This window comes from Brevibacterium sanguinis (assembly GCF_039528855.1).
Lineage (GTDB): Bacteria > Actinomycetota > Actinomycetes > Actinomycetales > Brevibacteriaceae > Brevibacterium > Brevibacterium sanguinis.
This window is the reverse complement of record NZ_BAAAMB010000004.1, coordinates 91,055-139,424: the sequence shown is the minus strand read 5'-3', so window position 1 is coordinate 139,424 and position 48,370 is coordinate 91,055. Positions and strand designations below refer to the sequence as shown.

The following is a 48,370-nucleotide window of genomic DNA, read 5'->3' as shown; positions in this document are numbered from 1 at the left end:
CTCTCCCGGTCACCACGTCCGCTCAGCGACGGGCTCGGTGTCGCGACCCGACGCGGAGTCCGGGTCGCGGGGATCAGTTGTCACCGGAGCCCTCATCGCTCATGCCCGACATGTCGCCCATGCCGTCCATGCCGTCGCCGCCGTCGGAGGCGGCATCGGGCTCACCGGGCGCGTAGGTCTCCTGCGCACCCGTGTACTCCTTGGCCACCGCGGTCACGGAGATCGTCTCGTCATCGGCGGTGACGAGTTCGACGGTGATCTCCTCGCCCGGCTTGATCGGGCGCGTCATGTCCATGACCATGATGTGGTCGCCGCCCGGTTCGAGGTCGAGGGAGCCGCCGGCGGGAATGACGAAGCCGCCGTCCTTCTCCTGCATCATCATCGAACCGGAGCCGTCACCGACGGTCTCGTGGAGCTGGACCATGTTCGCGCCGTCGTAGTTGGCACCGACGAGGTTGATGTCGGCGTCGGTCGTGTTCGTCACCGTGCCGAAGATTCCCGTCATGCCCTCGTCAGCGGCCTTGACCCATGCGTCGTCGAACGTCAGCGAAGCCGACGCGTCGACCGAGGCGCTGCTGCTCGAGGCCGAGGGTTCCGAGGCGCTGCTCTGGCTGCCGCTCTGACCGCAGCCGCTGAGGCCGAGGACGAGAGCCGCCGACATGGCGAGCGCGGGCATGGTGGACTTGAGAATGGTGTTCTTGCGCATTTCGTCTGCACTTTCGTGTGGTGGCGTTCGTCGGCGGTCGGGTGCGGATCATGCCGTCGCCGAGGCGGGTCCGATGCGGCCATGAGGCGATCCCCGTCAGGAGGTCCCGCAGGGCGGGAGGCTCACCGGGATGTCCGCTCTCGACCGCGCCGGGTGTCGACGCGTGGCCGCGACCGATGTCGTAGGCGTGACGGCCCGGGCACGTGGCCGAAACCGGTCGGCGCTGGGCAACCGCGCGCATGATCGCATGACTCTGCGACGAATGCCGAGGGTGATGTGGGGTGCAGCGCATCGTCAGATCGCGCGCTGCCGGTGGTGAGGTGTCAGACGAGCGCGGGTGGACCGCGACGGTAGTTCGGGCCGATGACGGCCGCTGGCACCATGTGCGGGAGTTCGCGCACATGGCGGACGACGCGCAGGCGCGCCCCCGCAAGACTGAGCTGCGCGGACGCGAGTGCGCGCAGGGCGATGACAACCGGCCCCAGTGCCAGTTGGAGGATGCTGAAGAGGAGATCCTCACCGCGCTTGAGGATGATCGCGGTGACGATGACGGCGACGATGTGGGCGATGATCATGCCCGGGCCGGCGCCGTTGGCGTGGCCCATCGAATGGCCCATCGGCGCGGCCTGACCGAGGTCGAGAGACCCGGTGGCCGGGGTCATGAGCTCGTGTTCGGCTGCCGACATCGTCGGATCCGGCGACGCCGAGGCGGGTCCACCGGCAGTCCCTCGCATCATCGACGACATCGGGCCGAACCAGCCCATCGAGGCGTGCATGAGGAGCTGACCGAGGCCGAGGATCGCGGCGAGGGCGAGGTATCCGAGGCGACGTCCCGCGAGGATCATCGCCGCCCAGAGAACGAGGACGAAGACGAAGCCGGTGCCGAGGGCGGAGAAGTCGCCGCCGGCGCCGACGTGCATGAGGACCGCGAGCATCGTCGTCATCACAGCCGCGAAGAGAGCACGGATCGACTTGTGCCAGCCGGTCATGCCACCTCCTCACCTCAGGGTCCATGCAGGCTCCATTTACCCACTACACAGTGTAGAACCGCGCCCGGTGGCCGTGCCAGTCAGCGCCGACGGCTCAGAGCAATGTCACACTGCCGAGGCGGTCGCCAGTCACATGCGCAGCCAGGTGTCCTCGGTGCGCTTGACCATAGCGCCCGCCTCTTCGGCCGCATCGGTCCAGGTGACGGGGTCGCCGGCGGCGCTGACGACGGAATCGGAGAGGACGATGACGTCGAAGTTGCAGACGAGGGCCGCCATCGCCGAGGCCCACACCGCACCGGGGTTCTCGTCGACTCCGGCGATGACGATCCGATCGACGGCCATGTCGTGGAGACCGGCGGCGAGGTCGTCGACGCCTTCGAAGATGTCGGGATTGTCCGAGCGGAGGACGAGGTCCTCCTCATCGGGGCCGAAGACGCTGATCTCCTCGTCCTCGCGACCGGAGACCTCCTCGTTCGTCGTGGCGAAGATGAGCACTCCGCCCACCGCACGGGTGCGGCCGACGATCCCGCCGAGGGTCTCGACGGCCTTCTCGGAGGTCAGCGCTGTGTCGTCGGTGTCGATGAGGAGCAGGGCATCCATGCCGACCATCTTCCCACGACATCGGCTCTCCCGGGCAACCACACCCTCAGCGCCGGTCCCCGATCCACACGGTCGTCACCCGCATGTCGGCGTCGAGGAGGACGCAGTCGGCGGGTTGGCCCACCCGCAGGAGGCTGTGGACGTCGGGGGCGAGACGACCGAGCGCTCGCAGGGGAGTCAGCCCCGCGGCCTGGGCGGCGGCGATCGGACTCATCCCCACCTCGGCGACGGCCCGCTGCACGGCATCGTCCATGGTCAGCGTCGATCCGGCGATCGACCCGACCGATCCGTCGGCGGACCTGACCCGGGCGACCGAGTCCTCGACCCGCACCGGCAGACTGCCGAGCACATAGTCCCCGTCGCCCATCCCGGTGGCTGCCATGGCATCGGTGATGAGGGCGACGCGACCGGGTGCGAGCCCCGTGACCAGCCGCGCGGCCGGGGCCTGGACGTGGATGCCGTCGTTGATGAGTTCGAGCGTGACGTGCGGGGCGTCGAGGGCGGCGAGGATCGGGCCCGGGCTGCGGTGGTGGATGCCGGGCATCCCGTTGAACGCGTGCGTGAGGATGCTCGCGCCCGCCTCGAAGGCCCGCATCGTCTGGGCGTAGTCGGCGGCCGTGTGGCCGACGGCCACGCTCACCCCGGCTGCGACGAAGCGGGCGATCGCCTCGGGCGCGCCGGGCAGTTCGGGTGCGAGGGTGACCTGGGCGAGCCGCCCATCGGCGGCGTCGAGGATGGTCGCGACCGCCTCGGGGGTGGGGGCGGTGAGCGCCTCCGGGGAGTGCGCGCCCTTGAAATCCGGGGAGAGGAACGGGCCTTCGGCGTGGAGTCCGAGGACCGCGGGATTCTCCCGCGCGAGCCCTGCCCCGACCCGCAGCGAGGCCGCGAGCCCGGCGATCGTATCGGAGACGTAGGAGAGGACGAGGGCACGGGTGCCGTGGGCGCGGTGGACGTCGAGGATCGCGCCGAGGTGGTCGGGGCCGTCCTCGACGTTGTGCCCGCCGCCGCCGTGGGTGTGGATGTCGACGAACGCAGGGGCGAGGTAGGCGCCCTCGGCGTCGATGATCCGCGTCGCCGGACTCGCGCACTGGTGCCACATCACGCCCCGACCGCGGTCGACGACGATGCCGTCGGCGACGGCGATCCACGTGTCGGCGAAGTCGATTGAGAACGTCGCGGGATCGCTGTCGAGGATGACCGCGTTGTGGACGACGACGTCGGGGATGGGAGCCGTCACCGCGTGCCTCCCGTCGGGCCGTCGGTCGTCGCGAGGTCGACGTCGAAGCCGGCGGCAGTGAGCTCGGTGACCGCCTCGGCGCCGAGACCGTCGTCGGTGATGATCGATGAGAACACGTCCGCCCCGCCCACCGAGGCGAACGAGCGCCTGCCGTACTTCGAGGAGTCGGCGACGACGACCGCCCGCTGTGCGCGCTGGGCCATGAGCCGGTTGACGTGCGCTTCGGCCTCGTTGACGGTCATCACGCCGGCACCGGCGGAGAAGGCATGCACCCCGATGAACGCGAGGTCGAGCCAGATGCTCGCGAGCACCGCGTCGACGAAGGAGCCGACGAGCTCGAAGCTCGAGGGGTTGATGATGCCGCCGCAGACGACGACCTTGATGCCCGGGTGCACCGCGAGCTTGTGGGCGACGTTGACGGCGTTCGTCACGACCGTGAGGTCGCTGACGAGGTCGTCGCGTTCGCTGATGGCATCGGCGACCTGGAACGTCGTCGTCCCCCCGGAGAGCCCGACGGCGGTGCCGGGGCTGATCTGGGCGACCGCGGCGCGCGCGATCGCGGCCTTCGCCTCGGTGGCGGCGGCCTCCTTGTAGCGCAGGGACAGGTCGTAGTTGACGTTCTTGCGGGTCGCACCGCCGTGGGTGCGCTCGAGCAGGCGCCGCTCCTCGAGCAGGTCGAGGTCCCGGCGGATCGTCGCGAGCGAGACTCCGAGCTCCTCGCTGAGCGCGTCGACGCCGACGGTGCCCTCCCGGTCGAGGCGACCGAGGATGCGGTCGAGGCGGTCTTCGCGCGTGCTCATAGTGCCACTCTCAAGCCTCGTGTGCGGGTTTGGCAAGCGGATCCGGTGCCGGCGCCTCGGCGAACAGCTCGAGCAGGCGGGCGACCTCGGCGGCGAAGGCCTCGCGTCCGGGCGCGAGGTACCGGCGCGGGTCGACGAGGCGCGGGTCCGCCTCAAGGGTCTCGCGCACCGCCCCGGTGAAGACGGCGCCCAGATGAGTCGAGACATTGATCTTCGCCATGCCCGCCCCGATCGCCCGCTCGAGCTCGCCGTCGGGAACCCCCGAGGAGCCGTGGAGGACGAGGGGCACGGGCACCGCCGCGGCGAGCCGGATGATGAGGTCGAGGTCGAGGCGGCTCGTGCGCTCGAGCATGGCGTGGGAGCTGCCGACGGCGACGGCGAGCGCATCGACGCCGGTCGCGGCCGCGAAGTCGACCGCCTCGGCGGGATCGGTGCGTACGCCCGGGGCATGCGCGCCGTCCTTGCCGCCGATCTCCCCGAGCTCGGCCTCGACGCCGATGCCCTGGCGGTGGGCACGGCGGACCACCTCGGCGGTCGTCGCACAGTTCTCCGCATAGGGCAGGTGGGCGCCGTCGTACATCACGGAGTCGAAGCCGAGCTCGAGCGCCTCGTCGACGAGTGCGAGGTCCGTCGCGTGGTCGAGGTGGACGGCGATGGGCACGCTCGCGGCGGCGGCGATCGCAAGCGTCGCCCGGGCGATCGGCGCGAGGGTCCCGTGGTATCTCGCGCAGTTCTGTGAGATCTGCATGATGACCGGGCGCCCGGCGGCCTCGGCGCCGGCGGCGATCGCCTCGGCCGATTCGAGGGTGATGACGTTGAACGCTCCGATCGCCGAGGCGGGGGTGCCTGCCGTGGCCGCCGAGGCGGGGGTGGCGGGGGTGGCGGGGACGCCTGCCGTGCCGGCCGGGGCGGGGGCCGTCGCGTCCGAGGCACGGCGCCCGAGCGCGGCGAGGAGATCCGTCGTCGCTGCCTTCGTCATGGTCTCGCTCCGTCTGTGTGAGAGGTCGGGGTGGTGGCCGGGGCCGGAATGTCCTCGGTGATGACCTGATGACCGAAGTCGCGCCAGCGCGCGTGGATCTGCCCGGCCTGCGGCATGAGCACGGCGGCGGCCGAGACCGCGACCGCGCGCGTGAGCAGCACGCCGATCTCCGCAGCGCCGAGGTGGTCGCCCGCGGACTCCCGCGCGGACCCGTCCCCGGCGCCGGCTCCCGCACCGTCGTCCCCGCCGGTCTCGGCTCCTCCACCAGCGTCCCCGCCGGCCTCAGCGTCCGCTCCCCCACCGGCGTCCCCGCCGACCCCGGCCGCGCGGGAGGCGAGCGTCCAGGCCAGTGCGGCGACGGCCGCATCCCCGGCCCCGGTCGGATTGCCGTGCAGGGTCCGGGCGAGCCGTGCCCGGCGGCGCGGACCGGTCGCATCGACGAGGTCCATGCCGTCGGCGCCGCGGGAGACGAGGACGTGTCGAGCGCCCGCGTCGATGAGGCGTCCGGCGCCGCGGAGCACGGGATCGCCGCACGCGGAGACCGCGACGGCCGTGTCGCTGAGGCGCGCACCGGCCAGCGCCGTGCCAGGTGAGGACGCCTGCTCGATCGCCGCCGTGCACTTCGCGCGTTCGGTGTCGGCCTCGTCTGCGAAGAGCGCGCGCAGCTCTTCGTCGTTGGGTTTGACCCAGTCGGCGCCCGCCTCGGCGGCGGTGAGGAGACCGGCACCGGACGTGTCGACGATGACCGTGACCCCGGCCGCGTGGGCGGCGGCGATGAGTCCGGGCACGAGATCGGCGGGACAGTCGTCCGGGGTCGACCCGGAGATGACGAGGACCCGCAGACCCGGTGCGCGCAGCCGGGCGGCGAGACCGGCCCGCAGCTCTGCCCAGACGTGCGCCGGATGGGGGTGGGCGGTCTCGTTGATGAGCGTCGCGCGCCCCGAGTCCTCGATGACGGCGATGCTGCGACGCAGCGGTGCCGGGGTGTCGGTGAGCTCCCACCGCACCGTCTCCTCGTCGCCCGCGGCCGGCCAGTGCTTCCGGGCGACGGGACCGAAGGCGACCGACGGCACTCCGAGAGCGGCGAGCACGCGGGCGACGTTGACGCCCTTGCCGCCGAGCACCTCGGCGGCCGGTGCCGCACGATGGGTGCGCCCCCGGTCGAGCCGGGGGACGGTGAGCGTGCAGTCGAGCGCGGGACTGAGCGTGAGCACGGCGACCGTCGGACCGGCTCCGTCCGCCGACCGGCTGTCCGCGGTCATGCGTGCCCTCGGGTGAGCAGGCCCGCGCCGATGAGGCCGGCGACCGGGCCGAGACCGGCCCGCCGGATGCGCGGGGCACGGTGGAAGTCGAGGCGGGAGCGCAGGGCGGCGTCGACCCCGTCGAGGAGCTCATCGGCGCTCGAGAGTCCCCCGCCGAAGACGATGACCTCGGGCGCGACGACGGCGACGAGCTGGGTGCACATTGCACCGAGGGCATCGACCGCCTCGGCGAAGACCGCGGCGGCGATCGAGTCCCCGTCGTGCATCGCCTCGAGCACCCCGAGCGACCCGGAGACGTCCCGGCGGCTGCGCGCGGTGTAGCGTCTGGCGATCGAAGCCGCCGAGGCGATGTGCTCGATCGGCCCGCGGAACACGCCGTCGGCGACATCAACGGTGACCTCGGTGAACCCGACCTCCCCGGCGAACCCGCCCGCGGACACGAGCGTGCCCTCGACCATGATCGCCGCCGCGATCCCCGTGCCGATCGTCACCATCGCCGCGTTGTCCGGCATCGCCTCGGCGAAGGCGAACTCCGCACGCCCGGCCGAGCGCACATCGTGGGAGACCGTCACGGGCACGCCGAGGCGCTCGCTGAGGATCGCCGCGAACGGGACGTCGCGCCAGCCGAGGTTGGCCGAGAACACCCCGGTCCCCGTCGCCTCGTCGACGATCCCGGGGAGGACGACGGCCGCCTCGGCGATGGGATGGGCGGGGTGAGCGGTCGCGAAGCGGGCACGGAAGTCCGCGACGACGTCGACGACCTCACCGGCGGCGGTGTCGGTGCACTCGGGGGTCGGGGCGGTGATCGCGTCGACGAACCGGCCCGCGGAATCGAAGAGGACGGCCTTCATCCCCGTCCCGCCGACGTCGACGGCGAGCGCGACCGGTCCGGGACCGAGGCTCTGGCCGGCGGCGACGCGGTGGATCTCCTCCCGCGTCGTCATCGGTCGAGGATGACGGAGCGGGTCAGCGAACGCGGATGATCGGGGTCGACGCCGAGGCGGCGGGCCTTGATGAGCGCGAGCGCGTGGAGGCGGACGAGGTCGGCCAGGGGGTCCCGGTCGGCCTGGACGAAGCGGGCACCCGTCGCCTCGACCTGACCGGCGAGTCCCTCGGGGGCCTCACCGAACTGCCAGGTCACCCGGCCGGGGGCCGCGATCGCGATGGGACCGTGCCGGTACTCCATCGACGAGTACGACTCCGTCCATGCCTGCGCGGACTCGCGCAGCTTGAGCGCCGCCTCGTCGGCCACGCCCCAGGTCCATCCCATGCCGAGGAAGCTGTACTGCTCGGCGTCGATGAGGCCGTCGTCGAGGATGTCGGGATCGACCTCGGAGAAGTCGGCGGAGATCCCGTCGAGCACGGTCCGCGCCTGGTCGATCGCCTGTTCGACGGCCGCGGTCTGTCCGGCCCACGCCCGCAGCAGAGCCATCGTCGAGGTGCCGAAGCGCGTCTGGACGACGGAGCGCTCATCGGCGTAGTCGAGCGCGATGGCAGCGGTGGCCGCTCGCGCGATCGGGGTGTCGGCGCCGCCAACGATCGCCGTCACCGGCACCGTGCCGTCGAGGCGGTCCAGCGTGTCGATGACCTCGGTCGTCGTGCCGGACCGGGAGATCGCGACGACGCGGTCGTACGCGCGGTCGAACGGGTACTCGCTCGCTGTGAACGCGTCGGTCTCCCCCTGCCCCGCTGCTTCGCGGAGGTTCGCGTAGACCTGCGCACCGAACCAGGAGGATCCGCATCCGATGACCGCGATCCGCTCGCCGTCGCCCGGGACGGCCGCCTCGGCGACGGGGAAGGACAGGGTGGTCTCCCACATGTCCGGCTGACTGCGGAGCTCCTCCGCCATGAACGTGCCGCCACTGGCCATTGCTCATTCTCCTGATCGTTTTTTGATTCAATCAATCATTATCATGGCATATTTCTCCACAAGTGGATAGTATTCGTGTACGGTTACCTGTGGTTCACATCTCGCAAAGGAGCAGTCACGTGGCATTCCTCACCGACCTGGGGCGAGCACCGCGGCTCGTCACGATCGTCGCGTTCGCGGCCGTTGCACTCGGCATCACCTACGGGTACGACATCTCCAACATCGCCGGCGCCCTCCTCTTCCTCGAAGGGGATCTGGGACTGAGCAGCGCCGAGCTCGGCGGGCTCGCGACCGCCGTCGTCATCGGCCAGATCGTCGGGGCGATCATCGGCGGTCCGCTGTCGAACGCGATCGGCCGCAAGAAGTCGATGTTCCTCATCGCCGCCGGCTACATCGTCTTCTCCGTCATCTCCGGCTTCGCGCCCGGCTACCTCTCCCTGCTCATCGCCCGCCTCCTCCTCGGCGTCGCGATCGGCATCGCCCTGGCCGTCGTCCCCGTCTTCATCGCCGAGTCCTCGCCGACGAACGTCCGCGGCGGCCTCCTCGTGGCCTACCAGGTAACGACCGTCATCGGCATCATCGCCGGCTACCTCGTGTGCTGGGGACTCGCGCTCATCGAATCGTGGCGCCTCATGCTCGGACTCGCCGCGGTGCCCGCGGCGATCGTCTTCCTCCTGCTGCTCAAGGTCAGGGAGACCCCGCACTGGCTCATGCTCAAGGGACGCGACGCCGAGGCGGCCGATGCCCTCCGTGCCCTCGAACCGAACCGCGACGTCGACCGGGACCTCGGGCAGATCCGCACCGAGCTCAATCAGGAGAGCGGCCGCCTCGTCGACATGTTCCGCGGTCATCTGCTCAAGGCCACGCTCTTCGTCATCGGGCTCGGCTTCTTCATCCAGATCACCGGCATCAACGCGACGATCTACTACGCGCCCTCGATCTTCGAGTCGATGGGCTTCAGCGGCTACGGCGCCCTCCTCGGTCTGCCGGCGATCGTCCAGACCTTCGCGCTGGCCGCGGTCATCGTCTCGATGTTCATCGTCGACCGCTTCGGGCGGCGGCCGGTGCTGCTCACCGGCATCGGGGTGATGATCGTCTCGACCGTCGTCCTCGTCCTCACCTTCAGCCTCGGCGGCGAAGCGGGCAGCACGACCGGCGGCACGGTCTTCGGGGTCATCGGCATCATCGCGTTCACGATGGGCTACACGTTCGGCTTCGGCTCCCTCGTCTGGGTCTACGCGGGTGAGACCTTCCCCGCGAAGTACCGGGCGCTCGGCGCCTCGCTCATGCTCACCGCGGACCTCGTCGCCAACGCGATCGTCGCCCAGTTCTTCCCCGGGCTGCTCGAGCTCATCGGCGGCGCGGGCGTCTTCCTCGTCTTCGGTGCGCTCTCCGTGCTCGCGTTCCTCTTCGTCTTCCGCTTCGCCCCGGAGACGAAGGGCCGCGACCTCTCGGAGATCTCCGCCTACTGGGCCAACGGCGCGAAGTGGCCGACGGGCCTCGAGAGCTCGCGCCGGTAGGCCGGTCGGTGACCCGCGACCGGCCCAGGCGGTCACCGCTGCCCGGGCCGGTCGCCAGGGGCCGGCGCAGCCGCCGTCAGCTCATTTGAAGGTCGGCGAGGGTACCGGCTCGCCGTCGACGGTGAGCGTCGGCAGCATTGTCTTGAAGTCCTCGGCGGCGGCCTCGTCGGTCTGCAGCGCGCGCATCTCGACGCTGATGTTCACGAGGCGGCCGTTCGTCTGATACCCCAGGGTCGCGCCGTACATGACGGTCGGCTCCTGGTTGATCGCGAAGATCTCGTCCTCTCCGAGCACTGCCTGGTACGTCCAGAAGTAGCCCGATGCGATCGAGCCGGTGCGCTCGGCGTTGACCGTCGATCCCTGTTCGGAGAACTGGTACTGCTTCTTCCCGTCGACGACCGCTTTGGGCGAGTCGTCGAAGGCCTCATTGCACGAGATGATGATCGTGTCGCTGTCGGTCAGCGACGTCCCCCGGCTGTAGACGATGAACGCCGGGCTGCTGCTGCCGTCGAACCAGTCGGGTCCGATCGCGAAGCTGACATTGACCGGGCATTCCGCGCCGAGGTTGTGCGACTTCATCTCCATGCCCTCGGGAATCGTGGGTCCGGTCGGCTCCTCCGTCGGCTCGCCCGGCTCCTCCTGGACGCCGACGGCGAGCGGTCCCGAGTCGCGTTCGGCGGTGCGGACCTGCAGGACGGCGCACCCGCTGAGCAGGAGGGAGGCGGCGGCGCTGACCGCGGTGACTGTGCGGACCACCGGTCTCGTCATCGCGAGTCGTTCCTCCTGCGCAGGTCGCGCCGGCTCGGGAACGGCTGGTCGGCCGCACCGGGCTGTGCCGGATCAGGCTGTGCCGGATCAGGCTGTGCCGGACCGGGCTGGCTGCCCTGGGGCTGCGCGTTGCCCGGCTGGCCGGCCTGAGGGTGGACGCTCTCTGACGGCGCGGGGCCAGGCTGGCCACTGTGCGGTCGGCTGTCCTGAGGCTGTCGATTGCCGTAGCCCGCCTGCGCGTTCGGCTGCGGCTGACCACCGACCGCCTGACGGCCGTCGTGCGGCTGCGGCTGAGAACCGGGCTGAGCGCCAGGCTGACCACCGGGCTGCGGTGTCGGACGGCGCGTGGGATCGGCGAAGCGCCGGTGCTCCGGGACACCGAACTGCTGGCCGCCCTGCTGCCCCGGGACTCCGGCGGGAGGCCCCTGGCCCGGCCGCTGGTGTCCTGCGCCCGGAGCGCCGGGGACGCCCTGGTGGGGACCCTGACCGAAACCAGGAGCCGAGTGCTGTCCGGCACCCTGTGCCGGGTAGCCGCCGGGCTGGCTGCCCACGGGCTGCTGACCGCCGTGGGGTTGCGGGCCGGGCTGACCGCCGGGCCGCTGCGCTCCCGGCCCCTGCTGCATCACCCCGGGCCGGCCCTGCGGAGACTGCGCCCCCTGCTGCGGGATTCCCTGCTGCGGGACGCCCTGCTGCCGCGGGATTCCCTGCTGTGGCGGTCGCTGCTGCGGACCGCTGTCGGCCTGCCGACCGCCATGAGGCACCCGCTGGGGTCCGCTGTTGGGCTGCGGCGCACCCGCCGGCACACCGCGGCCCTGCGGCTGACTGCCCACCGGCACGCCACCGCTCTGCGGTTGACCCTCGACCGGCACACCATCACTCTGGGGAGAGCCGCCCTGGGGCTGGCCGCTCTGCGGCGACCGCGTTCCGGGCTTGAACTGCGAATGCTGACCGGAGTCGACGGGGAACCCGCTGCCGCTGCCGACGGACTCCCCCGTCGAGCGATCGATGAGCGTGCCGTCGACGCGTTCGAGGCGGCGCTTCGATGTCCGCCTCGGCGTGCCGAGGATCCGCCCGTTGAGTTCAGCCTCGCTCGGCTGACGCGGCGGGAGGAACCCGGGGGCGTGGCGCATATCGGGGTTCTGCACCGGCTGCACGGGATGCGATCCGGCAGCTGCGTGGGCACCGCCCTCGGCCATCGGGGGTGCCCCGACCGGATCGGCGTCGGCGAGGACGGGAAGGACCATGCGCACCGAGGTGCCGACGCCCTCCTGGCTGAAGAGCTGCACCGACCCGCCGTGGCGGGCGACGATCGAGCGGACGAGGGAGAGGCCCATGCCCGACCCGGCGACGGCGCGCACCCGCGAGCCGCGGGAGAGTTCGTCCCACACCTGGTCCTGCTCCCCCAACGGGATGCCGCTGCCGGTGTCGGCGACCTCGACGACGACCCACCGATGGTTGTCGATGATCTGCTCGTTCGCGCGGAGCTCGACGACCTCGGCCTGCGAGGAGTACTTGAGCGCATTGCCGAGCAGGTTGAGGATCGCGGTGAGGAGGAGATCCTCCTCACCGGCGACGTCGGGCAGGCGCCAGGGAGCACGCGCGACCGTCGCCACGATCATCCGATCCTCGGCGCCCGGTGCGGTCGAGGCGTCCTCGACGGCCTGATGGATGAGGCGGTCGAGGTCGACGCGGGAGTACTCGATGATGCGGGTCTCGACATCGGCGAGTTTGCGCAGGTCGGCGAGCAGACGCGCGACCCGGCGGGAGGAGATGTCGACCTGCTTGGCCGAGGGCTCCACCTCGGCGAGCGTGCCGCCCTGTCGGGACACCTCACGGATCGTCGCCGCCGACGTCCGCAGGGCGGTGAGCGGATTCTTCAGCTCGTGGTCGAGGCGGATGAGCATCCGGTTGCGCTTGGCGAGCGAATCCTCGGCAGCCGCGGTCTCGATCGACTCGCGCAGCGCGGCCTCGCGGCGCTTGAGACGCCGCCAGCCGAAGAACGCGGCCGCCGCGAGTCCTGCGAGGACGAGGAGGAGGATGAGGAGGAACAGCCAGATCTGGACCTCGATGACCAGGAAGTTCGTCATATCCGTCGGAGTCCTTCCTCACCGTGGACGTCGCCGACGAAACGGTAGCCGCGGCCCTGGACGGTCGCGATCCACCGCGGCTCAGCGGCATCCTCGCCGAGCACCCGCCGCAGCTCCGCGACCCGGGAGTCGACGGCGCGGGTGCCCACGGCCTCCTCGAATCCCCAGAGGACTTCGAGGAGCCGGGCGCGGTCGATGAGTTCGTCCTGATGGACCATGAGGTATTCGAGCAGGGTGAAGCCCTTGGGTGTGATGACGAGTTCGCGCTGCCCGAGCCACGCGCGCCGTCCGACCCGGTCGACCCGCAGCCCGAAGCTCGAGACGAGCACCGGGGCGGTCGCGAGCGGCGGGCCCTCACTCCGGGTCCGGCGCAGCACCGCGCGGATCCGGGCGACGAGTTCGTGGGGGTCGAAGGGCTTGTTGAGGTAGTCGTCGGCGCCCTCTTCCAGCGCCATCGCCCGCTCCACGGCCTCCCCGACCTGGGTGAGGAGGAGGACCGGCACCCAGTTCTCCTCCTGCCGCAGGGTGCGCAGCACCTGCCGGCCGTCGGCCCCGGGCATGAGCACGTCGAGGACGCAGACGTCGGGCTGGTGGCGGCGGATCTCGTCGAGGGCGAGCAGTCCGTCACCGGCGGCGAGCACCCGGAACCCCGAGCGCTGAAGGAAGGGCACCACCGCGCCGAGCACATCCGGCTCGTCGTCGGCCACGAGCACCAGCGGCTGCTGGTCTCGCTGGTTGTCAACCGTCATGTTCGTCCGTTCCGAACTCTCGTCGGCGCTCACGGGCCGTCTCCCTGGCCTCCGCGCGATCGACGGCTTCGGCCAGCTCATCTCGATACAGCATAGATCGACGCAGGTGCTTGGTGCGATAGCCGGCGCGACCGACCATGTGGGTGGCGACGGGAATCGTCACGAGCTGGAACGAGACGATGATCGCCAGCGTCGTCACCGTCGCCCACGTCGGGAACTGGATGGCGATGGCGATCGCGATGAGGACGAGGCCGAGCACCTGGGGCTTGGCGCTCGCGTGCATCCGCGAGAGCAGGTCCCCGAACCGGAGCAGACCGACCGCGGCTGCGAGCGAGAGGAGCGCGCCGAGGAGGATGAGGATCGCGCTGATGAGATCAAGGACCATCGTGTCCCCCCTTCCCGTCGTCGTGCCGATGCCGCCCGACCGCATCGGTGGGCCCGGCGAGACCGTCGCCCTTCGCGGCACCCGCCGCCCCGTCAGGCGATTCCCCGGCGAGCTCGTCGTCGGGACCCGCGTCGGGACCGCTGCCGGCGCCTTCTCCGCGCTCGTCATCGGGGGTCGCCGAGGCGGTCGTCGCCGCGGCGGGGCCCGGATCCGGGACGACGACCTCGTCGCGGACGGTGATCTCGACGGGTCCGTCGGGGACGTTCGAGATGCCGCGGGCGACGTCCTCGGCCCACGCCGCCTCCCGAGCGGACTGGGCGTCACCGGTGGCGGCGGTCTCGCTCTTCGGCATGTGCCAGTCGGAGGCGGAGAAGTCGCTGAGCGCCCCCGCCTCGGCGCCCGGGGTCATCGAATCGGACTTCGAGACGTAGCGGGACACGCTCACGGACCCGACGAAGCCGAGCATCGCGAGGACGATGAGCACGGGCAGCAGGTCGGTGCGGCCGGTCACGGCCATGAACGCGCCGAGACCGCACATGATGGAGGCGAGGATGACGTCGGTGCCGATCATGCGGTCGAGGATCGACGGGCCGCGGATGACGCGATAGAGGGCGACGAACACCGAGGCGGCGAAGAGGATCGTCGCGACGGCGATGATGACGGTGACGACGAGGCCGTTCATCGGGTCCCTCCTCTCTCGGCGGACGCGGCGAGCGGGTCGGGGTCGACCTTGAGCGCGGCGAGGTCGCGGGTCGACCCGAGCGCCTTGATGAGCAGGCCCTCGATGTCGTAGACCTGCTTCTTCGCGGCGAGGATCTTCTCGTCGGTGTCGGCGTCAAGGACGTGGAGGTAGAGACGTCCGCGGGCGCGGTCGCTGTCGACGATGATCGAGCCGGGGATGAGGCTCGCGGTGTCGGCGACGAGCGTCATCATGAGGTCGGAGCGGGTCCGCAGGTCCGCGGCGATGACCGATCCGGCGCCCACGGCCTTCGGGCGGAACGAGAACCACGCGACCTCGACCGACGCGATGACCATCGAGTAGAGGAACCAGCCGGCGAAGACCGCGGCGTGGAGGATGTTGAACCGGCCGGAGAGGACGACCGGCGGCAGGTAGAAGACCCGGGTGACGAGGAACGCGAGGATGATGCCGGTGACGACGCTGAGCACCGTGAGCGAATCCCACAGCATCACCCAGAGGACGACGAGGAAGAAGACGAGGACGAGCTGCTGGACGATCCGGCGGCCCTTGTTCACCGGTGTGCGCGGCGTCATCAGCCACCACCTCCGAGCACCTGGTTGACGTAGTTGAGCGGGTCGGCGAGGTTCTCCGCGGCTCGCATCGACAGGTCCCACAGGGGTCCGGCGAAGATCGTCAGCAGGATCGAGACGAGGACGATCGCCGAGGTGGCCGCGAACATCGGTCCCGGCACGCCGATCCGCGAGCGCCAGGTCCCGCCGGCCAGGATCGTGCGCTTGCGCTCGGCGAACTCCTCGACGAGCTCCTCGTTCGGCTCCTCGGCGTCGGCCGGGTCGCGCCAGAACGCGAGGTTGAACGTGCGGCCGATGACGTAGAGGGTGAGCAGGCTCGTCACGGTGCCGGCGACGATGAGCGCGGTGGCCAGCCAGTTCTGGTCCTCGAAGCCGGCGGCGAAGAGCGCGACCTTGCCGATGAACCCGGAGAACGGCGGGATGCCGGAGAGGTTGAGGGCGGGGAGGAAGAAGATGATCGTCAGCGCCGGGGAGAGCACCATGAGCCCGCCGAGGGAGCGCGTCGACGTCGACCCGCCGCGCATTTCGACGAGTCCGATCGCGAGGAACAGCGCGGTCTGGACGATGATGTGGTGGACCGTGTAGTAGATCGCCGCGGCGAGCCCGAACGTCGTGCCGAGCGCGACGCCGAAGAGCATGTACCCGATGTGGGAGATGAGCGTGAAGGACACGATGCGCTTGATCTCCGACTGCGCGATCGCCCCGAGGATGCCGACGAGCATCGTCAGTCCCGCGGCGATGAGCAGCGGGACCCGCAGCGACGAATCGGAGAAGAGCAGGGTCTCGGTGCGGATGATCGCGTAGATGCCGACCTTCGTCAGCAGGCCCGCGAACACCGCGGTGACCGGGGCCGGCGCCGTCGGATACGAGTCGGGCAGCCAGAACGAGAGCGGGAAGATCGCCGCCTTGATGCCGAAGCCGATGAGGAGGAGGACGTGGAGGACCATCTGCACGTCCGGCGGCAGCTGGTCGAGGCGCTCGGCGAGCTGGGCCATGTTGACGGTGCCCGTCGCCGCGTAGATGACGCCGATCGCCGTGAGGAAGATGATCGAGGAGACGAGGGAGACGACGACGTAGGTCACGCCCGCGCGGATCCGCTCGGCCGTCGCACCGAGGGTGAGGAGGACGTAGGACGCGAGCAGGAGCATCTCGAAGCCGACGTAGAGGTTGAAGAGGTCGCCGGCGAGGAACGCGTTCGCCACGCCCGCGCAGAGCACGAGGTAGCTGGGGTTGAACACGGAGATCGGCGTCTCGTTCGAATCGTCGTTCGCGTCCTGGCTGAGCGCGTAGATGAGCACGCAGAGAGTGACGAGCGAGGACACGACGAGCATGAGCGCCGAGAGCCGGTCGGCGACGAGCGTGATGCCCTCCGGCGGCTCCCAGCCGCCGATCGCGACGACCTGCGGCCCGTACTGGTCGACCCCGAGCAGGACGACGAACGCGATGACCATGACCGCGGTGAGCGTGAGCACGGAGACGATGTTCTGCGAGCGCGTGTGCTTCGACAGCACGAGGGCGAGGCCCGCGCCCATGAGCGGCAGCAGGACGGGCAGGGGAACGAGGATGGGCAGGAGCTCGGTCATCGGTCCTCCCCCTTCTCCCGTGTGCTCTCGGTCGTGTCGGTTCTGCCGGTCGTGTCGGTGCGGCCGGGGCCGGGTGTGCTGTCGGTGCCCCCGGTGGTCCTTCCCGGCGCCGAGGCGGGGCCCACGTCCGCATCGGATTCCTCGGCGGCCTCGGCCTTCCGCTCTGCCGGGGTGCCGTCGTCGTCGAGGTCGACGGCCCCGCGGATCGGGCTCTCGGCCTCGTCGCCGAACTCGGTGTCGTCGTAGTCGGTGCCGGCCTCGGCCTCCGAGTTGATCATCTTCGTGATCGCGACCTGGAGGTCGGCGGCGTCGTCCTGGAGGGAGTCGGCGCGCACGAGTCGCCATGAGCGATAGATCATCGCGAGCAGGAACGCGGTGACCGCGAAGGTGATGACGATCGCGGTGAGGACGAGGGCCTGCGGCAGCGGGTCGGACATGCCCACCGTCGAGAGGTTCTTCCCGTCGGTCAGCGGCGGCCTGCCGCGCCCGGCGGTGAGGATGATGAGGAGGTTGACGGCGTTGCCGAGCAGGATGAAGCCGAGCAGCACCCGGGTCAGGGAGCGCTCGAGCATGAGGTAGACGCCGCACGCGAAGAGCACTCCCATCGCGAGGACCATGACGAAGGGCAGACTCACAGCCGTCCTCCTTCAGCGCCGTTGTCGACTTCGAGGTGGTTGACGCGGTTGAGGATCTCGGAGACCGCGTGGTGCTCGGCTTCGTCGCCGATGCGCTCGGTGAGGCCGAGCGAGGTGTTGAGGCGGTCGGTGAGGAGGAGCTCGTCGCGCTCCTGGTGGAGGTCGACCTCGGCGCCGAGGGAGCGGAGGATGTCGAGCATGAGGCCGACGACGATGAGGTAGACGCCGATGTCGAAGAACGTCGGGGTGCCGAACTTGAGCTCGCCGAGGAGCGGGAGCGTGCCCTCGACGTAGATCGACTTGAAGACCGCATCGCCCCAGAACCAGCCGCCGACCGCGGTGAGCACGGAGAGGATGAGCCCGGTGCCGAGCAGGCCCGAGGGAGTGAAGCGGGCCGCCTCGGCGAGTTCGAACTTGCCTCCCGCGAGGTAGCGGACGACGAGGGCGAGACCGGCGACGAGACCGCCGGCGAAACCGCCGCCGGGAGTGTTGTGCCCGGTGAAGAGCAGGTAGACGGAGAAGACGAGGACGGCGTGGAAGATCAGGCGCGCGGTGACCTCGAGGATGATCGAGCGGTTGCGCGGGGCGAGCGTGCGCCCGGCGATGAGCCACGAGGCCCGACGCTCCTCGAGACCCTCATGGTCGCTGTCGGCCTCCCGGCGCGGGCCGATCTCGTCGGGCACGGGCTGGAAGCGCAGCTGTCCGGCCCGGCCGAAGCCGGTGCGGTCCGGGGAGAAGCGGCCGAGGTGGCCCTCGCGGCCGCGGACGAAGATGAGCCCGGCGACTCCGGTGCCGGCGGCAACGAGGACGGAGATCTCACCGAACGTGTCCCACACGCGGATGTCGACGAGGGTGACGTTGACGATGTTCTGGCCGTTGCCGATGACGTAGGCGAGTTCGCCGAAGTCCACGGAGACGGGGTCGAACATCCGCACGCCGGCGGCGAGGAGGACGACGACCATCATCGTCACGCCGACGCCGGCGCCGATGATCGCCCGCCATGCCGGGGTGAAGCGCCCCGTGCTCTGCCCGATCCGCGCGGGCAGGCGGCGGAGGACGAGGACGAAGACGACGATCGTGATCGTCTCGACGAGGACCTGCGTGAGTGCGAGGTCCGGGGCGCCGATGAACGCGAAGAACGCGACCATGGCATAGCCGGAGATGCCGGTGACGACGACGGCGGTGAAGCGCTTCTTCGCGCGGGTCGCGGCGATCGCGACGACGATGAGGACGGCGGCGACGATGAAGTCGAGCGGACTCGCGGCGAGCTGGAAGCGGATCGGCCACGTGTTGTTCGTGATGAGCGCGAGCCCGACCCCGCCGATGAGGACGAGGTAGATGACGCTCTGGTAGAACGGCAGCGAACCGCGCTGCGTGCGTGCGGTGACCCAGAGCGCGAGCGCCTCCATGCCGCTGATGAGGCGGCGGTAGACGTTGTGGAAGTCGATGCCCGCCGGCAGCGTCGACTGAACCTTCGCGACGGTCCGGCGGAACCAGAAGAGGACGAGGCCGGCGGCCACGGTGACCGCGGAGAGGCCGAGCGCGGGTTCGAAGCCGTGCCAGAGCGCCAGGTAGTACTCGCCGTCGGCCGGGTTCGTCGTCGGCAGCACCGAGGTCCACGCCTTGAGATAGGGGTCGAGGACGCCGGCCGCGGGCCCGAGGATGAGGGTGAGGGCGGCGAGGATGATCGGGGAGATGACGAGGGTGACGTTCTCGTCGCGGCGGGCGATGTCGTCGACGCCTGGCTTCGAGGAGAACGCTCCCCACACGAAGCGCGCCGAGTAGGCGACGGTGAGGATCGAGCCGATCATGATGCCGATGAGCGCGATGACCCCGGCCTTCGTCCCCGATTCGAGCAGCGTCGAGTAGACGGCCTCCTTCGCGACGAATCCGAGCGTCGGCGGGATGCCGGCCATCGAGGCCGCGGCGATCGTCGCGCACACGGCGACGACGGGGAACGCCTTCCAGCCGCCGGAGAGCTTCGTGAGGTCGCGCGTGCCGGCACGGTGGTCGATGATGCCGACGCAGAGGAAGAGACAGGCCTTGAAGAGGGCATGGCCGACGAGGAGGGCGAGCGCCGCCAGGGTGAGATCGGGTGACCCGAAGGCGGCCATGACCGTGAGGAACCCGAGCTGGGAGACGGTGCCGAAGGCGAGCAGGAGCTTGAGGTCGGTCTGCCGCAGCGCCTGCCACCCGCCGATGAACATCGTCAGCAGACCGAGGGTGAGGAGGATCTCCGTCCAACCCGGCAGGTTGTGGTAGCCGGGAGCGAGCCGCAGGATGAGGTAGATGCCGGCCTTGACCATGGCCGCGGCGTGGAGATACGCGCTGACCGGAGTGGGCGCGGCCATCGCGCCGGGCAGCCAGAAGTGGAAGGGCAGGAGCGCGGACTTCGAGACCGCGCCGACGAGGATGAGGATGACGGCGGTGGTGATGACCGGGCCGGTGTCCATGCCCAGCTGCGCGCGCTCGACGAGGGCCGACATCGACCCGGTGCCGGTGGCGGTGATGAGCAGGACCATCCCGACGAACATCGCGAGGCCGCCGGCCGTGGTGACGATGAGCGCCTGGAGGGCCGCCTGCCGGGACCGTCGCCGGGACTGGCTGTGGCCGATGAGGAGGTAGGAGAAGACCGTCGTGCCCTCCCAGAACACGAAGAGCACGAGGAGTTCGTCGGCGAGGACGAGCCCGTACATCATGCCCGCGAACGCCATGAACACCGCGGCGAAACGGGCGAGGCCGGGTTCGTCGGTGGGGAAGTAGCGGGCGCAGTAGACGAGGACGAGCGTACCGACACCGGTGACGATGAGACTCATCACCCACGAGAGGATGTCGAGGCGGAAGATGCCGGACAGGCCGAGCGCGGGAAGCCAGTCGAGGTTCTCCACGACCGGGGCGCCGTCGGGGCCGAAGAGCGCCGAGGCGGCGCTGAGGGTGAGGATGAATCCCGCCAGCGGGACGAGGGCGAGGAGGAAGAAGGCGTTGCGGCCGAGGATCCTCACCAGCGGATAGGCAATGACAGCAGCCCCGAAGAAGGCTCCCGTCATGGCAATCACCGGCGGACACCTCCGTCTTCAAAGGGGGATTATGGGGTCATATCTGCTCAACAGTATTTTCTCATGGAACACCCCTGATCTCCCAATCAATGGGCCGTTCGCTCAGATCGGGAGATTCAGCCCCGCAGCTGCCCCGAGGTGACAAGGAACCCGTTCTCATCGAGCCCCGTGCCGTCACTGCGGGAGAGCAGCTCCGCACCGATCCGATCGACGAGGTCGGCCACCTCGGCGCGCATCCGACGGAACCGGCGGGGACGGCCCGGCCGGTACCGCAGCTGCTCGGTGTCCATCCAGTGCACGTGGTACTCGATCTGCGGCTCGGCGGTGCTCGCGGCGATGATCGGCGGCACCCATTCGGCCTCGATGACGCGGATCTCGATCTCCCCCGCCCCTTCGTCGATCTCCCCGAGCGGGATGAGGAGGGAGTATCCGTCGAGGACGACCGGTGCCGTGGCGTCGAAGAGGGGATCGTCGAGCGTGGCCTGTGCGAGCACCGCGGCGTCGGGGGTCGGCAGGGCCTGCTGGAAGGCGTGCGGGGCGTGGCGGCGCACGACGGAGAGCGCGACCTCGGGTTCGAGCCAGTACTGCGAGTAGATGTAGAGGTCGACCTTCGCATCGGGGTCGGGGACGAGGACGCGGGTGGGCAGTCCGTCCTCGTCGGCGAGGCGGACGGCGAGGTGCAGGCGGGAGGCGATCGACAGGAGGAGGCTGAGCTGTCGCTCCTCCTCGCGGTCGGGCAGGCCCTTGGGGAACGCCTCGTGGAGGCCGTCGGCGTCGGCGAACCAGTCCGGCGGCGGGGCCGGCTCCCGGTCCCGCGGGCAGTCGAGGACGACGGCGTGAGTCGCCCACTCGGGAACCTCGAGGGCGGCCGCGGTCAACGGGTCGAGGTCGACCCCGGCGCTGAGCCGCGAATGCCGGGACAGGCGCACCTGGCCGTTGTCCCCGAGCCGGGCGGGAACATCGGGCAGACGGTTGTGGACGAGCGCGAGGACGTCGGAGACCTCGACCTCGGCGTCGAGGAGCAGGAGGTGGAACCCGCGCAGATCGGCGGCNNCCTGCTCCGCCTGTTCCCGCTGCCGCAGCTCGCGCCGGGAGATCACATGGCCCTCCGGAAGAAGTTCGCGTGCGACCGGGAGGCCGTCGGGCCCCGCTGGCCCTGGTACCGGCTGCCGGTGATCTGCGAGCCGTAGGGGTTCTCCGCCGAGGAGCTCAGCCGGAAGAAGCAGAGCTGGCCGATCTTCATGCCCGGCCACAGGGTGATCGGCAGCGTCGCGACATTCGAGAGCTCGAGGGTGACGTGCCCGGTGAATCCGGGGTCGATGAAGCCCGCCGTCGAATGCGTGAGGAGCCCGAGGCGGCCGAGCGAGGACTTGCCCTCGAGCCGCGCGGCGATGTCGTCGGGGAGCGTGACGAGCTCATGCGTCGACGCGAGGACGAACTCGCCGGGGTGGAGGACGAAGGGCTCCTCGGGGGCGACCTCGACGAACCGGGTGAGCTCGGGCTGCTCGAGGCTCGGATCGATGACCGGGTACTTGTGGTTGTCGAAGAGACGGAAGTACCGGTCGAGGCACACGTCGACGCTCGCGGGCTGGACGAGGGAGAGATCGCACGGATCGAGGGCGATGCGGCCGGATTCGAGTTCGGCGCGGATGTCGCGATCGGAAAGGAGAGTCACATCCCCGATGGTAGTCGGACGGCCCGTCTCGCGCAGTCTCGGAGGCCGACGGGACCTGCCGACCGCCTCGGCGGGGCTGCGCCGGGGACTGAGGAATCACCTCGGTGAGGGTGCGGTGGGGACTCAGCAGCCGCCTCGGTGAGGAGCGACACGCCGTTACTTGGTCACGAAATGATAACGATCGCGGGATTTTTCCTTGATTTCCCTCCGTGTGTCTCCCCACCCGCCTGAGTGAATGCCTTAGAGTTGTGTGCTGTACGAACCCGCGCACGATGGTGCCTTCCTCTTTTCAGCCAAGGAATGCCGGGAGTTCCATCGCCTTTCGCGGGTTGAGATCAACCGAAAGGCATTACTGTGAAGACCTCGCGTCTTGTGCTTGCCCCCGCAGTAGCCGTCGCATTGACAGGTCTCGCAGGCGCTCCGGCGTTTGCGACGACGGAGTCTCCTACGGTGCCCCAGGGCCCGCTCTGCGCCTACGACGGCGCGCAGAACTCGACCGACCCCGAAAACAGCTCGGCGGTCCCCGACAGCTCCACCCCGCAGGCCACCGTGTCCGCAGCCCAGATCACCCGTGCCGACGTCGCGGACAAGACGAAGGGCATCGGCTTCTCCGGCACCGGGTTCACCGCGGATGAGAAGGCGACCGTCACGGTCGTCGGCACCGACGGCACGGAGTACACCCCGCAGACGCAGCTCACCGTCGACGAGAACGGGAAGGTCAACGGCACCTACTACTTCTCGACGACCGAGGGCGCTCAGGTGCCGGTCGGCAAGTACACGCTCTTCCTCACAGACCTCAAGACCGAGAAGGACTCCTCGAAGGTGACCTTCGAGGTCGTCGCCTCGGATGCCGACATCGACGATTCGGGAGCCGGCGGCACCTGCGAGCGTCCGACCGCTCCGGCGCCGTCGACGACGTCCCCGGCCCCGACTGAGACGCCGTCGGAGACCCAGTCGCCGACCGAGACACCGACTCAGACTCCGACCGAGACGCCCACGCAGACGCCGTCCGAGACCGCGTCGCCGACCGAGACGCCCACGCAGACTCCGTCCGAGACCGCATCGCCGACCGAGACTCCCACGCAGTCGCCGACCGAGACGCAGACTCCGCCGCAGACTCCTTCGGAGAGCCCTGAGGAGAGCCCGGCGGAGAGCGAGGAGCCGACGCCGTCCGAGACGGAGTCACAGCCGTCGCCCACCGAGACCGGCACGCCGTCGGAGACCGGCGATCCGTCGCCCTCGTCGAGCGAGGGAACGAACGACGATGAGCAGCCGGCGGCAGCACCGCAGGCCCTCATCATCGATCCCACGGAGATCACCTCGGAAGACTTCCTCAACAAGGGCGTGACCCTCGGCGTCACCGGCGCACAGCCCGGTGAGAAGATCACGATCGTCGTCGAGCACGCCCAGGGCAAGGTCGACCGCTACACGATGTCGAAGGACGCCGACGACGAAGGCAAGGCGACCTTCGGCGTCCAGGCCAAGGTCAAGGCCGTGCTCGGCACGTACAACGTCCGCGTCCAGGCCGAGAGCTTCGACAAGCCCCAGGGCGGTAGCTTCACCGTCGTCACCAACGGCACCGACGTGTCCGAGGACGGCAACGGCTCGGGCTCCGGCGGCGGATCCGGCAGCGGTGACTCCGGCAGCGGCAGCAGCGCCTCGAACGACCTGCCCCGCACCGGTGCCGAACTGACCGGACTCGCGCTCGGCGCGGGACTCCTCGTCGTCGGCGCGGCCGCCGTCGTCATCACCCGTCGTCGCGCCGATGCGGCCGCCGACGATCCTGCGGAGTTCTAAGATCCGTTGAGCACCGAACTGTCCCTGGAGGGGCTGCACCTCGGCAGACGCCCGATCGACCTCGGTCGTCTTCGAGCAGGGACGGTTCTCGGGCTCATGGGCAGCCCGGACAGCATCACCGAGGTGGTGCTGTCCGCGGCGGCCCTGTCAGGCGTCGCGCCTCCCCCACAGATCCCGACCGGATTCCGGTCGGGACGTCTGCGTGTGCGCAGATGGGTGAGAACGTACTTCCGTGCCGCCGGTGCCGATCCCGGGGAGGCGGCACTGGCGGCGGCGTGCACCGAGTTCGGGCTGCCGCCCGAGGCGCTGCGCGGACGTCTCAGCGACCTCGACGCGGGGGCGCGCGCAAAGCTCGTCCTCGCCGCCGCCTGGGCGACGGGCTCCCGGTGGCTGACCTTCATCGATCCCTTCGCGGGCGTGCCCGGCCACATCCGCACCGGCCTGCGGGCACGGCTCGCCGACCTCGCGGCCGCCCAGGGCCGCGGCATCGTCTTCTCCTCTGACACACTCACGGACTTCATCATCGCCGAGGCGGGGGTCGCCGACATCGAGAAGGGCGAACTCGTCGCGTTCGGTTCGCTCGCCTCCGTCGTCAGCGAACCGCGCGGCTCCCTGCCCGCCGAGCTCACCGGGGTCAACATCTGGTCCGGTCTGGCGCGCAAGGGCTGGCTGTCGATCGGCCACTCCGCGGTCCGCGCCCGGACCGAGCTCGACGGGAAGGTCTTCGTCACCCTCTCCTGGCGCAGCGCCCTCGTCTCGCTCGACGAGCACGACCCGGCGTTCACCTCGGCGGCGGTCTTCGAGGCCATCGTCGTCGGACTGCGCGACCGCGGCACCGCGATCCAGGCGAAGCTCTCACCCGTCGACACGGAGATGGGGCTCGCCCTCGACGTCGACCTCGCCGATCTCGCCCGCCTCGGCGGTGGCGGTGCTGATTCGGGCGGTGCCGGCGATTCCGCTGACGGCAGTAGGCCTGACTCCGGTGCCGGCTTCGGGATCCTCCATCCGGGCCTCGGGGCGACGCTCGCGCAGCTGCGCGCCGCGGTCAGGGTCGGCACGCACGTCTTCGTCGAGGTCGACACCTCGGCGCTGCGGGCCTATTCCGTGGAGTGACTCGCCCGTCCGGACCTGGGCCGGGGTGAGCCCGCGCACCGGGGTTGTTCCTGCCGTGATCACGGGCCGCGCTGAACCGCGGTCGAATGGCTCGCGCACCGGGGCCGTGTCTGCCGTGATCGCGAGCCGCGCTGAACCGCTGAGCCGGGCCGCCGCCTCGGCGATCTGGGTGGGATGGGCCGGGGACAGCGACAGGCCGACTGTCCACTAAACTGGATTCGACGCTGTTGCGGTCACCGGTCGGTCTCCGACACGGTCCGCCCCCATCCCCCAAGCCGACGAGGAGAGGCCATGCGCACACCGCGGACACTCCTCATCTCGGCGCTCGTCGTCATCGTCCTCACCGTCGCCTCGGTGCCGCTGCTCAATCTCGCGTTCTACACGCCCGCGCGCACGGTCGAGGCGTACATGCGCGCGATCGAGCAGGGCAATGCCGAACGCGCCTTCTCCTACCTCTCCTCTCCCACTCCGGAGTCGACGCTCGCGCTCAACGGCGACGTCCTCGCCGCGGCCCCCGACCTGCCCCGCGAGGCGAGTGCGGAGACGATCTCGACCGACGGCGACCGGGCGACGGTCAAGCTCAGCTACGTGCTGTCCTCGCAGACGCGGTCGGTCGACCTCACCCTCGTCAAGCTGCCGGCGGCCGCGGGCCTCTTCGATCGGTGGGCGATCGAGCAGGAGGCGTGGCCCACACTCGACCTCGATGTCTCGGGCTCATCGACGGCGACGGTCAACGGCTACAGCGTCTCCGCCGGCACCGTGCCCGTGCTCTTCCCGGCCACCTACCTCGTCGGCTTCGACGCGACGTACCTGACGTCGAAGTCGGAGCGCGCCGAGGTGACCGCCCCCGGCGACACCGCGCAGGTCTCCCTCTCCCCGCAGCCGACCGCGAAGCTCGAGGAGTCCGTGGCGCAGCAGGTCAGCGACTATCTCGCCGGCTGCGTGAAGGCGACGACGCTCATGCCCACGGGCTGCGTGTTCGGGTATGAGACGGACAACGAGATCCTCGGCGACGTCACGTGGTCGATCGTGCGCGAGCCGAAGGTCAGTCTCACGGCCTCCGGCGGCGACCTCGAACTCACTCCGGCCACAGCCGAGGTGCGGATCCAGGGCCGCTACCGCGACATCGTCACCGCGTCCGAGTACGACCTCGATGAGACCCTGTCCTTCGTCTTCGGCGGCTCCGTCGTCGTCCGGGCCTCGCAGGTCCGCGTCGAACCGCGCCGCCTCGGCGAAGTCTCGATCATGTGAGGACGGCGCGGCTGACCGGCTCGTCGGCGCATCCAGGCGCGTGTGTGGACACAGAACCGAGTGAATCGCGACGAACGGCGCGAGATTCCTCGGTTGAATGACCTCGTCAGGCTCCGCGCAGGTCGAGGTCGAGGACGGCCGGAGCCGCCTCGCTCAGCTCGATGGGGATGCCCCAGTCCTGCTGGTAGAGGTGGCAGGCGGCGTGGAGCGGGATCTCCCCGCCGGGTTCGCCGTCGCACGCGGCCGCTCGCGCGGTGACGTGGAGGACGCCCGAGGTGAACTCAGGATCGATGACGATGTCGCGGCTCAGCCCCTCCGCTCCCCCACCGCCGGAGACGATGAGCTCGGGCGGCGTCGACGACACCTGGAGGTACGTCGGGTCGCCCCAGCGGTCGTCGAGCTTCTGACCAGCAGGGACAGTGAAGCTCACGCTGATCGCCACGGGACCGGAGGCGAGTTCGGTCGAGGGCCGCTTGCTCGTCTGCGCTCCCTCATCGACGCGCTGGGCGTCCTTGGGCAGGGTGACGCGGGTGAGCGTGTGGTTCGCCGATTCGACGACGAGGAGTTCGGCGTCGCCGGCAGCGGCGTCGCCGGTGATGGCCGAGTCCGCCTCGGCGTCGCCGGCATGCCCGCCGGTCGCCGGGACGACGAGGATGTCCGAGGGCTCCCGCAGCCCGCGGGCGAGCGTCGTCACCTCGTTCGTCGCGAAGTCGTAGCGGCGGATCGCGCCGTTGTACGTATCGGCGATCGCGAGCGACCCGTCGGGCAGGGTGCGCACGCCCAGCGGATGCTGCAGCCGCGCCTCGGGGGCGGGCCCGTCGCGGAACCCGAAGTCGAAGAGACCGACGCCGACGATCGTGCTCGCCTCGCCGGTGGCCGGGTCGAGGCGGCGGATCGCCGAGGTCTCCGAGTCGGCGACGATGACGTCGCCGTCGGGGTGGAGGTCGAGGCCCGAGGACTGCGCGAACCAGGCGGTCTCGGCGTCGCCGTCGACGAGACCCTCGTTCATCGTGCCCGAGAGCAGGCGGATGCGGCCGCTGACCGGGTCGAACGCCCAGATCGTGTGGTTGCCGGCCATCGCCACGACCACCTCGGCGGTGGAGGGGACGAAGAGGACGTCCCACGGCGAGGACAGCTTGACGTCGAGCGCGGGCCCGTCGTAGCGCCCGAGCGCCCCGTGCGTGCCGCGGACGTTGTCGATCGCGCCGACCATGTGCTGCTCGCCGGTGCCGGCGATCGTCGTCACGGTGCCGGCCTCGAGGTCGATGCCGCGCAGGACGTGATTGACGGTGTCGGCGACGACGAGCTGGTAGCCGACCTGGGAGGCGATGTCGTCGGGGAGGACGGTGATGCCGCCGGGCTCGCTGAACTCGGCGGTTGCGAGGTCGCCGTCGGTGAGTCCGCGGTCTCCCGTGCCGATGCGGCGGACGATGGTGTGGCCGTCGGGGGCGTATTCGACGAGGCTGTGGTGGCCGGAGTCGGCGACGAGGAGGTTGCCCGACGGCAGGACCGTGACCTTGCCCGGGTAGAAGAGCTCGGTCTCCGGTGCCGGCGGGGGCACGTACGGGCCGTCGCCGGAGTGGAGGGTGCCCTTCGCGGAGTGCTCGGCGATGAGGCCCTCGATGATCTCGCCGAGGCCGGCGGCGTGCCCTTCCCCGGAGAGGGTGGCGACGAGGTAGCCCTCGGGGTCGATGACGGCGAGCGTCGGCCACGCGCGGGCCGTGTAGGCCTGCCAGGTGATGAGGTCGGGGTCGTCGAGGACGAGGTGTTCGACCTGGTAGCGCTCGACGGCCTGGTCGACGGCCTCAACGGTGCGCTCGAACTCGAACTTCGGCGAGTGGACGCCGATGATGACGAGCTCGCCCTTGTACTTCTCCTCGAGCGGGCGCAGCTCGTCGAGGACGTGGAGGCAGTTGATGCAGCAGAACGTCCAGAAGTCGAGGAGGACGACCTTGCCGCGCAGGTCGGCGAGGCTGAGGTCCTTGTCACCGGAGTTCATCCAGCGGCGGCCGAGGAGTTCGGGAGCGCGCACCTTGGGTTCGCGCGGGCGGGACGGGGCGGTGGCCTCGGCGGTGGCGTCGTCCGCGGCGGTGGCCGCGGAGCTCTGCGGGCTGGAGTTCATGCGTCCATGGTCTCAGATCCCTCGCCGAGGCGGCAGGGCGGCTGTCATCGTGGGACACAGTGACCGCGTCGATCGGTCGACTGCCGGCGCGTGGTCGACTGCCGGCGCGGGCGGGCAGTTCACGCGGTGGGCCAGCCTACGCGGCCGGGCGGGCACCGAAGACGCTCGAGCCGATGCGGACCATCGTCGCGCCCTCGGCGATCGCGAGGTCGAAGTCGTTGCTCATGCCCATCGACAGTTCGGTCGCAGTCTCCGGCAGGGCACCGGAGTCGATGAGGCGAGCGCTGAGTTCGCGGAGGTCTGAGTAGCTCGGGCGGATCTCCTCCGGCGTCTGACCCGGCAGTCCGATCGTCATGAGACCCCGCAGGCGGAGGCGCTGCAGCGCGCGCACGGCAGTCACCAGCGCCTCGGCGTCCTCCGGCGCGACACCCGACTTCGAGTCCTCACGAGACGTGTTGACCTGGACGAAGACATCGACCGTCCCATCGATGACGCCGAGGCGGTTGTCGATCTTCGTCGCAAGATCGAGGGAGTCGATCGACTGGATGCACTGCGCGTGCCGGAGGGTGTGGTTGACCTTGTTCTTCTGCAGCGGACCGATGAGGTGGGACTCATGGGGCAGGTCGGCGAGGTCGTCGGCCTTCGCGACGAGCTCCTGAACCTTGTTCTCCCCGATGAGACCGAAGCCGTGTTCGAGCGCGACCCGGATCTTCTCCGCCGGCTGGGTCTTGGTCGCGAGCAGGATCTGCACGGCGTCGGCGTCGCGCCCGGAGGCCTGCGCGGCGGCTGCGGTGCGCTCGGCTACCTCGTCGAGGCGGGCGCGGATGTCGGCGGATTCGTCTGCGGTCAGGGTGTCGGTCGAACTCATGCTCCCAGTCTCGCACGAGCGCAGCCGAGCCGCGGCCGTCCAGTCTGTCGGCACCATTGCACGGGCGCTCGACGGTGGTCGCGGGCCTGCGCCGCCCAGGTGCTCATCGTGCGACCCGGATTGCGCGGAGCATCGAGTGCGATTGTGCGCCAGGTTCATGGCGATCTCAGCGCGGAAATCGCCATCAACCCGGCGCACAGTCAGGGTGTCCGCCATGGAGGCGGCGCGCAATCCCGCAACGCGGGTGCGTGTGGACCACCTCAGGCAGCGCGCTGGTCGCTCAGGGCTTCGTCGGCAGGCCGGAAGCCGCGGGGTCGATGTTCTTGATGATCGCCGTCGTGTCGAGTCCCTCGAGGCCTTCGTCGACGAGCTTCTGCAGCTGGGCGTAGACGAGGGAGGCCGCCGGGAGGTCGACGCCCTGGGACTCGGCGCCGGCGAGCGCGAGACCGACGTCCTTGTGCATGAGCGCGGTCGCGAAGCCGGGCTTGAAGTCGTTGTTCGACGCCGCGGTCTCCGTCACGCCGGGCACCGGATACCACGTGCGCAGCGGCCACGAATCGCCCGAGGAGACCTTCGCGATGTCGTAGAACGCCTTCGGATCGAGGCCGAAGCGCTGCGCGAGGACGGCGCCTTCGACGACGCCCTCGAGGCTGATGGCGAGCATCATGTTGTTGACGATCTTCGCCGCCTGACCTGCGGCTTCACCGCCGGCATGGAAGATGTTGCCGGCCATCGGCTCGATGAAGGGCCGCGCCGTCTCGACATCGGCGTCGTCGCCGCCGAGCATGAACGTCAGGGTTCCGGCCTGGGCGCCGGTGACCCCACCGGAGACGGGACCGTCGATGAATCGGAAGCCCGCCTCGGCGGCGTCCTTGTGCAGCTCACGCGCGGAATCGAAGTCGATCGTCGAGGAGTCGACGAGGAGGGTGCTCGTGTCCGCATTCGCGAGCACTCCGTCGTCACCGAGGTAGACGGCGCGGGCATGCTCGCCCTTCGGCAGCATCGTGAAGACGATGTCGGCACCGGCGACCGCCTCGGCGATGGATCTCACCGGGGTGACCCCGTCGGCCGCGGCCGCGGTCACGGCGTCCGGCACCACATCGAAGCCCTTGACCGTGTGTCCGGCCTTGACCAGGTTCGCCGTCATCGGTCGACCCATGTTCCCCAGGCCGATCCATCCAATCGTCGACATCGCATGCCTCCTCGCATCAACTGTTCATGTGTTCCCCTTCACATTACGCCAGCAGCGGGCGCGGGGATCAGCCCGGGAAGGCACCTCTTCCGCACCCGCAATGTGCGCGCACGCAGATAGAATGAGGAGACTATGGCCGCTCACGCACCCACCGGTTCCGGCAGGCAGATCTCACCGGAGGATCTGCTCACCCTGCTCGCCGTCGCGCGGCTGGGGAAGTTCACGGCGGCCGCGCACAGTCTCGGGCTCAACCACACGACCGTGTCCCGGCGGATCGCCGCTCTCGAGAAGGCGTACGGCCAGCGCGTCCTCGTCGCCTCGCCCGACGGCTGGGAGCTGAGCACCGCGGGCCGGCAGCTGCTGCCGATCGCTGAGGACATCGAGGCAGCGCTCGGCCGCATCGACGCCCACGAGACCGCCGCGCTGTCGGGGACCATCCGCCTCGCCTGCCCGCAGGCGTTCGCCCTCGAGTTCGCGGTCCCGGCGCTGACATCCCTGCAGCTGCGCCACCCCGGTCTGCAGATCGAGCTCATCACCGCCACGCAGCGCGCCCGGCAGTACCGGTCGGGCGTCGACATCGAAGTCGTCGTCGGCCGGCCGGACGCCCCGCGCAGCGCCGCCAAGCGGATCCGCGACTATCGTCTCCAGCTCTACGCCTCGCAGGAGTATCTGCGCACGCATCCGCAGCCGCGCACGCTCGACGACCTCGCCGACCACCGCATCGTCTACTACATCGAGAACTCCCTGCAGGTCGACGACCTCGACGAGGCGGCCGCGGAGCTGCCCGCGGGCAAGGGGTTCTTCCGCTCCACCTCGGTGCAGGCGCATGTGCTCGCCACCGCCGGCGGGGTCGGCATCGGGATCCTCCCGGACTTCACGGCGCGCGGGAACAGCCGACTCGTCCAGGTGCTCCCCGAGCTCTTCTCCAAACGCGTGTCCTATTGGGCGTCGGTGCGCCATGAGGCGCTGCGCAGCGCCGGCGTGCGCGCGGTCCTCGAGGTGCTCTGAGCAGCGCGGTTGCTCTCAGGCGGCAGTCCACCCGCCGTCGACGCTGTGGGCGGCCCCGGTGACGACGCCGGCCGCATCGCTGGCGAGGAAGAGGGCGAGGGCGGCGATGTCCTCGGGCTCGGCGAGCCTCGGGACCGCCGCGTGGCCGAGGAACACCTTCTCGAGCACCTCGTCCTCGCTGATCCCGTTCGTCCGCGCCTGCTCGGCGATCTGCCCCTTGACCAGCGGCGTGAGGACGTAGCCGGGATTGATCGCATTGCACGTCACGCCGTGCGGGCCGGCTTCGAGCGCCGTCGTCTTCGTCAGCCCCATGAGCCCGTGCTTGGCGGCGACGTATGCGGACTTGTTCGCCGAGGCGCGCAGCCCGTGGACGGACGAGAGGTTGATGACCCGTCCCCACCCGCGGGCGTACATCGCCGGCAGCGCGGCCTTCGTCAGCACGAACGGCGCCTCGAGCATGAGCGTCATGATGAGCCGCCACTCCTCGAGCGGGAACTCCGTGATCGGGTGGATGCGCTGGATGCCGGCGTTGTTGACGAGGATGTCGACGTCGATGTCGATCCCCTCGAGCGCCGAGGTGTCGGCGAGGTTGACCACCCAGGCCTGCCCGCCGATGGACTCGGCGACGGCGCCGGCTGCATCGGCATCGACGTCGGCGACGGTGACCGCCGCTCCGGCGGCGGCGAACGCCTCGCACATCGCCTTGCCGAGACCGGAGGCGCCGCCCGTGACGAGCGCCCGCTTGCCGGTGAGATCAACAGTCATTCCTCATCCTCTTTCCTCGATCGGGGGTGCTGTCGGCTGCGCCTCCCGGCCCCGCACGGAGCCGTGCCCGGCCGTGGTCGTCGCCCCGCCTCGGCGAGGGGAGGACGACCACAGCCGCTGGCGACGTCTGCCCGCTCAGCCGGCGACGACTCCGCGGCGGACCTTGTCGGCGTGGTCGAGCGAGTGGAGGTCGATGCCCTTCGTCTCGCGCGTGAAGATCAGCGCGACGAGCGAGATGAGCGCCGCCACCGCGAGGTAGATCGCGATCGGGACCGAGGAGTGGAACTCATCGAGGAGCGCGGTCGCGATGATCGGCGCGAAGGAGCCCGCGACGATCGCCGTGACCTGGTACCCGGTCGAGACGCCGGAGTTGCGCATCCGGGTCGGGAACATCTCGGCCATGATCGCCGGCTGGCCGGCGTACATGAACCCGTGGAAGATGAGGCCGAGCAGCAGGGCGAGGAAGATGAGCCCGGGGTTGCCGGTGTCGTACATCGGGAAGGCGAAGAAGCCCCACGACGCGGTGAGGATGATGCCGATCGCGTACGGCGGTTTGCGGCCGATCCGGTCGCCGAGGGCGCCGATCATCGGCACGAGCAGCGCGTGGATCGCATGCGCGCCGAGGAGGAGGCCGAGGATCTCGCTCGCCTCGATCTGGGCGACGACGGCGAGGTAGGTGATCGAGAAGGTGACGACGAGGTAGTAGTGGATGTTCTCCACCAGCCGCAGACCCATCGCGGTGAAGACCTCACGCGGGTAGCGCTTGAAGACGGCCTTGACGCCGTAGTCGACGCCCTCCTCGATCTCCTCGGCCTGGATCTTCTCGAAGATCGGGGCATCGGAGACCCGGGTGCGGATGTAGTAGCCGATGAGGACGATGACCGCCGAGAGCCAGAACGCGATGCGCCAGCCCCAGGAGAGGAAGGCCTCTTCGCTCAGGGTCGCGGTGAGGACGAAGAGGACGCCGGTGGCGAGCAGGTTGCCCAGGGGCACGCCCGACTGCGGCCACGACGACCAGAAGCCGCGCTCCTTGTCCGGGGAGTGCTCGGCGACGAGGAGCACCGCACCGCCCCATTCGCCGCCGACCGCGAAGCCCTGGACGATGCGCAGGAGGACGAGGAGGATCGGCGCGAGGTAGCCGATCTGCCCGAACGTCGGCAGGCAGCCCATGAGGAACGTCGCGGCGCCGACGAGGATGATCGAGAGCTGCAGGAGCTTCTTGCGTCCGAACTTGTCACCGTAGTGGCCGAAGACGATGCCGCCGATGGGACGGGCGATGAAGCCGACGGCGTAGGTCGCGAAGCCGAGCAGGATCGGCGTGAGCGGATTGTCCGACGGCGGGAACAGGATGTGGTTGAACACCAGCGTCGCCGCTGACCCGTAGAGGAAGAACTCGTACCATTCGACGACCGTGCCGGCCATCGACGCGGCGACGACCTTGCGCAGCTGCGCGCGCACCGACTTCCTCTCCGTGGGGCTCTGTGCACTCATGACTCTCCTCGATTTCTCCGATCCGCGCCGCGACTCTGCGGGCTGATCGTGCTGACCTGTCACCGTGTCCGGTGCGGCGGCCGTGGCGAGGGTCTCGGCGATGAGAGCTCTCACGGGCCTGCGCGCACCGTCCTCACCGTGAGCCGGTGATGGCGGTTCCCTCTCAGTGTGCGCCACTTCACAGGCGATTGGGATGCGCAGAGGCGCGAAAACGAGAATTTCCTGTGCATATTCGTGCACAGCGGGTGTGCGTCGTGTGCAGATGAACGCGCCCTCGCCGAGGCGGTCGGACGTCGCGTCCGTCAGCGGAGTCAGGGTGGCGCCGGGACGGCTGCGGCGCCGGAGTGCCGACGCGCTTTGACGTCCCGCCCGTCAGCGCAGGCGCACTGCCGGCGAGGTCATCCGGTCACGAGGACCGGTGACCCGGCGGGGTCAGCTGCGGCGCTGTTCGGCGCGGGAGTCGCTTTCGGCGATCGTCGCGAGCATGTCGTTGTACGCGCGCAGCTCGGCGTCGTTCGTCCGGGCCTCGCGCCGGTCGACCCGTTTGGCTTCGCGATCCGAGGACTTCGACCACTGGAAGGCGACCATGATCGCGAGGAACAGGGTCGGCAGCTCGCCGATGCCCCACGCGATCGCGCCGCCGCGCTGCTGATCCTCGATCGCGGTGTATCCCCAGTCGGTGCCCATGTTGCCGAACCAGTTGCCCTCGATGAGGACTTCGGAGCTGAGCAGGGAGATGCCGAAGAACGCGTGGAAGGCCATCGTGATGAGCAGCGTGAGCAGCCGCAGCGGGTACGGGAACCGCTTGACCCCGGGGTCGACGCCGATGAGCGACTGCGCGAAGAGGTAGCCGGCGCCGAGGAAGTGGAAGATCATCAGCTCGTGCCCGAGGTGGTACTCGAGCGCGTAGCGCATGAGACCCGCGTAGTAGAAGACGACGAGGGAGCCGGCGAAGTTGACGCTCGCGACGACGGGGTTCGCGAGGAACCGCAGGAACGGCGTGTGGACGAGCCAGAGCACCCATTCGCGGATGCCGCGGGAACCGTCGGTGCGCGGGGTCGTCGCCCGCATGAGCATGGTGATCGGCGCACCGAGGACCATGGGGATCGGCACGACCATGACGAGCAGCATGTGCTGGATCATGTGCGCGGAGAACTGCACCTCGCCGTAGACGACGGGGCCGCCGGAGGTGACGTAGATGAGGAGCACCATGCCGACGAGCCAGCAGACGAGGCGCGCGACCGACCAGGAGTCACCTCGGCGCTTGAGATGGATGAACCCGGCGACGTAGGCGATGCCCAGGCCCACGGCGATGACGAGCCACAGCGGGTCGACCGACCATTCGGTGAAGTAGCGGGAGAACGTCGGCTCCGGGGGCAGCGGCTCCCCGGAGAGGATCTCCGAGGGCGTGGGGTTGCCGACCGGCTCCTGGGGCACGGGCGGCTGCGACCGGGCGAGCGCGGCGGCCAGGCCCATGGTCGCGCCGAAGATGACGAACTCGGCGATGATGAGGCGCCAGAACTCCGCCGTCACCGAGGCGACGGTGCCGAGGCGGGCAATGACGTAGCGGCGGTGCCAGAAGCCGATGAGGCCGAGGAGGACCGTGCCGATGACCTTGCCGATGATGACCTGCCCGTAGGGGGTCATGAGGTCGCCGACGGACTGGACGCGCAGGAGCGAGTTGACGACGCCCGAGAACGCGACGAGGACGAACGCGAAGAGCGCGAACGACGAGTACCGGCTGATGATCGTGCTCAGATGCGGTGACTTCGCGAGACGACCGCCGAGAAGGGCGACGACGAGGAGGCCGCCGAGCCAGATCGTGACGCCGAGGAGGTGGAGTCCGATGCTGTTGACGGCCTGGGTGTGGCCCGAGGCCTGCGCGGAGTGGCCCATGAGCGCCATGGGGATCATCACGCCGATGGAGATGAGCCCGGCGAACGCGATGCCCAGGTAGGACCGGGAGCCGAAGCACAGCGTCGAGGCGACGGCGATGAGGACGACGATGAGCGTCCACAGCTGACCGAAGGCGATCTGCGTGACGAAGACGCCGAGCTGGTTGGAGAAGTCGATGTAGGCCTGGGCGCCGACAGTGTCCATGAAGGTGAAGATGAGGACGGCGACCGCGGAGACGGTCCACGCCACCGAGGCGACCTCGGCGATCTTCAGGGACTTCTCCCAGAGCGCGTCGAGCGGCGGCTGGTCGGCCTCGCCGGCCTTCTTCCCGCCCTTGTGCCGCGTGCGACCCTGCGTGCGCGGGAGGATGAGGAGGGCGAAGAGGAGGGACCCGATGGTCACCGACATCGCGACGTTGAAGAGGGACTTGGCCGCGGGAAGCCCGAAGCGGACGACACGGCCGGGGTCGTTGAGCAGCGTCGCCTCGGCGGCGCCGGTGTAGAGCATCGCGAGGAATGCGACGATGAGGCCGACGACCACGACGATGGGCACGGCAGCCCGCGTTGTGAAACCGACGAGCGGTGCAATGATCTTGGAGGTCACTGGTGCCTGCCCGCCGCTGAATCCATAGCCTCAAGGATATCGTCCCGGGGTTCGCCCCTGCCAATTCGCACCCGCCGAGGTGGCGCAGATCTCCCTGGGAATCCGCGCTCAGCGGCACTTGGGGTTCACGGACTCGGTGCCCCGCCTCGGCGAGGGATGCCTCAGCCCGGACAGCAGAAGACCCGGACCGATGATCGATCCGGGTCTTCGTGCGCGTGAAGCGCGAAGGTCACTTCGGGGCGCCGGCGGCAGCCTTGAGCTTCGAACCAGCGGACAGCTTGACGGAGTAGCCGGCCTTGATCTGGATCTCTTCACCGGTCTGCGGGTTGCGGCCCTTGCGAGCGGCACGCTCGGTGCGCTCGACGGAGAGCCAGCCCGGGATGGTGAGCTTCTCGCCCTTGTCGACGACGTCGGAGAAGACATCGAAGACTCCGTCGAGAACATCCGAGACCTGCTTCTGGGTCAGGCCGGACTTCTCGGCAACTTCTGCAACGAGCTCACTGCGGTTCTTAGCCATAAAAGTGTCCTCCTTAGGACAAGTCGGTCGGTTACCGGTCCGTTTTTCCGATAACGAACTTCCTCGAGATTACCAGCTGGACTTCGTGATGCCCGGCAACTCGCCGTCGTGTGCCATTTCGCGGAAGCGGACACGGGAGAGTCCGAACTTGCGCAGGTAGCCGCGGGGGCGGCCGTCAACCTGGTCACGATTGCGCACGCGCACTGGCGAGGCATCGCGAGGAAGCTTCTGCAGGCCGAGGCGTGCTTCTTCACGCTGCTCGTCGGTGCTGTCGGGGTGGGTGAGCTGACGCTTGAGGGCCGCGCGGCGCTCTGCGTAGCGTTCGACGATGACGCGACGCTGCTTGTCGCGGGCGATCTTGGACTTCTTGGCCATGTGCGCTCAGCGCTCCTCTCGGAAATCGACGTGCTTGCGGACGACGGGATCGTACTTCTTGAGCACGATGCGGTCCGGGTTGTTGCGGCGGTTCTTGCGGGTCACGTAGGTGTACCCGGTGCCGGCGGTCGACTTGAGCTTGATGATCGGACGAACGTCTTGTGCCTTCGCCATCAGAGCTTCACTCCCTTGGCAATGAGTTCGGCGACCACGGAGTCGATGCCGCGCACGTCGATGACCTTGATGCCCTTGGCGGACACGTTGAGGGTGACGTTGCGACGCAGCGACGGAACGTAGTAGCGCTTCGTCTGAATGTTCGGGTTGAAGCGGCGCTTGGTGCGGCGCTTCGAGTGGGACACATTGTGTCCGAAACCGGGAACGGCCCCGGTGACTTGGCAGGTTGCTGCCATGACTCTCCTCCAGTTCACAAGTTACCGACTCTCGAAACAAGCCCGAGCTGAACCGGTCGACGGTTCTGGCTCGCTTGCGCCGATGTCGGAAGACATCAACAAATTCTCGCGATGCTGCTGTGCTCACGCGGGCCCGGGCAGGGACGTCGAGGGACGTTCCGGTGGGTCCGAGTCGCAAGCACGCGGCGTTCGCAATGGAAATTGTGTACGCCGAAACAGGCTTGCCCGTTCGGGCGAGATGTCTCACCAGCGCTGAAGCCGTAGCCTGTGAGAGATGGCCGAAGCTGGAGTGCAGCGGTGGGTGAGCACCATGTCGGTCATAGCAGATCCGTCGGGGACGGGCCCGTTACGACACAACAGACATCCAGTTTAGAGACGATCCGGCCTTCAGAGCAAATTCACACGCTCCCCGGATTCGCGGGGCTCGCGCCGAGGCTGCGGGCAGATCGGATCAACGACCGTTGCCGCATGGTGGCGACCGCTGCGCACCCACGTCGCCCGAGTTCGCGCGGATCCCGCGCGCTTCACCGTGGTCGCACGGGTGTTCGCCGTTGTCAGGGGGCCGGCGACGGGCGTCTCGGCGCCGTTCTCAGGGTCCGACCGCCTCGGCGAGGAAGGGCATGCCAGAGCGCCGCGACCGTGTTGAAGACCCACCGAACTCGTGCCAAGGTAAGAAGATGATTGCCACCACATCTGGCACTCTGGAGGACAGATGAGCGACGTTCCACCGAGGCCGCGCATCCGTCCCGCGACCAGTGATGACTGGGATTCGTCCGATCGATCCGGCCGGAGCCCGCAGCCCGGGTCGCAGGGAGCGGATGCCCACTCAGCCGATGCCGAGTTCGACGGTTCGACCTACTACGAATACATCGAACGTCACACCGGTGACCTTCCCCTATCGCGAACTCGTCGGGCCAACGTCTTCGCCCCCGCGGGCAGCTCGCCGTTCCAGGACCATGTCAATGCCGCCGCCAGCGGTGCCCGTGCACGTTCGGTCGGCCATGCAGCCGGCTATGCCCGGCACTCGGGTGCGCCCTCTCAGGGGGCCGGTGTCGGCTCTGACTCAGGCGGGGCAGGGGCCTTCGGGCCCGGCGGTTCCGGGGCGGGCGATTCGAGAGCGGGCGATTCGGGTGCGGCCGGTTCGGGTGCGGCCGGATACGGACCTGGTGGTTATGGTCCCGGCGGCTATGGTCCCCGGGGTTATAGTTCCGGGGGCTACGGCCCGGGGGGTCCGAATTCGGGCATCGGCCAGGCCGTCTCCGACTCCGGCCCGCGCAAGGGATCGGTTACGAAGGTCGTCATCGTCATCGCCGCGATCCTCGCGGTTCTCGCGCTCCTCGGCTATTTCGGAGCGCGCTGGCTCGCCCCCGAATCCGGCACAGTGCCCGTCGACGTCGGCGGCGAGGAATCGGCCTCGGCAGCGCCGACGCCCTCGGACGAACTCGTCCAGCCCACCGGGACCCCGGAGGAGGAGCTCGACGGCTTCGTGAAGTCGGGCACCGAGGCGGCCGCCGGCCTCGAAGGCCAGTGGGTGACCCAGGTGAGCGCGAAGAAGGTCGGGCTCGAGGCCGACGGCAAGACGTGGTCGGCGCAGGACATCCTCGACGAGTTCAAGGCGAACCAGGTGAAGTATCCCGGGTCGATCCTCATCTACAGCGGCGACTGGAGTGCCTACAAGTCCGGCGACTACTGGGTGACGGTCGTCGACACCGGCTACAGCGATGCGAAGCCGGCGCTCGACAAGTGCCGTTCGTGGGGTCTCGACCGCGACCACTGCCTCGCCAAGCGACTCGTCAAGAACGGCGAGTACTCCGAGGACAACAGCGCCTACCTCGACAGCTGACACCACGGCACGTCTCGTGCACAGCGGCACGGACAACCCGCAGCGGCGCGCCCTCCGCGGAGCGTCACGGCCCGGGGAGAGGGCCACGTCCTTCGTGGAACGGCACGCCCTACGCGGAGCATCACAGACTACCCGCAGCAAGACGTCCTACGCTGCGCGGCAATGACAACCCGTGGCTTCGCACGCCCTCCGCTGAGCGGCAAACACTACCCGTGGCTTCGCGCGCACTACGCTGAGCTCCGCAACCGTCGCGTCCACGAGGGGTCTGTGGAGCTCAGGGTAGTGGTCGGCAGAGTCCGCCTCCCCCAGGTGCCAGAATCATCAGCCCCCGGCATTCAGCGACGCACCTGCCGCGAAGCCGGCAACCCGGAACGGCTCGCCCTCCGCTGAGCGGCAAACACAACCCGTGGCTTCGCACGCCCTCCGCTGAGCTCCACATCCGTCGCGTCCACGAGGTGTCTGTGGAGCTGAGGGTAGTGGTCGGCGGAGGCCGCCTCCACCAGGCGAGCGAAGCCGCCCATCACCTCGCGCGCGGGGTGATAGGCGGCTCCAGCATCGCCCTCAGGCCAGGAGGACGCTCGGATCCTCAAGGCCGCGGCCGACGTCGGCGAGGAACTTCGAGATGATCTCGCCGTCGACGACACGGTGGTCGGCGCTCACGGACAGAGTCGTGATCTCACGCGGCACGATCTCGTCGTCGACGACCCACGGCTTCTTCCGCACCTGCCCAAAGGCGAGGATCGCGGCTTCGCCGGGGTTGATGATCGGCGTTCCGGCATCGACGCCGAAGACGCCGACGTTCGTGATGGTGATCGTACCTCCTGCCTGGTCAGCAGGCGGAGTCTTGCCCGAGCGAGCCAGGGCCGTGAGCTCCTGCATCTCCTGCGCCAGCTGCGTGAGGCCCATCGTGTGCGCGTTCTTGATGTTCGGCACGATGAGTCCGCGCGGCGTGGCCGCAGCGATCCCGAGGTTGACGTACTTCTTGACGACGATGTCATCGCCCTCGAGCGTCGAGTTGATCCGCGGGTTCCGCGCAACCGCCCAGGCCACCGCCTTCGCGACGATGAGCAGCGGGGACACGCGCACATCCTCCCCGAGGACCTTCGACGCCTTGAGACGACGGACGAACGCCATCGTCTCGGTGACGTCGACGTCGAGGAATTCGGTGACGTGCGGCATCGTGAACGCCGAGTCGACCATCGCCTTGGCCATCATCTTCACGACGCCCTTGAACGGGATCCGCTCTTCGAGGGCGTCGTTGTCGACACTCGCCGAGGCGGTCGCCCCAGCCGCGGTCGCCCCAGTCACAGCCGGTGCCGCGGTGCCGTCGGCCGCGGCCTGGACATCGGCGCGCGTGACCTCACCGCGGGATCCGGTCGGCGTCACCGATGCGAGGTCGATGCCGAGGTCCTTCGCGAGCTTGCGCACCGGAGGCTTGGCCAGCGGCTTGCCCGCCGAGGCGGTCTCGGCCGACGCAGCCGCACCATCGGACGCGGCCGGCCCGGCTTCAGGCTGCGCGGGCGCAGGCGCGGCGGGAGCGGAAGACTGTGCCGTGCCCGAGGTCTCCGAGGCACCCGACTGCGACGGGGCGACCGCCCCGCCCTTGCGCGGACGGCGCTTCGATGAGGCGGCCTTGGCGCCGTACCCGACGAGGGTGGCACCGCCTTCGTCGTCGCTGGTCACAGCACCGTCAGAGGCCGGGGCGGTCGCCTCGGCGTGCGGTGCGCTCATCGCCTCCGCGCCCGCGCCGGCATCATCGGCACCTCCGAAGCGGATGATCGGGGTCCCGACCTCGACGGTCTGACCCTCCTCGACGAGGAGGGCGCCGACGGTCCCGGCCTGCGGGCTCGGGAGTTCGACGAGGGACTTCGCGGTCTCGATCTCGACGAGGATCTGGTTGACCGTCACCTCGTCGCCGGGTGCCACCTTCCAGGACACGATGTCCGCCTCGGTGAGGCCTTCGCCGACGTCGGGAAGAGGGAATTCGAACGCCATTCTTGCTTCCTTTCGTCAGTAGGCCAGGGCCCGGTCGACACCGTCGAAGATGCGATCGAGATCGGGCAGGTAGTGCTCTTCCATCCGCGAGCCGGGGTACGGCGTGTGGTAGCCGCCGACGCGGATGACCGGGGCTTCGAGGTTGAAGAAGCAGCGCTCGGAGATGCGGGCGGCGATCTCCGACCCGAGGCCGAGGAACGTCGGTGCCTCGTGGGCGACGACGAGGCGACCTGTCTTCTGGACGGACTTCTCGATCGTCGTGAAGTCGATCGGGTTGAGGCTGCGGAGGTCGATGAGCTCGACGCTCTTGCCCTCCTCGGCGGCGGCCGCGACGACATCGGCCGCGGTGGGCACGAGCGGCCCGTAGGCCACGAGCGTGACGTCGGTGCCCTCGGACACGACGCGGGCGTCGTGCATGCCGAGGTCCTTCGCCGAGGTGTCGACGTCCCCGCGCTGCCAGTACCGGCGCTTGGGTTCGAAGAACATCACCGGGTCGTCGCTGCGGATCGCCTCCTGGATCATCCAGTACGCGTCGTTGGCATTCGACGGGCTGATGAGCTTGAGTCCCGCATGGTGGGCGAAGACGGTCTCGGGGCTCTCCGAGTGGTGCTCGGGCGAGCCGATGCCGCCGCCGTAGGGCACGCGGATGACCATCGGGATGCGCTCGTTGCCCAGGGTGCGGTTGTAGAGCTTGGCGACCTGGGTGACGATCTGGTCGTAGGCGGGGAAGATGAACGCGTCGAACTGGATCTCGACGACGGGCCGGTAGCCGCGGATCGCCATGCCGACCGAGGTGCCGACGATGCCGGATTCGGCGAGCGGCGCATCGATGACGCGCTGCGGGCCGAAGTCCTTCTGCAGGCCCTCGGTGACGCGGAAGACGCCGCCGAGCTTGCCGATGTCCTCACCAATGAGGACGACCTTCGGGTCGTCCTCCATGGCCTTGCGCAGACCGGCTGTGATCGCCTTGGAAAGCGGAAGTTTCTCCATCAGGCCTCACCTGCATCGGCGAATGAGGACTGGTACGCGAGGTACTCCGCACGTTCCTCATCGACGAGGGGGTGAGGTTCGGAGGTGACGTGAGCGAACATCTCGACACCGTCGGGGTCTTCCATGGTCATGCAGTTGTGGCGGATGCGCGCGGCGAGCGTGTCCGCCTCGGCGTCGACCTCGGCGAAGAACGACTCATCGGTGTCCGAGTGCTTCTCGAGGTAGGCGCGCAGACGGGTGATCGGGTCGCGGTCGGCCCAGATCTCCTCTTCGGCGCGGTCGCGGTACTTCGTCGGGTCGTCGGCGGTGGTGTGCGCACCGCGACGGTACGTGTAGGCCTCGATGAGCATCGGGCCGTTGCCGGAGCGCACCGAGTCGAGGCTCGCGCGGGCCACGGCGTACATCGCGATGATGTCGTTGCCGTCGACGCGGATGCCGGGCACGCCGAATCCCTCGCCGCGCTTGTAGAGCGGGGCCGGGGTCTGGACGTTCGTCGGCTCGGAGATCGCCCACTGGTTGTTCTGGCAGAAGAAGAGCACGGGGGCGTGGAAGGCGCCGGCGAAGGTCAGCGCCTCCGAGACGTCGCCCTGCGAGGTCGCACCGTCGCCGAAGCACGCGATGGCGACCGTGTCGCGTTCGAGGTCACCGGTGCCGACGTCGCCGTCCATCGACACGCCCATGGCGTAGCCGGCGGCGTGGAGGGTCTGCGAGCCGATGACGATCGTGTACGTGTGGAAGCGGTGCTCCTGCGGGTCCCAGCCGCCGTGGTTCTGGCCGCGGAAGATGCCGAGCAGCGTTTCGGGTTCGACGCCGCGGGTGTACGCGAGGCCGTGCTCACGGTAGGTGGGGAAGACGAAGTCCTGGGGGCGGGCGGCGCGGCCCATGCCGATCTGGGCGGCCTCCTGGCCGAACATCGGGGCCCACAGTCCCAGCTGACCCTGGCGCTGCAGGGCTGCGCCCTCCGCATCGACGCGGCGGACGAGGACCATGTCCCGGTAGAACCCGCGCAGATCCTCATCGGTGAGCTCTGCGGCGAAGGCGTCGTACTCGCCCGAGGCAACGCGGTTGCCGTCCTCGGTGAGCATCTGAATCATGCGAGGCTCCGCTGACTGACTGTGGGCAGTCCCGGATCCCACTGAAATGTTCGAGGTCATTTCAGCTCTCCTTATTCTCAAGGTCCATACAGCACCGGAGGTGACCGGTGGCGGACAGTGTGCTGCGGGCAACGCCTCTGGTGGAAGGAATCGCCCTCGCGTGATCTGATTCACAGGTACCCCTACGATACAGAATCAGGGGTGCCCGTGCCACCGCCAGGGTGCTGTCGGCACCGCTGCGAACCGGTGGTCCGCATCGACGTCGAAATGCATCGGTCGTGGTCAGCCTACGGATGGCACCGATGGCCTGGCGGGCGTCGCCAAAGCCCGGAGGCGGAATTGTCGATCTTCGCCGAGGTGGTTGGGAGTCCGACCACCGCACATGAAAGAGTCGCATGTCGAAGGGTCGCCTGTCAGACGGTGTCGGCAATCCCGTGCCTCTCACCTCCGCTTCCGCTTGCCCTGGTAGTCCCTCGTCTCCGTGATGTCTCCGGAGAAGAACCCGGCGTTGCGGGTGGTGAAGCGCCGCAGAGCCGGGTGTCCGGCACCGACCATGAGGGCCAGGGAGGCCGAGTACGCCGCAGAGGAATGCGCGGCGCCGGCCGAGGAGAACATCTCGTCGAGTTCGGCGTCGGACTTGTCGGCGAGGTTCGGGGCCTTCCGCAGCTCGTCGGGGTCGTAGTCGACGGTGATCGTCGTCCAGCGGTCCCGGGCGGGGTCCTCGTTCCCGTCGAGGTCGGGCACGAGGTCCTGTTCGTGTTCGATGGCGAGCACGTCGACGCTCTCGTCGATGGCGAAGTCGGAGATCGGGGCGCCGACGGTGACGAGTGCCGTGACGTTGACATCAGCGAGGAATGCCGGATCGGCGGCGAGGGAGCCGGCGGTGATGCCGCCCTGGGAGTAGCCGACGAGCATGACCTCGGCGTCGCTGCCGATCCCGGCGTCGGCGATCGCCTGCCGGACCATTTCGCGCATCACGGTGTCGTTGCCGGCCATGCCCTCGACGTTCGTCGTCAGATCCGTCGTGTTATCCCCCGGCTCCGGCGACCAGTCGGTGGTGGCCGGCACGTAGACGATGTAGCGGGTCGTGCCGTCGGGTGACCTCACCTCCTCGATGCGCACCTGTCCCGAGTCGACGCCGCGGTGCTGCGCGGCCTCCCTGCTGTAGAGCTCGGCGACATCGGCCGGCGGCTGCGCATGGGCCGGGGTGAGACCCTCCGCCTTCCACACCTCGACCTCGGAGGGGGTGAGGAGGCCGACGAGGTTCGCCGCGGCGAGCACCCAGGCGGTCATCGATCCGGAGTCGTGGGGCCACAGGGTGGTGTCGCTGTCGACGGCGAGCAGCTGCGGCGGCAGACCGAGGAACCCGACGACCATGCCGGGCAGGACGTGTTCGATGACGGCGCCCGTGGCGTCCGAGTTCTCGAACACGAGGCGGGTGAGGTCCTCCTTGAGCCGATCCGTCGTCTGCGCGAGGTCGATCCCGAACTGTCGCTCGACGAGGTCGTCGGCACCGACCGCGTCGAGGACCGTGGCCGCGGCGTAGACGGGGATCCCGACGACGACCGCCGCGGGGATGACGACGGGCAGGCTGATGGCGATGACACGGCCGGTGACGTAGCCGAGCCCGTCGAGGAGGCCGCCGAAGACCTCGCTCACCCCCTTCTCCGCCTCCCGGTAGGCGAGCGCGGCCGTCCGGATCGCGAGCGTCGTGGCCTCGAGTTCGAGGAGGACGACGGTGAGCTGCTGGTGGTAGACGAGCCGTGCGCGATCGAGGTTGAGGGCGGTCAGCGGCGAGGGCACCTGGGTGAGCAGGGTGGCGAGGTCGAAGTCGGCGACAGCACCGGCGGCATTGAGATCGCCGATGCGCCGGACGATCCGTTCGAGGTCGGTGCCGCTGAGCTCGGCCCGGTCGTCGATCGTCATCCGCCCGCCGCCGCGGGTGCGCGTCGCGATCATCGGGCCGCCTCCTCGGTGCGGCAGAGCTCGGCGAGGGTGGCCGCGATGAGCATCCGCACCGCCTCGGCGCCGACGTCCTCCATCTCAGCCACGGTCACTCCGGCCGTGCCGCGCTCGAGGAGCGGACGGTGCCAGGAGTCGCCCTGCCGGTGGAGGAACTCCATCCCGGACCGGTTCCGCACCCCGGCATACGTGAGGGTGAGGACGCAGTCACCGGTGATGAGGTCGGTGAGCTCCTCACCGACGACGGCGAGATCGGTGATGTCGAGGCGGCGGAGGAACTCGAACCCGGCGAAGTCGGAGAAGTCCGTGCCGCGCAGGGCGAGCATCGCCAGGGCGGTGTCGGCACAGCCGGCGATCTCGAGGGTGAGAGCGGCGTCAGCGCCGCCGACGGCGATGCCGAGCCGGAACCGCGTGAGGTTGAGTTCGCTCGCGAAGCCGGCGAGCCAGGCGGAGAGGACGTCGAGGTCGCGGGGTCGGACGACGTCGGTGGGATGTTCGCGCAGGCCGGCCGCGGTCGGGGTGACGACCATTCCCGCCGAGGCGGTCGCCCGAGATCCGGTGGCGCCGGCACGGTCACCGGTGGGCAGCAGCTGCTTCGGCCACAGACAGCGCAGGCGGTGGGGCAGCCGGCGGATCCGCTCGAGATCGACGGTGATCCACCGGGTGCCGAGCACGCTGTCCTTGGCCGCCGCCCGGTCGTGGTTGAGCACGTGCCGGGACGCGAGCAGCCGCTCGGCGGCGCGGTGTTCCTCGGCACTCCCGTCTGCGGCGTGCCCGTGGCCTGCCTCCGCCACGATCATCCCCTCCCTCTCACAATTGGATCCGTCCGCCGACGGAGACGACCTGCAGATGGAGGTCGTACGCTTCGGCGAGATCGTCGGCCCGGTCGGCGAGGCCCGCGATCGCCTCGGCGCACGAACCGAGCCGGTCGACGAGCATCCGGCCGGCGGGCGAATCCCACCCGTCGATCTGCCGGGCCGCGGTCGCGAGCGAACGCAGCTCATTGGCCCGCTGCCGCCACCCGTCGCGGCTGGCCGCGAGTTCGTCGGTGATCATCGCTCCATCCCCTTCCCCGGCACGAGCCGTGTCCCCGTTGGTCGCGCGAGGCCAGTGCGAGCCGCGCTCCTGTCAGCGGCGCGAGCACCATGCCCGTCCCCTGCACGAGAAGACCTGCACGAGCCCAACGCCCGATCCTGTGCCGGCACCCTAGGAGACCGGAGCGCTTCCGCTGAAGACCCCGCGTCGCCACTGTGGACAGCGACTGAGCGTCCACAGGCCCCACGCACGCGAGTCCCCGCGCCGTCCACAGGCACCGACCCGTGAGTGAGCGGTTCCGTGCCCGTGAGCGGACGGCTCCGGGCCCGTGAGAAAATGAGGTCATGCCGACCGTTTCACTCGCTGAAGTCTCGCCCGCCATCGCCCTCGGACCGCTCGACGGCCGTTACCGCAAAGACACCGCTGACCTCGTCGATCACCTCTCCGAGGCCGCCCTCAACCGCAACCGCATCCGGGTCGAGGTCGAATGGTTCATCCACCTCGCGCAGAACTCCGTGATTCCCGGCGTGCGCACCCTCACCGAGGCGGAGGTCACGGCCCTGCGGAAGTGGGCCGAGGGGTTCGACGCGGATACGATCGCCACACTGGCCGCCCATGAGGCGGTCACCGTGCACGACGTCAAGGCCGTCGAATACACAATCAAGGACGCGCTAGTGGCGATCGGCGCCGAGGACCTGAGCGAACTCGTCCACTTCTGCTGCACCTCGGAGGACATCAACAACCTCTCGTGGGCGCTCGGCATCAAGGGCGCCACCGAGGAGGTCTGGCTCCCCCGCGCCCGTGCCCTCATCGACACCCTCGCCGAGACCGCCGAGAGCCTCGCCGAGGTCCCGATGCTCGCCCACACGCACGGCCAGCCGGCCACCCCGACGACGATGGGCAAGGAGCTCGCCGTCTTCGTCCACCGCCTGCGCCGCCAGTACGAGCGGATCGCCGCGACGGACTTCCTCGGCAAGATCAACGGCGCCACCGGCACGTACTCCGCCCACCTGGCCGCGGTGCCCGGTGCGGACTGGCCGCAGATCGCCCGCACCTTCGTCGAGGGCAGCCTCGACCTCACGTTCAACCCGCTGACCACGCAGATCGAGTCGCACGACTGGGACGCCGAGCTCTTCGCCGACGTCTCCCGGTTCAACCGGATCGCGCACAACCTCGCGACCGACATGTGGACGTACATCTCGATGAACTACTTCAAGCAGATCCCCGTCGCCGGCGCCACCGGCTCGTCGACGATGCCGCACAAGGTCAACCCGATCCGCTTCGAGAACGCCGAGGCGAATCTCGAGCTCTCATCGGCACTGCTCGATTCGCTCGCCGCGACCCTCGTCACCTCGCGGATGCAGCGTGACCTCACGGATTCGACCTCGCAGCGCAACATCGGCGTCGCGTACGGCCATTCGGTGCTCGCGCTGAACAACCTCGTCAAGGGCCTCGGTCAGCTCGCGATCAACGAGGACGCCCTGGCCGCAGACCTCGATGCGAACTGGGAGGTGCTCGGCGAGGCGATCCAGTCGGTGATGCGCGCCGCCGGCCTCCAGGGCGTGCCCGGCATGGAGAACCCGTACGAGAAGCTCAAGGAGCTCACCCGCGGCAAGCGCATCCACCAGGCCGATCTCCAGGAGTTCGTCGCCGGTCTCGGTCTGCCCGCAGAGGAGACGGCCCGTCTCACCGCGCTCACCCCGGCGACCTATGTCGGGCAGGCTGCTCAGCTCGCCCGCGACGAGGTGGCCGCGTGGAAGGCGACGTCTCCCGCCGCCTGAGGGTTCAGCGCCCGTCGCCCCTCACTGAAGAACCGGCAGAAGCGCACATCGCCCGCCACGACGGAACCGGCACGAACGCACATCGCCCGCCA

The 48,370-nt window shown here is 69.5% G+C and carries 42 protein-coding genes; 7 read left to right on the top strand and 35 right to left on the bottom strand.

From position 1 onward, the window contains the following. Positions 1 to 73 precede the first annotated feature (73 nt). The 9 genes from ABD154_RS04715 to ABD154_RS04675 form a co-directional block, all read right to left on the bottom strand. Positions 74 to 706, bottom strand: a complete 633-nt coding sequence (locus ABD154_RS04715) for a copper chaperone PCu(A)C (RefSeq protein WP_198499927.1) — start codon at positions 704 to 706, stop codon at positions 74 to 76. Between the two features lie 323 nt (positions 707 to 1,029). Next, a complete protein-coding gene (locus ABD154_RS04710; protein ID WP_198499928.1) occupies positions 1,030 to 1,695 on the bottom strand; it encodes a hypothetical protein in 666 nt (221 codons plus the stop codon). A gap of 129 nt (positions 1,696 to 1,824) precedes the next feature. Beyond that, a complete protein-coding gene (locus ABD154_RS04705) occupies positions 1,825 to 2,295 on the bottom strand; it encodes a cysteine hydrolase family protein (RefSeq protein WP_198499929.1) in 471 nt (156 codons plus the stop codon). Positions 2,296 to 2,341: 46 nt separating this feature from the next. Beyond that, complete coding sequence (locus ABD154_RS04700; RefSeq protein WP_232623753.1) at positions 2,342 to 3,532, bottom strand: N-acetylglucosamine-6-phosphate deacetylase; 1,191 nt, start codon at positions 3,530 to 3,532, stop codon at positions 2,342 to 2,344. Then, entirely contained in the window at positions 3,529 to 4,332 is an 804-nt protein-coding gene (locus ABD154_RS04695) for a DeoR/GlpR family DNA-binding transcription regulator (protein WP_198499930.1), read from the bottom strand. Before ABD154_RS04695 ends, ABD154_RS04700 begins: the two co-directional genes overlap by 4 nt. Before the next feature lie 10 nt (positions 4,333 to 4,342). Beyond that, positions 4,343 to 5,311 (bottom strand): class II fructose-bisphosphate aldolase, encoded by a 969-nt coding sequence (locus tag ABD154_RS04690; RefSeq protein ID WP_198499931.1) that lies wholly within the window; start codon positions 5,309 to 5,311, stop codon positions 4,343 to 4,345. Further along, positions 5,308 to 6,573: a 1-phosphofructokinase family hexose kinase gene (locus ABD154_RS04685; RefSeq protein ID WP_344250396.1), complete on the bottom strand. Its 1,266-nt coding sequence runs from the start codon at positions 6,571 to 6,573 to the stop codon at positions 5,308 to 5,310. Before ABD154_RS04685 ends, ABD154_RS04690 begins: the two co-directional genes overlap by 4 nt. After that, positions 6,570 to 7,517: an ROK family protein gene (locus ABD154_RS04680; RefSeq protein ID WP_344250394.1), complete on the bottom strand. Its 948-nt coding sequence runs from the start codon at positions 7,515 to 7,517 to the stop codon at positions 6,570 to 6,572. Before ABD154_RS04680 ends, ABD154_RS04685 begins: the two co-directional genes overlap by 4 nt. Next, entirely contained in the window at positions 7,514 to 8,443 is a 930-nt protein-coding gene (locus tag ABD154_RS04675) for an SIS domain-containing protein (RefSeq protein WP_344250392.1), read from the bottom strand. The genes ABD154_RS04680 and ABD154_RS04675 overlap by 4 nt, the downstream gene beginning before the upstream one ends. A gap of 62 nt (positions 8,444 to 8,505) precedes the next feature. Between ABD154_RS04675 and ABD154_RS04670 the strand changes: the two genes are divergently transcribed. Continuing rightward, positions 8,506 to 9,963 (top strand): sugar porter family MFS transporter, encoded by a 1,458-nt coding sequence (locus tag ABD154_RS04670; protein ID WP_344250390.1) that lies wholly within the window; start codon positions 8,506 to 8,508, stop codon positions 9,961 to 9,963. An 81-nt stretch (positions 9,964 to 10,044) separates the two neighbouring features. Here ABD154_RS04670 and ABD154_RS04665 read toward each other — a convergent pair whose 3' ends face one another. The 10 genes from ABD154_RS04665 to dcd form a co-directional block, all read right to left on the bottom strand. Beyond that, positions 10,045 to 10,719 carry a hypothetical protein gene (locus tag ABD154_RS04665; protein WP_344250388.1) on the bottom strand — a complete coding sequence of 225 codons (675 nt, stop codon included), beginning with the start codon at positions 10,717 to 10,719 and terminating at the stop codon, positions 10,045 to 10,047. A gap of 8 nt (positions 10,720 to 10,727) precedes the next feature. Then, positions 10,728 to 12,818, bottom strand: coding sequence for an ATP-binding protein (locus ABD154_RS04660; RefSeq protein WP_344250386.1), 2,091 nt, complete (start codon positions 12,816 to 12,818; stop codon positions 10,728 to 10,730). Continuing rightward, positions 12,815 to 13,567 (bottom strand): response regulator transcription factor, encoded by a 753-nt coding sequence (locus tag ABD154_RS04655; protein ID WP_198499935.1) that lies wholly within the window; start codon positions 13,565 to 13,567, stop codon positions 12,815 to 12,817. The genes ABD154_RS04660 and ABD154_RS04655 overlap by 4 nt, the downstream gene beginning before the upstream one ends. After that, a complete protein-coding gene (gene mnhG, locus ABD154_RS04650) occupies positions 13,557 to 13,952 on the bottom strand; it encodes a monovalent cation/H(+) antiporter subunit G (RefSeq protein WP_198499936.1) in 396 nt (131 codons plus the stop codon). Before mnhG ends, ABD154_RS04655 begins: the two co-directional genes overlap by 11 nt. Further along, positions 13,942 to 14,634: an MrpF/PhaF family protein gene (locus tag ABD154_RS04645; RefSeq protein WP_344250383.1), complete on the bottom strand. Its 693-nt coding sequence runs from the start codon at positions 14,632 to 14,634 to the stop codon at positions 13,942 to 13,944. Before ABD154_RS04645 ends, mnhG begins: the two co-directional genes overlap by 11 nt. Further along, positions 14,631 to 15,224 (bottom strand): Na+/H+ antiporter subunit E, encoded by a 594-nt coding sequence (locus ABD154_RS04640; protein WP_137824971.1) that lies wholly within the window; start codon positions 15,222 to 15,224, stop codon positions 14,631 to 14,633. The genes ABD154_RS04645 and ABD154_RS04640 overlap by 4 nt, the downstream gene beginning before the upstream one ends. Next, positions 15,224 to 16,804: a Na+/H+ antiporter subunit D gene (locus ABD154_RS04635; RefSeq protein ID WP_137824970.1), complete on the bottom strand. Its 1,581-nt coding sequence runs from the start codon at positions 16,802 to 16,804 to the stop codon at positions 15,224 to 15,226. Before ABD154_RS04635 ends, ABD154_RS04640 begins: the two co-directional genes overlap by 1 nt. After that, entirely contained in the window at positions 16,801 to 17,439 is a 639-nt protein-coding gene (locus ABD154_RS04630) for a Na(+)/H(+) antiporter subunit C (RefSeq protein WP_232623757.1), read from the bottom strand. Before ABD154_RS04630 ends, ABD154_RS04635 begins: the two co-directional genes overlap by 4 nt. After that, positions 17,436 to 20,486 (bottom strand): Na+/H+ antiporter subunit A, encoded by a 3,051-nt coding sequence (locus tag ABD154_RS04625; RefSeq protein WP_198500822.1) that lies wholly within the window; start codon positions 20,484 to 20,486, stop codon positions 17,436 to 17,438. The genes ABD154_RS04630 and ABD154_RS04625 overlap by 4 nt, the downstream gene beginning before the upstream one ends. Before the next feature lie 1,105 nt (positions 20,487 to 21,591). Beyond that, a complete protein-coding gene (gene dcd, locus ABD154_RS04615) occupies positions 21,592 to 22,170 on the bottom strand; it encodes a dCTP deaminase (RefSeq protein WP_137824968.1) in 579 nt (192 codons plus the stop codon). 450 nt (positions 22,171 to 22,620) lie between these two features. On the opposite strand from dcd, the gene ABD154_RS04610 reads away from it, so the two are divergent. The 3 genes from ABD154_RS04610 (at position 22,621) to ABD154_RS04600 (ending at position 26,331) form a co-directional block, all read left to right on the top strand. Further along, positions 22,621 to 23,967, top strand: coding sequence for an LPXTG cell wall anchor domain-containing protein (locus ABD154_RS04610; protein WP_344250377.1), 1,347 nt, complete (start codon positions 22,621 to 22,623; stop codon positions 23,965 to 23,967). Positions 23,968 to 23,973: 6 nt separating this feature from the next. Next, positions 23,974 to 25,080 carry an ABC transporter gene (locus ABD154_RS04605; RefSeq protein ID WP_344250375.1) on the top strand — a complete coding sequence of 369 codons (1,107 nt, stop codon included), beginning with the start codon at positions 23,974 to 23,976 and terminating at the stop codon, positions 25,078 to 25,080. Between the two features lie 291 nt (positions 25,081 to 25,371). Further along, positions 25,372 to 26,331: a hypothetical protein gene (locus ABD154_RS04600; RefSeq protein WP_211978598.1), complete on the top strand. Its 960-nt coding sequence runs from the start codon at positions 25,372 to 25,374 to the stop codon at positions 26,329 to 26,331. Between the two features lie 106 nt (positions 26,332 to 26,437). On the opposite strand, the gene ABD154_RS04595 is transcribed toward ABD154_RS04600, so the two are convergent. The 3 genes from ABD154_RS04595 to mmsB all read right to left on the bottom strand — a co-directional run bounded on the left by ABD154_RS04595 (position 26,438) and on the right by mmsB (position 30,513). Beyond that, positions 26,438 to 28,453: an NHL domain-containing thioredoxin family protein gene (locus ABD154_RS04595; protein WP_344250373.1), complete on the bottom strand. Its 2,016-nt coding sequence runs from the start codon at positions 28,451 to 28,453 to the stop codon at positions 26,438 to 26,440. 136 nt (positions 28,454 to 28,589) lie between these two features. After that, complete coding sequence (locus ABD154_RS04590) at positions 28,590 to 29,321, bottom strand: YggS family pyridoxal phosphate-dependent enzyme (protein WP_344250371.1); 732 nt, start codon at positions 29,319 to 29,321, stop codon at positions 28,590 to 28,592. 280 nt (positions 29,322 to 29,601) lie between these two features. Further along, a complete protein-coding gene (gene mmsB, locus ABD154_RS04585) occupies positions 29,602 to 30,513 on the bottom strand; it encodes a 3-hydroxyisobutyrate dehydrogenase (protein ID WP_344250369.1) in 912 nt (303 codons plus the stop codon). Between the two features lie 132 nt (positions 30,514 to 30,645). Between mmsB and ABD154_RS04580 the strand changes: the two genes are divergently transcribed. After that, positions 30,646 to 31,521 (top strand): LysR family transcriptional regulator, encoded by an 876-nt coding sequence (locus ABD154_RS04580; protein ID WP_140954877.1) that lies wholly within the window; start codon positions 30,646 to 30,648, stop codon positions 31,519 to 31,521. A 15-nt stretch (positions 31,522 to 31,536) separates the two neighbouring features. On the opposite strand, the gene ABD154_RS04575 is transcribed toward ABD154_RS04580, so the two are convergent. The 7 genes from ABD154_RS04575 to rpmB all read right to left on the bottom strand — a co-directional run bounded on the left by ABD154_RS04575 (position 31,537) and on the right by rpmB (position 37,578). Beyond that, a complete protein-coding gene (locus ABD154_RS04575; RefSeq protein ID WP_198499946.1) occupies positions 31,537 to 32,286 on the bottom strand; it encodes a 3-hydroxybutyrate dehydrogenase in 750 nt (249 codons plus the stop codon). 135 nt (positions 32,287 to 32,421) lie between these two features. Beyond that, the gene (locus ABD154_RS04570) at positions 32,422 to 33,777 is read right to left on the bottom strand and encodes an MFS transporter (RefSeq protein WP_269780026.1); all 1,356 of its coding nucleotides are present in this window, start codon (positions 33,775 to 33,777) and stop codon (positions 32,422 to 32,424) included. Positions 33,778 to 34,209: 432 nt separating this feature from the next. Then, on the bottom strand, positions 34,210 to 36,225 hold the full coding sequence (locus ABD154_RS04565) for a bifunctional copper resistance protein CopD/cytochrome c oxidase assembly protein (RefSeq protein WP_344250366.1): 2,016 nt from the start codon (positions 36,223 to 36,225) through the stop codon (positions 34,210 to 34,212). A gap of 280 nt (positions 36,226 to 36,505) precedes the next feature. Beyond that, positions 36,506 to 36,793, bottom strand: a complete 288-nt coding sequence (locus tag ABD154_RS04560) for an HU family DNA-binding protein (RefSeq protein ID WP_137824957.1) — start codon at positions 36,791 to 36,793, stop codon at positions 36,506 to 36,508. 69 nt (positions 36,794 to 36,862) lie between these two features. Then, the gene (gene rpsN / locus ABD154_RS04555; RefSeq protein WP_009376593.1) at positions 36,863 to 37,168 is read right to left on the bottom strand and encodes a 30S ribosomal protein S14; all 306 of its coding nucleotides are present in this window, start codon (positions 37,166 to 37,168) and stop codon (positions 36,863 to 36,865) included. A 6-nt stretch (positions 37,169 to 37,174) separates the two neighbouring features. Then, positions 37,175 to 37,342 (bottom strand): 50S ribosomal protein L33, encoded by a 168-nt coding sequence (gene rpmG / locus ABD154_RS04550; protein ID WP_035756283.1) that lies wholly within the window; start codon positions 37,340 to 37,342, stop codon positions 37,175 to 37,177. Continuing rightward, complete coding sequence (rpmB, locus tag ABD154_RS04545; protein WP_137824956.1) at positions 37,342 to 37,578, bottom strand: 50S ribosomal protein L28; 237 nt, start codon at positions 37,576 to 37,578, stop codon at positions 37,342 to 37,344. The genes rpmG and rpmB overlap by 1 nt, the downstream gene beginning before the upstream one ends. 712 nt (positions 37,579 to 38,290) lie before the next feature. Here rpmB and ABD154_RS04540 point away from each other — a divergent pair. Beyond that, on the top strand, positions 38,291 to 39,421 hold the full coding sequence (locus tag ABD154_RS04540) for a protein kinase (protein WP_344250360.1): 1,131 nt from the start codon (positions 38,291 to 38,293) through the stop codon (positions 39,419 to 39,421). Between the two features lie 561 nt (positions 39,422 to 39,982). On the opposite strand, the gene ABD154_RS04535 is transcribed toward ABD154_RS04540, so the two are convergent. From ABD154_RS04535 to ABD154_RS04510, 6 genes are all read right to left on the bottom strand, one after another. Then, positions 39,983 to 41,416, bottom strand: a complete 1,434-nt coding sequence (locus tag ABD154_RS04535; RefSeq protein WP_344250358.1) for a dihydrolipoamide acetyltransferase family protein — start codon at positions 41,414 to 41,416, stop codon at positions 39,983 to 39,985. 15 nt (positions 41,417 to 41,431) lie between these two features. Next, entirely contained in the window at positions 41,432 to 42,406 is a 975-nt protein-coding gene (locus tag ABD154_RS04530; RefSeq protein WP_140954883.1) for an alpha-ketoacid dehydrogenase subunit beta, read from the bottom strand. Then, positions 42,406 to 43,500: a pyruvate dehydrogenase (acetyl-transferring) E1 component subunit alpha gene (gene pdhA / locus ABD154_RS04525; protein WP_249356690.1), complete on the bottom strand. Its 1,095-nt coding sequence runs from the start codon at positions 43,498 to 43,500 to the stop codon at positions 42,406 to 42,408. Before pdhA ends, ABD154_RS04530 begins: the two co-directional genes overlap by 1 nt. 441 nt (positions 43,501 to 43,941) lie before the next feature. Next, positions 43,942 to 45,459: a hypothetical protein gene (locus ABD154_RS04520; RefSeq protein WP_344250351.1), complete on the bottom strand. Its 1,518-nt coding sequence runs from the start codon at positions 45,457 to 45,459 to the stop codon at positions 43,942 to 43,944. Beyond that, a complete protein-coding gene (locus ABD154_RS04515; RefSeq protein WP_344250349.1) occupies positions 45,456 to 46,262 on the bottom strand; it encodes a hypothetical protein in 807 nt (268 codons plus the stop codon). The genes ABD154_RS04520 and ABD154_RS04515 overlap by 4 nt, the downstream gene beginning before the upstream one ends. 10 nt (positions 46,263 to 46,272) lie before the next feature. Continuing rightward, complete coding sequence (locus ABD154_RS04510) at positions 46,273 to 46,518, bottom strand: hypothetical protein (protein WP_137824949.1); 246 nt, start codon at positions 46,516 to 46,518, stop codon at positions 46,273 to 46,275. A gap of 323 nt (positions 46,519 to 46,841) precedes the next feature. Between ABD154_RS04510 and purB the strand changes: the two genes are divergently transcribed. After that, positions 46,842 to 48,278 (top strand): adenylosuccinate lyase, encoded by a 1,437-nt coding sequence (gene purB / locus ABD154_RS04505; RefSeq protein ID WP_344250346.1) that lies wholly within the window; start codon positions 46,842 to 46,844, stop codon positions 48,276 to 48,278. Positions 48,279 to 48,370 lie beyond the last annotated feature (92 nt).

Excerpts from the sequence above, each read along its gene's own strand:
- ABD154_RS04680 (WP_344250394.1), bottom strand. The coding sequence starts at position 7,517 with ATGACGACGCGGGAGGAGATCCACCGCGTCGCCGCCGGCCAGAGCCTC.
- ABD154_RS04580 (WP_140954877.1), top strand. The coding sequence starts at position 30,646 with ATGGCCGCTCACGCACCCACCGGTTCCGGCAGGCAGATCTCACCGGAG.
- pdhA (WP_249356690.1), bottom strand. The coding sequence starts at position 43,500 with ATGATTCAGATGCTCACCGAGGACGGCAACCGCGTTGCCTCGGGCGAG.
- ABD154_RS04685 (WP_344250396.1), bottom strand. The coding sequence starts at position 6,573 with ATGACCGCGGACAGCCGGTCGGCGGACGGAGCCGGTCCGACGGTCGCC.
- ABD154_RS04510 (WP_137824949.1), bottom strand. The coding sequence starts at position 46,518 with ATGATCACCGACGAACTCGCGGCCAGCCGCGACGGGTGGCGGCAGCGG.
- ABD154_RS04600 (WP_211978598.1), top strand. The coding sequence starts at position 25,372 with ATGCGCACACCGCGGACACTCCTCATCTCGGCGCTCGTCGTCATCGTC.
- ABD154_RS04515 (WP_344250349.1), bottom strand. The coding sequence starts at position 46,262 with ATGATCGTGGCGGAGGCAGGCCACGGGCACGCCGCAGACGGGAGTGCC.
- mmsB (WP_344250369.1), bottom strand. The coding sequence starts at position 30,513 with ATGTCGACGATTGGATGGATCGGCCTGGGGAACATGGGTCGACCGATG.
- ABD154_RS04715 (WP_198499927.1), bottom strand. The coding sequence starts at position 706 with ATGCGCAAGAACACCATTCTCAAGTCCACCATGCCCGCGCTCGCCATG.
- ABD154_RS04645 (WP_344250383.1), bottom strand. The coding sequence starts at position 14,634 with ATGAACGGCCTCGTCGTCACCGTCATCATCGCCGTCGCGACGATCCTC.
- ABD154_RS04660 (WP_344250386.1), bottom strand. The coding sequence starts at position 12,818 with ATGACGAACTTCCTGGTCATCGAGGTCCAGATCTGGCTGTTCCTCCTC.
- mnhG (WP_198499936.1), bottom strand. The coding sequence starts at position 13,952 with ATGGTCCTTGATCTCATCAGCGCGATCCTCATCCTCCTCGGCGCGCTC.
- ABD154_RS04535 (WP_344250358.1), bottom strand. The coding sequence starts at position 41,416 with ATGGCGTTCGAATTCCCTCTTCCCGACGTCGGCGAAGGCCTCACCGAG.
- ABD154_RS04695 (WP_198499930.1), bottom strand. The coding sequence starts at position 4,332 with ATGAGCACGCGCGAAGACCGCCTCGACCGCATCCTCGGTCGCCTCGAC.
- ABD154_RS04590 (WP_344250371.1), bottom strand. The coding sequence starts at position 29,321 with ATGAGTTCGACCGACACCCTGACCGCAGACGAATCCGCCGACATCCGC.
- ABD154_RS04655 (WP_198499935.1), bottom strand. The coding sequence starts at position 13,567 with ATGACGGTTGACAACCAGCGAGACCAGCAGCCGCTGGTGCTCGTGGCC.
- ABD154_RS04595 (WP_344250373.1), bottom strand. The coding sequence starts at position 28,453 with ATGAACTCCAGCCCGCAGAGCTCCGCGGCCACCGCCGCGGACGACGCC.
- ABD154_RS04520 (WP_344250351.1), bottom strand. The coding sequence starts at position 45,459 with ATGATCGCGACGCGCACCCGCGGCGGCGGGCGGATGACGATCGACGAC.
- rpsN (WP_009376593.1), bottom strand. The coding sequence starts at position 37,168 with ATGGCCAAGAAGTCCAAGATCGCCCGCGACAAGCAGCGTCGCGTCATC.
- ABD154_RS04560 (WP_137824957.1), bottom strand. The coding sequence starts at position 36,793 with ATGGCTAAGAACCGCAGTGAGCTCGTTGCAGAAGTTGCCGAGAAGTCC.
- ABD154_RS04570 (WP_269780026.1), bottom strand. The coding sequence starts at position 33,777 with ATGAGTGCACAGAGCCCCACGGAGAGGAAGTCGGTGCGCGCGCAGCTG.
- ABD154_RS04575 (WP_198499946.1), bottom strand. The coding sequence starts at position 32,286 with ATGACTGTTGATCTCACCGGCAAGCGGGCGCTCGTCACGGGCGGCGCC.
- ABD154_RS04530 (WP_140954883.1), bottom strand. The coding sequence starts at position 42,406 with ATGGAGAAACTTCCGCTTTCCAAGGCGATCACAGCCGGTCTGCGCAAG.
- ABD154_RS04675 (WP_344250392.1), bottom strand. The coding sequence starts at position 8,443 with ATGGCCAGTGGCGGCACGTTCATGGCGGAGGAGCTCCGCAGTCAGCCG.
- ABD154_RS04625 (WP_198500822.1), bottom strand. The coding sequence starts at position 20,486 with ATGACGGGAGCCTTCTTCGGGGCTGCTGTCATTGCCTATCCGCTGGTG.
- ABD154_RS04635 (WP_137824970.1), bottom strand. The coding sequence starts at position 16,804 with ATGACCGAGCTCCTGCCCATCCTCGTTCCCCTGCCCGTCCTGCTGCCG.
- ABD154_RS04705 (WP_198499929.1), bottom strand. The coding sequence starts at position 2,295 with ATGGATGCCCTGCTCCTCATCGACACCGACGACACAGCGCTGACCTCC.
- ABD154_RS04540 (WP_344250360.1), top strand. The coding sequence starts at position 38,291 with ATGAGCGACGTTCCACCGAGGCCGCGCATCCGTCCCGCGACCAGTGAT.
- ABD154_RS04710 (WP_198499928.1), bottom strand. The coding sequence starts at position 1,695 with ATGACCGGCTGGCACAAGTCGATCCGTGCTCTCTTCGCGGCTGTGATG.
- rpmB (WP_137824956.1), bottom strand. The coding sequence starts at position 37,578 with ATGGCAGCAACCTGCCAAGTCACCGGGGCCGTTCCCGGTTTCGGACAC.
- ABD154_RS04690 (WP_198499931.1), bottom strand. The coding sequence starts at position 5,311 with ATGACGAAGGCAGCGACGACGGATCTCCTCGCCGCGCTCGGGCGCCGT.
- ABD154_RS04640 (WP_137824971.1), bottom strand. The coding sequence starts at position 15,224 with ATGACGCCGCGCACACCGGTGAACAAGGGCCGCCGGATCGTCCAGCAG.
- purB (WP_344250346.1), top strand. The coding sequence starts at position 46,842 with ATGCCGACCGTTTCACTCGCTGAAGTCTCGCCCGCCATCGCCCTCGGA.
- rpmG (WP_035756283.1), bottom strand. The coding sequence starts at position 37,342 with ATGGCGAAGGCACAAGACGTTCGTCCGATCATCAAGCTCAAGTCGACC.